53 protein-coding genes and 3 tRNA genes (1 of these 56 running past the window's edge) are annotated in these 57,362 nt (G+C 64.5%); 42 read left to right on the top strand and 14 right to left on the bottom strand.

All coding sequences use genetic code 11. The annotated features are described in order from the left end of the window. Nucleotides 1-186 precede the first annotated feature (186 nt). The 6 genes from E6C70_RS14330 to E6C70_RS14355 all read left to right on the top strand — a co-directional run bounded on the left by E6C70_RS14330 (nt 187) and on the right by E6C70_RS14355 (nt 7,250). Nucleotides 187-1,473 (top strand): hypothetical protein, encoded by a 1,287-nt coding sequence (locus E6C70_RS14330; protein ID WP_136425242.1) that lies wholly within the window; start codon nt 187-189, stop codon nt 1,471-1,473. Beyond that, nucleotides 1,470-3,137: a tyrosine-protein kinase domain-containing protein gene (locus tag E6C70_RS14335; RefSeq protein ID WP_136425243.1), complete on the top strand. Its 1,668-nt coding sequence runs from the start codon at nt 1,470-1,472 to the stop codon at nt 3,135-3,137. Before E6C70_RS14330 ends, E6C70_RS14335 begins: the two co-directional genes overlap by 4 nt. Further along, the gene (locus E6C70_RS14340; RefSeq protein ID WP_136425244.1) at nt 3,124-4,011 is read left to right on the top strand and encodes an O-fucosyltransferase family protein; all 888 of its coding nucleotides are present in this window, start codon (nt 3,124-3,126) and stop codon (nt 4,009-4,011) included. Before E6C70_RS14335 ends, E6C70_RS14340 begins: the two co-directional genes overlap by 14 nt. Beyond that, nucleotides 4,008-5,543 (top strand): lipopolysaccharide biosynthesis protein, encoded by a 1,536-nt coding sequence (locus E6C70_RS14345; RefSeq protein WP_136425245.1) that lies wholly within the window; start codon nt 4,008-4,010, stop codon nt 5,541-5,543. The genes E6C70_RS14340 and E6C70_RS14345 overlap by 4 nt, the downstream gene beginning before the upstream one ends. A 78-nt stretch (nt 5,544-5,621) precedes the next feature. Further along, nucleotides 5,622-6,044, top strand: a complete 423-nt coding sequence (locus E6C70_RS14350; protein ID WP_136425246.1) for an FAD synthase family protein — start codon at nt 5,622-5,624, stop codon at nt 6,042-6,044. Between the two features lie 24 nt (nt 6,045-6,068). Next, a complete protein-coding gene (locus tag E6C70_RS14355; RefSeq protein ID WP_136425247.1) occupies nt 6,069-7,250 on the top strand; it encodes a CDP-glycerol glycerophosphotransferase family protein in 1,182 nt (393 codons plus the stop codon). Between the two features lie 21 nt (nt 7,251-7,271). Here the strand turns inward: E6C70_RS14355 and E6C70_RS14360 are convergent, their stop codons facing one another. Both E6C70_RS14360 and E6C70_RS14365 read right to left on the bottom strand, forming a co-directional pair. Beyond that, a complete protein-coding gene (locus E6C70_RS14360) occupies nt 7,272-8,291 on the bottom strand; it encodes a glycosyltransferase family 2 protein (protein WP_168770975.1) in 1,020 nt (339 codons plus the stop codon). After that, nucleotides 8,248-9,297, bottom strand: coding sequence for a glycosyltransferase family protein (locus E6C70_RS14365; protein WP_136425249.1), 1,050 nt, complete (start codon nt 9,295-9,297; stop codon nt 8,248-8,250). The genes E6C70_RS14360 and E6C70_RS14365 overlap by 44 nt, the downstream gene beginning before the upstream one ends. A 304-nt stretch (nt 9,298-9,601) precedes the next feature. Here E6C70_RS14365 and E6C70_RS14370 point away from each other — a divergent pair, with 304 nt between their 5' ends. Genes E6C70_RS14370 through E6C70_RS14380 form a run of 3 tightly spaced genes read left to right on the top strand, consistent with a single transcriptional unit; the run spans nt 9,602 to nt 12,712 of the window. After that, nucleotides 9,602-10,720 (top strand): DUF1972 domain-containing protein, encoded by a 1,119-nt coding sequence (locus tag E6C70_RS14370; protein WP_136425250.1) that lies wholly within the window; start codon nt 9,602-9,604, stop codon nt 10,718-10,720. Beyond that, on the top strand, nt 10,717-11,808 hold the full coding sequence (locus E6C70_RS14375) for a Gfo/Idh/MocA family protein (protein WP_136425251.1): 1,092 nt from the start codon (nt 10,717-10,719) through the stop codon (nt 11,806-11,808). Before E6C70_RS14370 ends, E6C70_RS14375 begins: the two co-directional genes overlap by 4 nt. 49 nt (nt 11,809-11,857) lie before the next feature. Continuing rightward, nucleotides 11,858-12,712 (top strand): hypothetical protein, encoded by an 855-nt coding sequence (locus tag E6C70_RS14380; protein WP_136425252.1) that lies wholly within the window; start codon nt 11,858-11,860, stop codon nt 12,710-12,712. 32 nt (nt 12,713-12,744) lie between these two features. Here E6C70_RS14380 and E6C70_RS14385 read toward each other — a convergent pair whose 3' ends face one another. The 5 genes from E6C70_RS14385 to E6C70_RS14405 all read right to left on the bottom strand — a co-directional run bounded on the left by E6C70_RS14385 (nt 12,745) and on the right by E6C70_RS14405 (nt 20,282). Then, nucleotides 12,745-13,959, bottom strand: coding sequence for a glycosyltransferase family 4 protein (locus E6C70_RS14385; RefSeq protein WP_136425253.1), 1,215 nt, complete (start codon nt 13,957-13,959; stop codon nt 12,745-12,747). Between the two features lie 2 nt (nt 13,960-13,961). Continuing rightward, nucleotides 13,962-15,485, bottom strand: a complete 1,524-nt coding sequence (locus E6C70_RS14390; protein ID WP_136425254.1) for a sugar transferase — start codon at nt 15,483-15,485, stop codon at nt 13,962-13,964. A gap of 507 nt (nt 15,486-15,992) precedes the next feature. After that, nucleotides 15,993-16,634 carry a hypothetical protein gene (locus tag E6C70_RS14395; protein ID WP_136425255.1) on the bottom strand — a complete coding sequence of 214 codons (642 nt, stop codon included), beginning with the start codon at nt 16,632-16,634 and terminating at the stop codon, nt 15,993-15,995. 257 nt (nt 16,635-16,891) lie between these two features. Beyond that, nucleotides 16,892-17,974 carry a DNA cytosine methyltransferase gene (locus E6C70_RS14400; RefSeq protein ID WP_136425256.1) on the bottom strand — a complete coding sequence of 361 codons (1,083 nt, stop codon included), beginning with the start codon at nt 17,972-17,974 and terminating at the stop codon, nt 16,892-16,894. 10 nt (nt 17,975-17,984) lie between these two features. Beyond that, complete coding sequence (locus E6C70_RS14405; RefSeq protein WP_136425257.1) at nt 17,985-20,282, bottom strand: ATP-binding protein; 2,298 nt, start codon at nt 20,280-20,282, stop codon at nt 17,985-17,987. A 111-nt stretch (nt 20,283-20,393) separates the two neighbouring features. Between E6C70_RS14405 and E6C70_RS14410 the strand changes: the two genes are divergently transcribed. The 3 genes from E6C70_RS14410 to E6C70_RS14420 all read left to right on the top strand — a co-directional run bounded on the left by E6C70_RS14410 (nt 20,394) and on the right by E6C70_RS14420 (nt 25,054). Beyond that, nucleotides 20,394-21,371: a PD-(D/E)XK motif protein gene (locus tag E6C70_RS14410; protein WP_136425258.1), complete on the top strand. Its 978-nt coding sequence runs from the start codon at nt 20,394-20,396 to the stop codon at nt 21,369-21,371. Then, nucleotides 21,368-24,337, top strand: a complete 2,970-nt coding sequence (locus tag E6C70_RS14415) for a Z1 domain-containing protein (RefSeq protein ID WP_136425259.1) — start codon at nt 21,368-21,370, stop codon at nt 24,335-24,337. Before E6C70_RS14410 ends, E6C70_RS14415 begins: the two co-directional genes overlap by 4 nt. Before the next feature lie 372 nt (nt 24,338-24,709). Next, nucleotides 24,710-25,054 carry a hypothetical protein gene (locus E6C70_RS14420; protein WP_136425260.1) on the top strand — a complete coding sequence of 115 codons (345 nt, stop codon included), beginning with the start codon at nt 24,710-24,712 and terminating at the stop codon, nt 25,052-25,054. 37 nt (nt 25,055-25,091) lie between these two features. On the opposite strand, the gene E6C70_RS14425 is transcribed toward E6C70_RS14420, so the two are convergent. Next, a complete protein-coding gene (locus tag E6C70_RS14425; protein WP_136425261.1) occupies nt 25,092-25,598 on the bottom strand; it encodes a hypothetical protein in 507 nt (168 codons plus the stop codon). Nucleotides 25,599-25,754: 156 nt separating this feature from the next. Here E6C70_RS14425 and E6C70_RS14430 point away from each other — a divergent pair, with 156 nt between their 5' ends. The 9 genes from E6C70_RS14430 (at nt 25,755) to E6C70_RS14470 (ending at nt 33,303) form a co-directional block, all read left to right on the top strand. Next, on the top strand, nt 25,755-26,153 hold the full coding sequence (locus tag E6C70_RS14430) for a plasmid replication, integration and excision activator (RefSeq protein WP_136425262.1): 399 nt from the start codon (nt 25,755-25,757) through the stop codon (nt 26,151-26,153). After that, a complete protein-coding gene (locus E6C70_RS14435) occupies nt 26,153-27,562 on the top strand; it encodes an FtsK/SpoIIIE domain-containing protein (protein WP_136425263.1) in 1,410 nt (469 codons plus the stop codon). The genes E6C70_RS14430 and E6C70_RS14435 overlap by 1 nt, the downstream gene beginning before the upstream one ends. Before the next feature lie 164 nt (nt 27,563-27,726). Continuing rightward, nucleotides 27,727-27,975 (top strand): hypothetical protein, encoded by a 249-nt coding sequence (locus E6C70_RS14440; protein ID WP_136425264.1) that lies wholly within the window; start codon nt 27,727-27,729, stop codon nt 27,973-27,975. After that, complete coding sequence (locus tag E6C70_RS14445) at nt 27,962-29,329, top strand: replication initiator (protein WP_328590859.1); 1,368 nt, start codon at nt 27,962-27,964, stop codon at nt 29,327-29,329. The genes E6C70_RS14440 and E6C70_RS14445 overlap by 14 nt, the downstream gene beginning before the upstream one ends. After that, on the top strand, nt 29,326-29,568 hold the full coding sequence (locus tag E6C70_RS14450) for a MerR family transcriptional regulator (protein WP_136425266.1): 243 nt from the start codon (nt 29,326-29,328) through the stop codon (nt 29,566-29,568). The genes E6C70_RS14445 and E6C70_RS14450 overlap by 4 nt, the downstream gene beginning before the upstream one ends. 34 nt (nt 29,569-29,602) lie before the next feature. Continuing rightward, on the top strand, nt 29,603-30,676 hold the full coding sequence (locus E6C70_RS14455) for a tyrosine-type recombinase/integrase (protein ID WP_136425267.1): 1,074 nt from the start codon (nt 29,603-29,605) through the stop codon (nt 30,674-30,676). 81 nt (nt 30,677-30,757) lie between these two features. Beyond that, nucleotides 30,758-31,558, top strand: a complete 801-nt coding sequence (locus E6C70_RS14460) for a hypothetical protein (RefSeq protein WP_136425268.1) — start codon at nt 30,758-30,760, stop codon at nt 31,556-31,558. 444 nt (nt 31,559-32,002) lie between these two features. Continuing rightward, nucleotides 32,003-32,818, top strand: coding sequence for a hypothetical protein (locus E6C70_RS14465; protein WP_136425269.1), 816 nt, complete (start codon nt 32,003-32,005; stop codon nt 32,816-32,818). A gap of 11 nt (nt 32,819-32,829) precedes the next feature. Beyond that, on the top strand, nt 32,830-33,303 hold the full coding sequence (locus E6C70_RS14470; protein WP_136425270.1) for a hypothetical protein: 474 nt from the start codon (nt 32,830-32,832) through the stop codon (nt 33,301-33,303). Nucleotides 33,304-33,510: 207 nt separating this feature from the next. Here E6C70_RS14470 and E6C70_RS14475 read toward each other — a convergent pair. The 3 genes from E6C70_RS14475 to E6C70_RS14485 all read right to left on the bottom strand — a co-directional run bounded on the left by E6C70_RS14475 (nt 33,511) and on the right by E6C70_RS14485 (nt 33,826). Further along, nucleotides 33,511-33,583: transfer RNA gene (locus E6C70_RS14475), tRNA-Phe, on the bottom strand. Between the two features lie 63 nt (nt 33,584-33,646). Continuing rightward, nucleotides 33,647-33,720, bottom strand: a tRNA-Asp gene (locus tag E6C70_RS14480). 33 nt (nt 33,721-33,753) lie between these two features. Next, nucleotides 33,754-33,826: transfer RNA gene (locus E6C70_RS14485), tRNA-Glu, on the bottom strand. A 287-nt stretch (nt 33,827-34,113) separates the two neighbouring features. On the opposite strand from E6C70_RS14485, the gene E6C70_RS14490 reads away from it, so the two are divergent. Next, nucleotides 34,114-35,421 carry a M23 family metallopeptidase gene (locus E6C70_RS14490; protein WP_136425271.1) on the top strand — a complete coding sequence of 436 codons (1,308 nt, stop codon included), beginning with the start codon at nt 34,114-34,116 and terminating at the stop codon, nt 35,419-35,421. Next, entirely contained in the window at nt 35,414-36,733 is a 1,320-nt protein-coding gene (locus E6C70_RS14495) for a C40 family peptidase (protein WP_136425272.1), read from the top strand. The genes E6C70_RS14490 and E6C70_RS14495 overlap by 8 nt, the downstream gene beginning before the upstream one ends. A 106-nt stretch (nt 36,734-36,839) precedes the next feature. Here the strand turns inward: E6C70_RS14495 and ppa are convergent, their stop codons facing one another. Then, nucleotides 36,840-37,325, bottom strand: coding sequence for an inorganic diphosphatase (gene ppa, locus E6C70_RS14500; protein WP_136425273.1), 486 nt, complete (start codon nt 37,323-37,325; stop codon nt 36,840-36,842). 58 nt (nt 37,326-37,383) lie between these two features. Between ppa and tilS the strand changes: the two genes are divergently transcribed. From tilS to cls, 19 genes are all read left to right on the top strand, one after another. After that, nucleotides 37,384-38,385, top strand: coding sequence for a tRNA lysidine(34) synthetase TilS (gene tilS, locus E6C70_RS14505; protein ID WP_136425274.1), 1,002 nt, complete (start codon nt 37,384-37,386; stop codon nt 38,383-38,385). A gap of 31 nt (nt 38,386-38,416) precedes the next feature. Beyond that, entirely contained in the window at nt 38,417-38,968 is a 552-nt protein-coding gene (gene hpt / locus E6C70_RS14510; protein ID WP_136425275.1) for a hypoxanthine phosphoribosyltransferase, read from the top strand. A gap of 113 nt (nt 38,969-39,081) precedes the next feature. Then, on the top strand, nt 39,082-41,103 hold the full coding sequence (gene ftsH / locus E6C70_RS14515; protein ID WP_136425276.1) for an ATP-dependent zinc metalloprotease FtsH: 2,022 nt from the start codon (nt 39,082-39,084) through the stop codon (nt 41,101-41,103). A 13-nt stretch (nt 41,104-41,116) separates the two neighbouring features. Beyond that, nucleotides 41,117-41,713: a GTP cyclohydrolase I gene (gene folE / locus E6C70_RS14520; protein WP_136425277.1), complete on the top strand. Its 597-nt coding sequence runs from the start codon at nt 41,117-41,119 to the stop codon at nt 41,711-41,713. A 28-nt stretch (nt 41,714-41,741) separates the two neighbouring features. After that, nucleotides 41,742-42,533: a dihydropteroate synthase gene (folP, locus tag E6C70_RS14525; protein ID WP_136425325.1), complete on the top strand. Its 792-nt coding sequence runs from the start codon at nt 41,742-41,744 to the stop codon at nt 42,531-42,533. Next, on the top strand, nt 42,526-42,897 hold the full coding sequence (folB, locus tag E6C70_RS14530) for a dihydroneopterin aldolase (RefSeq protein WP_235833552.1): 372 nt from the start codon (nt 42,526-42,528) through the stop codon (nt 42,895-42,897). Before folP ends, folB begins: the two co-directional genes overlap by 8 nt. Beyond that, nucleotides 42,894-43,418 (top strand): 2-amino-4-hydroxy-6-hydroxymethyldihydropteridine diphosphokinase, encoded by a 525-nt coding sequence (gene folK / locus E6C70_RS14535; RefSeq protein ID WP_136425279.1) that lies wholly within the window; start codon nt 42,894-42,896, stop codon nt 43,416-43,418. The genes folB and folK overlap by 4 nt, the downstream gene beginning before the upstream one ends. Then, a complete protein-coding gene (locus E6C70_RS14540) occupies nt 43,415-43,879 on the top strand; it encodes a DUF3180 family protein (RefSeq protein ID WP_136425280.1) in 465 nt (154 codons plus the stop codon). Before folK ends, E6C70_RS14540 begins: the two co-directional genes overlap by 4 nt. Next, on the top strand, nt 43,872-44,390 hold the full coding sequence (locus E6C70_RS14545; protein WP_136425281.1) for a PH domain-containing protein: 519 nt from the start codon (nt 43,872-43,874) through the stop codon (nt 44,388-44,390). The genes E6C70_RS14540 and E6C70_RS14545 overlap by 8 nt, the downstream gene beginning before the upstream one ends. After that, on the top strand, nt 44,387-45,916 hold the full coding sequence (locus E6C70_RS14550; RefSeq protein WP_136425282.1) for a PH domain-containing protein: 1,530 nt from the start codon (nt 44,387-44,389) through the stop codon (nt 45,914-45,916). Before E6C70_RS14545 ends, E6C70_RS14550 begins: the two co-directional genes overlap by 4 nt. Beyond that, nucleotides 45,913-46,674: a Rossmann-like and DUF2520 domain-containing protein gene (locus E6C70_RS14555; protein WP_136425283.1), complete on the top strand. Its 762-nt coding sequence runs from the start codon at nt 45,913-45,915 to the stop codon at nt 46,672-46,674. The genes E6C70_RS14550 and E6C70_RS14555 overlap by 4 nt, the downstream gene beginning before the upstream one ends. Then, nucleotides 46,671-47,519, top strand: a complete 849-nt coding sequence (gene panC, locus E6C70_RS14560; RefSeq protein WP_136425284.1) for a pantoate--beta-alanine ligase — start codon at nt 46,671-46,673, stop codon at nt 47,517-47,519. Before E6C70_RS14555 ends, panC begins: the two co-directional genes overlap by 4 nt. A 21-nt stretch (nt 47,520-47,540) precedes the next feature. Next, the gene (gene lysS / locus E6C70_RS14565; RefSeq protein WP_136425285.1) at nt 47,541-49,064 is read left to right on the top strand and encodes a lysine--tRNA ligase; all 1,524 of its coding nucleotides are present in this window, start codon (nt 47,541-47,543) and stop codon (nt 49,062-49,064) included. 165 nt (nt 49,065-49,229) lie between these two features. Further along, on the top strand, nt 49,230-50,018 hold the full coding sequence (locus E6C70_RS14570) for a DeoR/GlpR family DNA-binding transcription regulator (protein WP_136425286.1): 789 nt from the start codon (nt 49,230-49,232) through the stop codon (nt 50,016-50,018). After that, nucleotides 50,015-51,028 (top strand): 1-phosphofructokinase family hexose kinase, encoded by a 1,014-nt coding sequence (locus E6C70_RS14575; RefSeq protein ID WP_136425287.1) that lies wholly within the window; start codon nt 50,015-50,017, stop codon nt 51,026-51,028. Before E6C70_RS14570 ends, E6C70_RS14575 begins: the two co-directional genes overlap by 4 nt. Nucleotides 51,029-51,040: 12 nt before the next feature. After that, nucleotides 51,041-53,089: a PTS fructose transporter subunit IIABC gene (locus E6C70_RS14580; RefSeq protein WP_136425288.1), complete on the top strand. Its 2,049-nt coding sequence runs from the start codon at nt 51,041-51,043 to the stop codon at nt 53,087-53,089. A 128-nt stretch (nt 53,090-53,217) separates the two neighbouring features. After that, nucleotides 53,218-53,364: a hypothetical protein gene (locus E6C70_RS16765; protein ID WP_168770976.1), complete on the top strand. Its 147-nt coding sequence runs from the start codon at nt 53,218-53,220 to the stop codon at nt 53,362-53,364. Between the two features lie 12 nt (nt 53,365-53,376). Next, on the top strand, nt 53,377-53,568 hold the full coding sequence (locus E6C70_RS14585) for a hypothetical protein (protein ID WP_136425289.1): 192 nt from the start codon (nt 53,377-53,379) through the stop codon (nt 53,566-53,568). Nucleotides 53,569-53,577: 9 nt separating this feature from the next. Continuing rightward, the gene (gene cls / locus E6C70_RS14590) at nt 53,578-55,041 is read left to right on the top strand and encodes a cardiolipin synthase (protein WP_136425290.1); all 1,464 of its coding nucleotides are present in this window, start codon (nt 53,578-53,580) and stop codon (nt 55,039-55,041) included. A 10-nt stretch (nt 55,042-55,051) separates the two neighbouring features. Here the strand turns inward: cls and E6C70_RS14595 are convergent, their stop codons facing one another. Both E6C70_RS14595 and E6C70_RS14600 read right to left on the bottom strand, forming a co-directional pair. Beyond that, a complete protein-coding gene (locus E6C70_RS14595) occupies nt 55,052-56,593 on the bottom strand; it encodes a glycosyltransferase family 39 protein (protein WP_168770977.1) in 1,542 nt (513 codons plus the stop codon). A gap of 51 nt (nt 56,594-56,644) precedes the next feature. Further along, nucleotides 56,645-57,362 carry the 3' portion of a pirin family protein gene (locus tag E6C70_RS14600; RefSeq protein WP_136425292.1) on the bottom strand. It continues 260 nt past the right edge of the window, so the window shows 718 of its 978 coding nt (coding positions 261-978); its start codon lies beyond the right edge, outside the window; its stop codon occupies nt 56,645-56,647.

Below are 57,362 nucleotides of genomic sequence, written 5' to 3' on the forward strand. Positions count from 1 at the left end.
TGTCCGGCTCCGCCACCAACGGGCCAGTCAACGTCCTCCTCGACAACCTCGCCGTCCAAGCTCCTACGTTGTGAACCGCTCCGTCGCATCGCGAGGGTGAGCACCCCGGAGAGGTGAGACGTCACCGTGTCAAACACGGTGACGTCTCCGCGCGCGTTAGCATTCCGAGATAGAGAAGGCGGGGGAGTGATGGACATTCCTCTTCAATCGGTGCTGGCCATCATCACCGCGTTATGCTGCGCTGTCGCAGCATGGTTCGTCTTCCGGTGGGCGCGCCGCGCTCTGGTGGTGATCTGGTGCATCGCTCTCTTTTTTGTCCCCATCTGGATAGGCGTTCAGGCTGGGATCTTCTTCTCCGTTCTGACTGCCGTGACCCTCATGGGCATAGCAACCTCGTCACCATCGGCGGTCAAGGTATCGATGATGGATGTCCTCATCGCTGGCTTCGCGTTGCTTATCGGCGTGACATTCGCCCTCGGATGGATCACGTACGGCCATATGTTGATCGTGGCAGTGGGGTGGCTAGTGCCTTACGTGTGGGGGAGGCTGATCCTGACCAGCGTTCCCGCATCGTGGGTTTACTCCTGTCTCGCTGGGGGTGCCGTCGCGGCAGCGATTCTCGCCATCATCGAGTTCCTGACCGGGGTCAACCTGTTCATCGGTCTGACGGTTCAGAACGAGCTCTACAAAGTCTGGGGGGATCTGCAGTACCGGAGCGGCCTCCTTCGTGTGGAGGGCGCCTTCGGCCACTCGATCGCTCTGGGAGCGTCCCTCGCCATCTGTGTCGTGTTCGTCGTAGCCGCACCATGGCCGGCGTGGCTTCGGCTCGTTTCCCAACTTCTCGTCATGGTCGCGGTCGGAGTGACGTTCAGCCGGATCGGCATGATCGGACTGGTCCTCACGATGTGCTTGGCGGCAGCGCTTCTCGCCAGATTCGTTCCGCGCCAGGTGAGAATAGGCAGTATCACCCTGCTTGCGCTCGTCGTCGTCGTCGGGGCTCCCATCATCGTGGATGTGATGACCGAAGCAGGTCAAGAGGCGGCCGGGAGTGCCGAATACCGAGGTGACCTCCTCCGCCTCATCGGCGACATGGCGCCATTCGGAATCACTCCTACGTGGAGCGTGCTGCCGAACGGCGAAACTTATTACGGCACATTCCAATCCATCGACAGTGAGTTGGTTCTCACGGGACTCCGGTTCGGGCTCGTCGCCCTCGGTCTCCTGCTGATCGGGTTGGGGATCGCTGCCGTCTCTCTTATCCGCGGCAAGGCTACGCCGGCTTCGGTTGCCTTGGTGGCGCAGATCCCGGCTTTCGCAACCGTTGCCCTGATAACGCAGTATGCGAGCCTGGTCTGGTTCGTCGCAGGCTTGGCCGTGGCCTCGTATACCCTTTTGCCGAGAGCCGGGGCATCCCCTCGGATCGAAGTCGACCTGAGGGTCAGGTCCGTAGCAGAGCGAGCACTTCTGAGATGAGTAACACAGTCCTAGGACCGACGCGGATCTTCGGCGTGCTGCGAAGGCGCTGGTACGTGCTCGTGCTGGCTGCGATTCTTGGTGGCGCCGGCGCATTCGCTCTGGCCGCAACGGTGGCCCCGATCTATCAGTCGTCCACGTCGTTGTTCTTCTCGCTACGCACGGGCGCGAGCGGGTCGGATATCAACCAGGGTTCGACCTACACCCAGAATCAGATGCTTTCCTTCGCGGCTCTCGCGACGTCGTCAGCAGTGCTCGACCCGGTGGCCGACGAATTGGACGGTGCCATGACACGGCAGGACCTGGGCCGCGCCGTCTCCGTCACCATCCCTCAGAACACGGTGATTCTCGACATCCGCGTGGACTCCACCGACCGCAAGCTGTCCTCGAGGGCAGCGAACTTGACGGCGACGAGCCTTGTCGCGCAAGTCGCGGAAGTCTCTCCTTCGGACGCCGACGGTCAGTCCACAGTGTCGGCACAGGTCATCGATCCGGCTGAACCCGCGAAATACCAGAGCTCGCCCAACAAGCAGCAGGACGCTTTGCTCGGCGCTCTACTAGGTCTCGTGCTGTCTTCGGTGATCTTGGTCCTCTCAAACGCTCTGGACACGAGAGTGCGGTCCGCGGCTGCGCTGGCCTCTGTGACCGATCTTCCGCTCCTCGGTGTCTCGGAACGAACGCCTGACGGCGGAGATAGTCGACCCGTCGTCCTCAAAGCACCGAATGGCCCACCCGCCGAGCGCTTCCGCCAGATCCGGTCGGGCCTTCGGTTTTCTTCGGCGAGTCACGAGATTCGGAGCGTTGTGGTGACGTCGACACTCCCCGGCGAGGGAAAGACGACCGTTTCGGCGAACTTGGCGCTCGTGTTGGCGGAAGCTCAGCAGCGTGTTCTGCTCATCGATGCCGACCTTCGGCGCCCGTCGGTCGCCCAGTATTTCGGCTTCGAAGGCGCAGTCGGACTGACGTCCGTTCTAGTCGGGTCGGCGACGTTCAATGACGTGCGGCAGACTGTGGGGACGTCGACGCTCGATATTCTCGCGGCGGGCGAGATCCCGCCGAATCCCGCGGAGTTGCTCGCATCATCACGGATGCGAGCGCTGATAGCAGAAGCGGAGGAGGAGTACGACCTCGTCATCGTTGACACCGCGCCGGTTGGGTCCGTGGCGGACGCGACAGCTCTTGTGCCGTTCACCGATTCCGCGGTCATCGTCGTGGATGCGACCAGAGTCCGAAGCCCCCAGCTGCGCCAGACGATTGACGACCTCACCCTGTCCGGAGCCCACATCGCCGGCGTCGTCCTGAACAAGGTGAAGGCCGCCAGTCGGCTCGGCGACTACTACTCTTCGCACACGTCCGACGACGAGACAGGGACGAACCAAGGAAAGACCAAGCGGTGGCCCCGGAACTCGCCGTCAACCCAGGCCTCTGCTGGCTCGGATTCAGCCAATCTACAAACCGAGACCCATCAGCAAGACCCCGCCGGGCGACCGCCGGAAATCGAAGAGGATACCGAGCGGCCGTTGCAGGATGCACGGGCCCGTGCCCGCAGCGATGCGGCCAAGAAGGCCGCGCAAACTCGAGCAGCCAAGAAGGCAGCGGCCACGGCATCAGCGAATTCTGAAACCATACGCACTAGGGCGCCGTTCGTCGATGACGTGGACTGAGATTTCACGACTTCTTGTCGGCCCTTCACTGGTCGCCGTCACGAAGGAGCATCACGGACTCGGCAATCGGGTCCGCGTGGTCCTCGGCGCCCATGCGTTGGCGGACTCGGAGCGCCGACGGTTCTACTTCACGTGGCCCGTCGGCCGGAGCTTCGGAGCACGTCTGGACGAACTCTGGACGCTACCCACCCGTCTCATTGCTCCGATCGTCTCCAAGACCCTCTCGCTTCGCTATCCATACCGGGACTCTAGCCTTCGATGGCTCGACGATCGCGTCCGCTCCGAACGAGTCCTGCAGATCAGAACACCCCATGCTCTGGATGTTGGTACCGGGGTGGATAGCTGGCAGGATCGACTGAGAGCTCTGACGCCCACAGATGAGATACGGGATGTCATCCTCCGTACATTCGCCGAAGAACTCGGTGGAGGTGCGTACGTTGGAGTCATGGTTCGGGCGCACCCCGTGTCCCATGCGGCGACCCTGGAGCGTTCACCGATCGGATGGTTCGTCGAACGGATGAGAGCCATACGCCGCATCTGGCCGGACATGAAGTTCTTCGTCTCCGCCGATACTCCTGACGCGTTCGACGCGTTGAAAACGGAATTTCCCGACATATGCGGCAGACGCGAAAAGGGACTTTACAACTCGGCCGACGCACTTCGTGCCGCGGTCGTCGACCTCTACCTGCTCGGCTCATCCACGCATCTGCTCGGCGCCCACTACTCGAGTTTCCCGGAGATGGCTCAGGCCCTGGGCGGTCCGAAGCTTGATCTGGAGACTTCCGTCAACGCCAGGTCGGCACTACTCGAGTCGTCCACGCTTTCGATCGTCATCAACCCGCTTCGTCCGTTCGAGCGCGGCGTAGCCTCGTGACCGATACGTCGAGTACCGATCCCGCGCCGGATGGCCTGGGCCGTCGGGCCGTGCGTGGTGCGACGGTGACCGTAGCGGGTCAGGTAGCCCGCGTTCTGGTTCAACTTCTGTCCGTTGTCATATTGGCGCGGCTCCTGAACCCGGAGGCTTACGGCCAGTTTGCGATGGTGATGACGGTCGCCGGTATTGCAGAGGTGTTCCGCGACTTCGGTCTAACTCAAGCGGCCGTCCAGGCGAAGACGCTCAGTGTGGACCAACGAAATGCACTGTTCTGGATAAACACAGGAATCGGCGCTGTCCTCGCTGTCGCAGTGTTCTTCTCATCGTGGCCCGTCTCCGCGTTCTTTGTAGAGCCGGACGTCCGTCCACTCATCCAGTTCTCTGCGGTCGCATTTGTGCTGAATGGGGTCGCAACGCAGTTTCGCGCGGGGCTGACGAGGTCCCTTCGATTCACCGCACTCGCCACTACCGATGTGTCGTCGACGGTCATCGGGTTGGGGACAGGCGTGGCGTTCGCTGTCGGTGGCTTCGGCGCTTGGTCGCTCGTGATCCAGTTTCTTACCCAATCGCTCGTCGTGCTGGTGTCTGTTGTTGCCTTCGCGCACTGGGTCCCGCGATGGCCCAAGCGCGGTACTGATGTTCGCGCCTTCACCCGATTCGGGTCCCACATGGTCGCCACGCAGATCGTGACGTACATGGGCAATAACATCGACTCGATCACCATTGGCGCTCGGTTCGGTGCGGTTCCACTCGGCGTTTACAACCGCGCGTACCAGCTCGTGATGAACACGGCCAACCAGATGAGGGCACCCATCACCAACGTCGCCATCCCCATTCTCGCTCGCCTGCAGGACTCCCCGGTGCGCTACTGGGAGTTCGCGCGAGTCGGTCAGATCGCGCTCGGTTACACCATCGTCGCAGTCCTCGGTTGGGTCGTCGGGGCCGCGCAACCGCTGACCGCCATCCTGTTAGGGGCGAAATGGCTCGAGTCTGCGCCCATCCTCAGCCTGCTCGCAGCCGCAGCTGCTCTGCAGACGCTCGGATATTTCGGGTACTGGGTTTACGTCTCGAAAGGGATCACCGGTGCTCTCTTCGGGTACAACTTGATCAGCGTCGCCATCAAGGTGCTCGCGATCGTCGTGGGCTCGCAATGGGGCGTCAACGGTGTCGCCGTCGGATATCTCCTTGCAGCAGCCGCCTCCTGGCCCTTGTCACTCATGTGGATCGCTCGCGCGATCGACGGCGTACCCATTGCGGTCTTCACCTGGGGATTCATTCGCATGTCCGTGATGGCTGGAGTGGGTGCAGGCGCCTCCTTCGCCGCTTCCGATCTTGCGCAACCCCTCGGAAGCTGGCCGGCAGCTCTATGTGCGATCCTCGCAACGTTAACCTGCTACGTGGTGGGTTTCATTGGCTTCCGTCCCGTACGACGAGATCTGCGAGACGTCTGGTTCGCCATTTCGCTGCTGCATCCGCGTCCCGATGCACCCCGAACGCGGGGGCCGAGGAAATCCTCTGATCGGCATACTTGAAGTCAGCCCGGTTCGTCAATGGCCCTGTTTCCGACAAACTGCTGGAGAACTTCGGGTTGAAGGGATGGACGGGACGAGATGATCTTCGGGTACACGACTGGCGTGTTCGACATGTTCCACGTGGGGCACCTCCGGCTGCTTGAGCGCGCAAAGGCGGAGTGCGATCAACTCATCGTCGGAATAACCACTGACGAGCTATCGATGTCGGTGAAAGGCAGGTCGCCGATCGTTCCGTTTGCAGAGCGTCGGCAGATCGTCTCCGCTATACGATGCGTCGATTTGACTGTTCCTCAGGCAACGATGGACAAAATGGCTGCGTGGGAGGCTCTGCGCTTCGACCGCATGTTCGTGGGAGATGATTGGCGCGGGACAGATCGGTGGAACTCGATCGAGTTGCAATTCTCGGAAGTTGGTGTCGCGGTGATCTACTTCCCTTACACTCCCACGACCTCGAGCTCCGAGCTCCGAGCCGCACTGAACAGGGTCCATGGTGAGCACTGAGAACGGGTCGCTGTGAGCAGGAACGTGGCAACCCGCATCATCCGCGTCGCACAGCGAGCGATCATGCGAGCGGCTCTCGTCGTGCTGCCTCGGCGACCATACGTCGTCGTTCACGGGTTTCCCACTGCCGAAGGAAATGCCGTCGAGATGTTGAGGGGGTTGGCTGATCGGTATCCGCGTCGTATCTTCTGGCTCGTCAGCCGGATCGAAGAGGGCCGGTCGATCGCCGCAGCGTCCGCATTGAACCTGGACCGGATCACTCTTGTCAGGCACCGATCGATGGCGGCGATGTGGAGATTTGCGACGGCGGAAGTCGTCATGTTCACGCATGGGCTGTATGGAAATCCGCGACCACCACGGCACAAGACATTTGTCAATCTGTGGCACGGCGGAGGGCTCAAGGCGTCGATTATGACGGACGCGCGGGGCCGACCAGCCATCCACTCTGACTTCCTCGTCGCGAGCAGCGCTCAGTTCGGTTCACAGCTCGCTCGCCAATGCCACCTCCCGCCCGAGGGACTCCTGCTCACAGGTAATCCGCGTATCGATCAGTTCGCCCGCTCTTCGAGCGAGCACTTACGGCGACTCGGTGTGTCGACGGATCGGCCGATAGTCGTCTGGATGCCGACCTTCCGCAAGAATACTGGTCGCGGCCTCACAGCTGGGTGGTCGGAGTCTCATGATGACGGCCATGGCGTTAATGACGCGGCCGAGCACGCCGTCGAAATTCTCACACGCGCCGGGTTGACCGTCATCGTCAAACCCCATCCGGTGGACGCCGACAGCCGGAACATTCGGGGGGCTATCATCGTGACCAACGACGACCTGCTCAGGGCAGGGGTTCAACTCTACGAGTTGATCGGCGCCTCCGATGCCCTTCTCACGGACTATTCGAGTGTTTGGATCGACTTTCTCGCCCTTGATCGTCCCATCGGCTTTATCGTTCCTGACGAGGCACAGTACGCGGCAGGGCGCGGGTTCAGCACCGTCGACGTCCTGGACTGGTTGCCTGGTCCCCGCCTGGAGGCCGACAGCGACTACGAGGCTTTCGCCCTAGACGTGACGGCCGGGGGAAACGACCAGCGCGAGCGTCGAGCCGCGGTGGCACTGCACATCGGAAGCACGGCGATCCCGCATGTGTCGGCTGCCGTCCTAACAGCTCTAGATCAGCGCGGAGTGTTCCGGCCGCCGATAGGGAGGCCGTGAGAAACGTCGTCAGCGTTGCTGTCATGGCCGACGACGGCGTATCGAGTACTCCTGGTGAAGGTGACCGAGCGACCCGGACAGCAGCCCTGCGCCGCGGGCGATCAATTTGGCGCCGAGCGCCCGATGACGGAGACTCCCGAGCATGACCCCCAGGGTGAAGGCCGATACTCCGACGGTCATTCTTCCGATCCCGCCCGCGCTGCACTGTAGGCGCACACGCAGCCCGCTCCGCGAGGGTCGAGCTAAACGGGTGTTGATCGCTGCCTGAACGCTACCTGTTCGAAATGCACGAACGAGGAACCACCTTCGGGTCATTCTCTCCGCAGCGGTGTGATCAATGACCAGTGCTTCGTCGCACCATAAAATGAGGCCCCCCGCTGCGGAGAGTTGGGCGGTGAAGAGGGCGTCCTCTCCGCCACTTAGGCCGAATCTCTCATCGAAGCGAAGTTCACGACGTCGGATGCTGGCGAGGTCCAAGAGAAGATTGTTCGTTGCCGCGGCTCTCATCGGTTGCCCGGTGAGGCGCTCAGGACGCTCGAAGGCTCGCGCTGCGGTAAGCCAAGCATTCCGCTCGACCGGAAATACGGAGACGACCTTTCCCGCCACGGCATCAGGTTGGCCAACAGTCCAAAACCCGACAAGTTCCTCGAGCCACCGATGTGTCGGTTCTTCGTCGTCATCCACGAAGATCAACAGACGAGACGAGGCCGCTTCATCTAGGGCTCGATTTCGAACAGCCGCGACACCGGGTGTTGGCTCGACCACATAACCCACGGTCGGTTGCAGGCGGGCGACGGCTTCCCGTGCCCCTCCAGCGGGATCATTGTCGATGACCAGCACATCGATATCGAGGGCCAGCTGGACGAAATCTCGCTCGAACACCGACTGACTTAAAATAGCAGCGAGAACCCTGCTTAGTTGAGCCGGGCGGCGGAAAGTGGGTACCGCGACGGTCACTCGGATCGGAGTCGAGGCGACTGCTTCAGAGCCAGGTTCTTCAACCACGGCGCCCCCACCGACGCCATCGCCGGCCGGATCCACGTCGTTCGACCATAGCCTCGAGAAACGCATCTCGGTGGCGCACGCCCACATCGCTCCAGTCGCGTCTAGACAGATCCGGCTTCCCCGTCAACTCACGGCTCGCATCGAGGGCATTCAATAACGTCGCGCCCGTTAGTGGTGGCGAGAAGCAGATCACCCACCCTTCGCCCACCTCGTCACGAAGGCTGATCGTGGCTTCGGTCTCCGGGACCAGCACCGGCCTGTCCAACGACAGCGCCGCCAAGGCGCCCCCCGAGTTGTGCATCGTGACGTACGGCAAAACGATGAGCTGCGACCCAGTCGCCAGTCGCACGATCTCCGAGTCCTCGAGGAAACGGAGCGTCGACTTGATTCCCGGAATTGTGGCTTGCGCCCGCTCCACAGTCGCAGAGATGTCGGCTGACGAAGGCAGTCCACCAACGTCCAAGCTGACGCTGTCGTCCAAATCGCGAGCCTCGGCATACGCGCTGAGGAGCGCATCCATGCCTTTGTACCTTCTCATCAAGCCGAAATAGCCGAGCTTGTTTGTGGTGGGAGCGGCACGGGCAAAACCTCTGAACCAATCCCGGTAATGACCGTGCGGGATGAAGCAGTTGGGAACGTTACGGGTCGGGGTGACCGGATTGAGCGTGATGCGCATAGAGGTCAACGTGTCGAGCTTGGTGAGGGCCGATCGCTGATGCATCGTTAGGTCTGACGGGAGTTCGAGGTTGTGGACGGTTCGAACAACGGCCGTCGGGATAAGGCGCAGACGCACAAGCAGTAGTTCGAACAGCCACAGATTGAGGGCGCGCTTGACGCGGGTCGACCCCTGCAGCCGAGTTTCGGGCCAATGGATATGAAGGACGTCGTAGCGCCCGAGAATCGCGCGAGGCCAACTGAACCGGTGGTAGTCCAATCCGTCCGTCTCTGAAAGCGCCTCGTCGAGCATGACGATGTAGGGATTGGTGGTCCGCCGAGGTGCGCGGAAGGTCTCAACCACTCGGATGCGGTTAAGCGTCTGCATTCCCCACCCTCGATGTCGGATCAACCGTTGCGCCGTCTGGCCCCGGAGAGCGCTCCGCTGTCGGGCGTGGAGACGTCCCAGCGTTCACCGACTCATCTCCTTGGGAACGGTGTGAGTTTCGCCACTCTACCGGTAGGCACCTGGCGGGGCGTCCCCACTGTTGGGGGGTGATCGGCAGCAGTACACGAAATAGACTTACGAGACCCGATTGTGAAGTTGTGCGACCCGAATTTCGCGCCCGCTTTGCCCCTGCCGTGGAGTCTCCTGCGTGTCTCGTTCCATTTCGCCGCATCCCGTCGTTCGTATGCTCGGCACGCACGGTATTCCCGCATCCTACGGTGGCTTCGAGACCGCTGCCGAGAACATTGCGAAGGACATGCTCGCCCACGGTTGGGAGCCGGTGGTCTATTGTCAGGGCTCAGGCTCCGGGCCCATCGTTGTCGACGAATGGAACGGTATCAGCCGGGTCACGATTCCTGTCGCCAGGGACGGATGGTTGGGTACCAGCGAATTCGACTGGCGCTCAATCATGCACGCAGTGCGATCGGGGGACCCGTGTCTGACTTTCGGTTACAACACGGCGTTGTTCAACGTGGTGCAACGCGTCATGGGCATCCCGAACGTGATCAATATGGATGGCATCGAATGGTCGCGTGCTCGCTGGGGCAAATTCCGCCAAGCCATTCTCTACGTGAATGAGCGCATCGCGTGCTTAGTTGGCAACGAGCTCATCGCGGATCATCCTCAGATAGCCGCATACCTGTCCCGCAAGGCGCCTTCTGGAAAGATAACGACAATCACGTACGGGGCGAACGCCGTCGACAGCGCATCGGTCGCTCCCGTGGCCCATCTCCATCTCATCCCGGGTCGATACCTGACGCTCGTGTGTCGTCCGATACCGGAGAACTCGATCCTTGAACTGGTGCGAGCCTTCTCCAGGAGACATCGCGGAGTCTTGCTCGCCGTCGTCGGAGGATACTCACTCGGCGATGACTACCAACGGGCGGTGATGGCGGCTGCCAGCGATGAGGTGAAGTTCGTCGGGCCCGTCTACGAGCCGAGCTCGCTTGCGGCTCTGAGATTTCACGGGCTGGGTTATCTGCATGGTCACACAGTAGGAGGCACGAATCCCTCTCTGGTCGAGGCGATGGCCGCCGGTAACCCGATCGTCGCCCACGACAACGTGTACAACCGCTGGGTGGCACAGGACTCGGCCTTGTACTTCCGCGACGAAGATCAGGCCGACGAAGCAATCAGCCAAATTCTGGAATCGACTGATGTGCGCTCGCGTCTCTCTCAGAGGGCGCGGGATCGGCATGCCGAAGAGTTCACTTGGACTCACGTCGCCGGACAGTACCGATCCCTCCTCGGCAAATATGCCTTACCCGCTGTTGACGCGGCGAACGGAGCCGTGCGCCGATGATCCGGGTCGGCGTGGTCGGTCTGGGGAAGATGGGGCTTTCGCATCTGTCCATACTTGGGGCCCATCCCCAGGTGACAATCGTCGGAGTAGCCGACGCGAGCGGCTATCTCGTCGATGTGTTGTCGAAATACACGGGCATCCGAGGTTTTTCGTCTCTCGAGGAGATGCTTGTGGAGGTCGATCTCGATGCTCTCCTCGTGGCCACTCCAAGCCGGTTGCACGGCCCTATGGTCAAGGCGGCAATAGGCAAAGGGATTCACGTGTTCTGCGAGAAGCCCCTGACACTTTCCCCGGATGTTTCCCGCGAACTGGCGGAACTTGCATATACGCACGGGGTCGTCACTCAGGTTGGATATCACAACAGGTTCGTCGCACCATTCCAAGAGATGCACCGGCTGTTGAACGGTGGCGCCATCGGAAGGGTCACGCACGTCCTCGCTGAAGCGTATGGGCCTGTCGTGCTCAAGTCCAAGGGGGCTACGTGGCGGGCTCAGAAGTCAGAGGGTGGCGGTGCCCTATACGATTACGCCGCTCATCCACTCGACTTGCTCTCATGGTATGTCGGTGAGCCGATCAGAGCGGGCGGGAGCGTCTTGGGGAGAGTCTTTTCCGAGTCGACGGACGACGAGGTGTACAGCACGTTGTTCTACGAGAACGGCACGAGTGCTCAACTGTCCGTCAATTGGTCGGACGAGTCATATCGGAAGATGACCACCCGGATCACGGCCACCGGAACCCAAGGACGGATCTTTGCCGATCGGCAGGAGGTCCAGGCATTCTTCAGGAGTGGGGCTCCGATGGCCAAGGGATACCGCGAAGGCTGGAACGTGCGATATACGACGGACTTGACGGATCCCGTCGCTTTCTATCTCCGCGGCGAAGAGTACAGCGCCCAAATCGATTGTTTCATCGACCGGGTGCGCCGCGGCGAGGTCGCGGGTACCAACGACTTCTCGAGCGCAGCTGTCACCGACCGTGTAATGGACCTCATCTCGACGGATGCGGCGGGGAAAGGCGTACCAGCTTCGACAAGCGGATCCGAACGTCCGCGTGCACGGAGGTTGTTGTCGTCGAGGAAGTCGAAGTGAAGTTCCTCGATGGAGCGCTCCAACTCCAGCACGCGTGGGGAGTGCCGACATGCAGCTGATCTTGGGCGACAACCAATTCTTCGGCGTCAACCATATGTCAGAGGAACGCGCCAGGGCACAGGCGATCCGGTTTCAAGACAACAGCGCGATCATGAAGGTCATCGAAGACGCTTACAGTCTGGGGATCCGATCTTTCATGTGCACAACTCATGACAGGATCGGCCAGCTCGTCAGCAAGGTGAAGGCAGCGCAGGACAGGTTCGCCGACTTCGCGTTCCAGCCCTGCATGCCATATGCCCACAAATACTCGGACGCGGTCACCGAGGCGGGGCTTCTTGGTGCTCTCCGTCGGTTCCTCCCCGAGGACGGGCTGCTCAGCGCGGCCCTCCGAGGTGGGCGTTCCCTCGCACGCAAGGATGTCGAAGGCGTCATCACGCTGCTGATCGAGGCCGAGATGGTAGCTTTCCGCGGGGTCGGTACTCCGACCATCTGGCTACAGAACGTCGTGGTGGACCTGCTTCTCGGGATGGGGTTCCTGGAACCCTTCCGGATATTCGAGTCATTCGTTCGCGAGCGTTACGGGGCCCAAGCGGGTTTCATCACGATGAACCTGCCGCTTCTACTGAGGGCTCTCGACGAGATCGGCGTCGTTGATCCGTTGATCTGCGCGAACATCAACAAACTTGGATTCAGGATGTCAGGCGGAATCGACGCCTACCAGACGGTTCTTGCCGAGCGACCATTTCGGGCGGTCGCGATGTCAGTGTTCGCGTCCGGCGCGATTCCGCCACGCGAGGCCATCGAATGGATCATCGATCAGCCGAACATCGAGTCGATCGTCTTCGGCGCGTCCACCCGAGAGCACATTGAACAGACGGTGTCACTCGTTCACGAATTGTCTTGACGACGCGCCAAGGAATGCTGTCGTCACGCCGTCTAATGCGAAGCTGAAGGGCTTGCGGTCAGCGGCCCCCATGAAGTCACTGCGCGCTGTCCTAACGTCGCGAGCATCTGGTCGGCGATTGCGCCTCGGTAGACGTCCGGGTCGAAGCTCCGACGTGCGAGAACGCTGCTTCCAATCGCGTGCATCCGCTCCGTCGACCATTCGCTCAGAACCGTCCGGATGGCATCGCTCAGCGATTCAACACTGTTCGCGTCGAACAGGTGCGCGGAGGGTAGTCCATTGGCGGTCTCGGGTAACGCGCCCATACGGCTGGCGATTACGGTGCGCGAGGCGAGTGCGCCCTCGATGAGGACGTTACCGAATGACTCACTGTCCCGTGAAGGTACAACCACGATGTCGGCATCGCGCATGAAGCTCCACACGTCTGGTTGGAATCCGTGGAAATCGACCGCGCCGGCCAAGTCGGCGGCTTCGGCCCGCGAGCGAAGGTCTTGCTCGTACCACTCATAACCGGCGAAGGGCGAGCCGACGATATCCACGTGAACGGGCTGACCGCTCGCGCGGATGAGTGCCGCGGCATCAAGCAATAGATCGGGAGCTTTTCGAGGAGACAAGCGCCCCACATAGAGCAGACGTACGGCCCCGTCGATACTTTCGCGCGCTGCTTCGCTGCCAGCCGGTCCAGCGACGGCGTTGCGTACGATCGATGCCTGCGCGGCGGTCCTCGGATAGGAGCACTCCAGCACGCCACGCGTGAACTGGCTGTTCACGATGATGCGGGTCGCCTGGCGACTGGGCCGATAAAGGAGCCAGCGAATGGTCCGGCTGACCTCAAGCTCCGCTTCGTGGATATGGAGAACGCTAGGTATACGTCGAACCTTTGCGAGGTAGGGAAACAGAGGTAAGGTCACCGTGCTGATGTAGATCGCGCTGGGCCGAACCCGTGAAATCGCCCTCCAGCTGCTGACTGTGCCACGGATCGTTTCGGCTATAAGCCGGGGGACGCGTCGAATGGAGAGCAGGTCTTTTCGGACGACCAGTGTCCGTGCGTGCGTGACGGAGGCTCCAGCCTCAAGCAGCAGGTGCACCAGGGGGCCATCACCGGGAACCATGACGACAACGTCAGCTCCAGACTCGACGAGACCTCGCACGCTCTCGAGCAGCATGCGGTCCGAACCAAATAGTTCGGTGCTGAAGTGGACAACCAAATAACGCGGACGATCAGACCTTGCTCGGTCGTGCGCCATGCTCAGTACGCTCCCTGCGGGCTCACGACGGTCTTGAGGGTGCGCCAGATGATCATGAAGTCCCCGGTGAGAGACCAGTTCTCGACGTAGTAGAGGTCGAGGCGGACGCTCTCCTCCCACGACAGGTCGGAACGACCGCTGATCTGCCACAGGCCGGTGATGCCGGGCTTGATGTAGAGGCGACGGTGGACGTCGTCGCCGTAGCGCTCGACCTCGGCCCGCAGCGGGGGACGGGGCCCGACGATGCTCATGGCGCCTTTGAAGACGTTCCAGAACTGCAGCAACTCGTCGAGCGAGAACTTGCGCAGCCACTGTCCGGCGCGCGTGACGCGGGGGTCGTTGCGCATCTTGAACAGCAGCCCCGAGCCCTCGTTACCGTCGAGCAGGCCCTTGAGGTCGTCTTCCGCCGTCATCACCATCGAACGGAACTTGAACATCTCGAACGACTCACCGTTGCGGCCGCAGCGTTCCTGGCGGAAGACGACTGGGCCGGGGCTGTCGAGTCGAACCCAGATCGCGATGGCCAGCAGAAGCGGCGACAGCAGGACGAGAGCAAGGGCGGAGAAGGCGATGTCGAAGGTGCGCTTGAGTGTGTGCTTCCATCCTTCGAAGGTCGGGATCTCGACGTGGATGAGCGGGAGGCCCTCGACGGGGCGGAAGTGGATCCGCGGGCCGGCGACATCCGTCAGCCGGCTGGAGAGCACCAGGTCGGTTGCGGTGCCCTCGAGCAGCCAGCTGAGGCGCTTGATGAAGTCGCCGCCACCCGAGGGCTGGCCGGCCACGATGACGGTGTCGGCACGCAGACGGGCGGCGGATGTCGCGGCCCCTTCGATATCGGCGACGACGGGTACGCGATTGCCGTCCGACACGAGGTCGGAGTGGTCGCTCTCCTCGACGGCCGCGCCGACGACGGCATAGGCGGCGCCAGAGCGGCGCGTGATCTGGTCGACGACGTATTGCACGTCGTCACGGGCACCCACGACGAGCGCGCGCGTGAGGTAATGGCCGAACCGGCGCTGGTTGAGCAGCCACCGGCGCCATGACCAACGACCGACGAGAAGTCCGACCATGCCGAGGGGGAGGGCGACGAGGAAGTAGCCCCGAGCAAAGTCGACGCTGAAGACGATGCATCCCATGGCGAAGATGCCGAAGGCCAGAGCGCTGGCGTTGGCGATGCGCCGGTACTCGGTGGCGCCGACGCCGATCACGTGAGGGTCGCGGGTGCGGAAGGCCGACAGGCAGACCAGCCAGAGCGCCGCGACGAGCGCCGGAACGCCGAGGTAGCTGAACAGCGGGCCGGGAGCGGTGCCCGCGAGAATCTCGGCTACGAGACGTACACCGTGGGCGATCGCGAAGGCCGCGATGACGATGAGGGTGTCGCTCAGGCGGAGTCGGTCACGATAACGTCGCGCCCAGGCGACGCCCGAGGACGGGGCATCGACGCCGTCGTCTACCGTCGGCTCGACGATGCGGAGGTGCGGTCTCGGGACGGCGACGCTGTGCAGTCGCGGTCTCAGCTCGCTCAACGGACTCTCCAGGAGAGAGTCTGCTCAAGGCGCGCCGAAGGCTCGCCTCGGGTAAGGCGAATCGGGCGCACGCGTCGGAGACGCGATGAGTACATCACAATTCGTTCCCTGCATTTCGGGTTTACAGGTACTACGTCGGGTAATCGTGTTCACCGGATGGACGTCGTCCATTCAGATATGCACCCCCCGACCTTACCTAGCGGAGGGCCGCGCCTGCGCCCCCAGTTCGGGGGAAATCGGGGGTGGAGCCCGAAATTGGGGGCTTTCCCCGAGTAAGTCCGAAGAGCAGGAAAGCCCCCGACGTCGCGGGGGCTTCCAGTGGTGGCTCCGACGGGCGTCGATCCCGTGACCTCACGATTTTCAGTTGTATGCGCGGGGTTGACGAGTGCTCACGAGTGCTCGTTTGCCGCGTGATTCCGCGGAGGTCGTGCTCGTTGGTGGTGGCTGGTTCTGGGTGGTTTCAGCCGGGTTCCCGGCCCAGAACCGGCCCAGATGCGCGTTGTCTCGCTACGGTTTGCTAGAGATGATCGACGGCAACGATGTGGTTGCTGTGACCCAGCTCCCTGCCGCCGGCGAGATCCACGCCGCGAGATCCAAAGCGAACTGTAGATCCCTGCCGAGATCTCTCGAATGGATCGGCTCGTGGTGAGCTGCACGGTTCCGCACGAAGTTGAGTTGCTGCATTCGGAATGCGACCTCCTTCTGACGTGTCCGTAGGTCGGGATCGCCGTCGGGAAATGCGCGGTGAGTTGCAGGAATCCAGAGCGCCGTCAGATATCGAGACTCAACCAGGAAGCGCCAGAATCCGAGCGGAAGCTCTGCGATAACGCGGCCATGGACTTCCGCTTGTCGCCCCCGTCTCGTGGCTCGGTCACGCGCTTTCTGAATGTCTGCCGATCCCTCCGGGTCGAGGGGTGCGAAATCGAGCCACGATGCACCGGCGCGGCGTTGATGTGCCCAGTCTCGAAGTTCGCGGTCGAGCGCGTTCCTCGCAAGCACCTCGACCATCGAGGTGAGCTCCATGATGCTTGCGGCAGCGCGCATGTTCCACTCGTAGAGCGCGAACGCATCGGAGACGTCGCGACCGCTCGCGCGCAGATACGAACCGAGGCGTTCTGCCGTGACGAGAGGCAGGAGTTCGCTGTACATGTCGGTCTCGAATGGGCCGGATGTGGTTGACACTCAGCCTCCATGACGTAAGCTCTTCTACGAAGACCCCGGAACGATCACTGGCCTAGCCATATCGCCGGGGTTTCGTCTTTCCCAGTCCTCGAGTAAACTCCCGGCCCGTCGGGCGCTTCGCGTGACGAAGTCACCGGGAGTTTACTCGAGGACTGGATCACTCCCCGGAGGCATGCCGTCGTCACGGCGTACTCTCCACCAACAGCCACGTTCCGCGCTTCGGGCTAACCGTTGAACTGCGCAACAATCTGGCGTGCTATCGCTGCACCGAGAGGGATGGGCACGGCGTTTCCGATCTGTTTAGCAATCGCAGTTTTGGAGCCAACGAACTTGTGCGTTTCCGGGAACCCCTGCAGTCGGGCTGCCTCGTAGTGGGTAATAGCTCGGTGCGCGACCGGGTGCAGATATCGACCCTTCTCCGGCTTGAAGAACTCGGTCCGTATCGTTACTGAGGGTCGGTCCCAGTGCAGCCGCCCCATCACGTCGCCCGAGCCCGTCTTGTGGTTTACCCAGCAGGGCGCAAGCAAGTCGAGCGGCAGATTGAACCGGTTGCCGCCCTCAGGGATGGCCTCGAAACGGTCCTTCGACAACTTGCCGTAGTTCCGACCGAGGTGTAGTTGAGACGGAGAATACGCGCCGTCGAAGACTCTCCCTGCGATCTCGACGCCGTCGCTCTCGGGAAGCTCTACACCATGAGGTTCTACGGGAATTCCCGCGAACGCTTGGCGAACCGTAGAGTACGTCTTCGTGGTGCGGGTCGGAGAAGGGAATCCGGGGAAGTCAAGGTCCCGCTGATGACCGATGATCACGGTTCGCTTTCGAGCCTGCGGCGCGCCAAAGTCAGCAGAGTTGAGAACTCGATACTGGAACGCGTAGTCGGCGAGCTCACCGCCTCGCCCTGTCGACTCAACGAAATCTCGGAACTGCGATGAGGCAGCGAACTGTGGAACATTCTCGACGACAAAGTACTTCGGCTTTGCCCGCACGACCGTGTCGGCGTACTCCTCCCACAAGAAGTTGCGCTTGTCCTGCACGTCTTGCTTTCCAAGAGCCGAGAAGCCTTGGCACGGCGGCCCGCCGACAACAACGTCCACCTCTGGTACGTCTTCTGAGGCGAGCCAATTCTGGATCGAGCCTGGGTAGACGATATCTTCGCCAAACGTCGCTTCGTACGACGCTGCGGCTGCCAAATCGAACTCGACCGCCCGAACCGATTTGAAGCGTGTCGACGCAGTCTGGAATCCAGCAGTAAGCCCCCCCGCTCCGGCGAAGAGGTCGAGCACTCGAATCGGCGACTGTCGGGGCATCTTAGTCATGCTAGCCGGCATCGAGAGTCGCTGACTCCAACCGCGCCGGCGCGCTCGCGGTGTCGTCCAGGGCGCGGTCGATTCGCCGAAGCAAATTTCGGGGCACCACTACGGGGCGCTTCGGGCTCGATAGGAGCAGCCATCCGATCGCGAAGGGTGTTCGCATGAGGTGCTCCGCAATCCGTCTCGCAGGCGTACCACCCCGATACATCTCGATGATCTTCTCTCGGTCGGCGGGAGTGTATGGCTGCCCGTGCATGGCGGCGAGGTTGGGATCATCGACGTCGTCGCCTTCGAGGTCGAGTAGAAGGGCACATAGCCGCAGCGCGATATCCCTCGAATCGGCATCAAGAGTGTTAGCGATCGTGTCGATGTCGGCTCCTGTGCGGTAGATCGCGACTATCTCCCGGTCACCCGGACGCGCGCGAACCAGCGGCAGCTCGCGCCGGAATGCGCTCGGCTCAACTCGCGGCGCGATTTGTGGAGCGGCTGCCGGTTCGGACGCAAGTGGCGGTGCGGTCTCCTCTTCGTTACCCGAGCCATCGGTCCCGCGAACTTCGAGATCGGCCTCTTCGCTGATCGGCAACGAGGGCCGAGGTCCATCAGCAGCGGCGACCTCAATTGCTAGCTCGCCGCTGTGGACGTCTACATCTACGGCCCCCAGCTCGTCTGCCCAACGGTCGTCGTCGCTGGACGGGTCCTCGCCGCTTGGGTCGAGGCGTGCCCATCGAAGTTCAACCCGGGGTGGAGAGGGCCTGGGTGACGGCGGGGGACCAGGGAGCACGCGTTGAGCATCATTGCTCGGCTGAAGCGTCCAGTTGGCAAGCGGATCGAAGGTGTCGTCGCCAAGCTGAGCGAGCATTGCTGCGGTGGCGATCTTCTGCCAGGCGTCGATCTGCGCCTTAGTGCTGTCCCTTAGCCAGTCTTTGGTGAAGTAGTTCTCGAGTAGTAGGTACACCAGAGTGGGGACAAGTGCGTTGTCGCTGCTACCCAGAGCGGCTCGATAGCCGAGATTGAACACGATGCGTCGCTGTTCGAGCTGCATGTCGAAGAGTCTGTCTTCGGAGAGCATCTCCCATTCGACTTCGATTGGGTCATCATCGCGCTCACCCAGCTCGTTGCGAATGGCCTCTACGACACGGTCGGGAAGCCCTTGACCGATGGGGACGGCTGGCTTGACCGTCGACGTGCGCACGTTAGAAGCGCGGAGCACGTCCTGGGCATGAGAACGAAAAATGTCGAGAGTGAGCCCAGACGAATTGACCGCGGCTTCCAAAGCGGAACTGAATTCAGGCGTGGGGGTGACCCCGCTCTTCTCATGTCGGAGCCGAAGGTGCCGCTCGAGAGGCTTGGTCAAGTCGATTCGAATGCGCGCGAGGCGTAGCCGCTTGTCGTTGGGGCGCACATCCAGCCAGCCTCCGGCCTGCAGAAGTCTGTCGTTGCGGTAGATGTAGATGCCCTGCCAATCGACGGGAGTACGGCCGAGCAGCCATACGGATGGCGAATCGGACCTCGGGGGCAGGATGAAGCACTCTGCGTCGAGTTGTGCCCCATCACTCGTCGTCGCGCTTATCGCTGTCGGGTAACCGGTCTTGCCCGTCAAACTGAACTGGAACGGATCTCTCGGCTCTACGACCCGCGGAGGTCCGGCCGCCTCCGTGCGTTGGTCCCACGTGTCAATCGTGATGCGAACGCCGCGCAGCTGGATGATTCTGTGGAAGGTGAGTCCTAGGGCGTGTGCGAGAGCTGTAATCGTTCTGTCGAGCCAGCCGCGACGTTCGGTGGGGATCTGTGAGTGGCTGATCGTTTCGAGATCCCGCCATTCAACGACCGTTCCCGTCGACTGTGGTCCTCGCGCGTCCCACTCGAAACCACGTTCCGCCGCGACGTGATCAAGAACCTCGCCTGTGAATGAGCCCCTACGGATTCGCACGGCGCACGGAGCGACGGCGTGGCTCATGGAGTAGACCGTGAGCGTAAGCGCCTGACTGAGCGATGCCGCCTTGAGGCCGATGCCGAAGTGCCCGAGTGCAGCATCGTCGCGATTCTGCTGTCGACCCAGTCGCATGGCATCGAGCAACATGGGCGGTGTCATGCCGTCACCATCGTCGCGAATTCTGACGGCGACGAGCCGATCGTCTTCGACCACGAATCGGACGAGAATACGCTCTGCGTGCGCATCGAGCGAGTTGTCGATTATGTCCGCTACCGCCGTGGCGAGAGTATGGCCCCGACCGATTGAGTCAGTGATGCTCTCATCGGGAACAAGCTCGACGGTTTCGACAACGTCGCTCGTGATGTCCCCCATGCCTCGTGATCCTATCGGCGGTCACGGACAGCCAGCTGCGCTTCACATGCGGTCATCGGAGCGTCAGGGCCAGATCCCCTAGGTTGGGTGGGAACCCGCAAGGAGACACTCATGGCTGACGACGAAGCAGTGCACCTGAACCCGGATTCCCTTGATAAGTACTTCAGGCTGGACGCCGTTTCGATTTTTCAGTTGAGCGAGAAGGCCGATGCGCTGCTCGAGATCGATCCCACGAGCGAACAGCTCCGCCTTTTCGTTCCGGCCGTAGGTGGCATGCCCGAAGTCGACGGGTTGGAGCGGGTCAAAGTCGACAGGATCGCCAGACCGGGCGGCGGTAGTCGATATCGAATCGTCTTGGACGTTGCTGGTATGCACTACGCCGGATACCAGCTGATTGAGTCGATCGTGGCCTACCTTCGAGAGGGCAGTACCTTCACGAGGGCAGTGGCTGAATCGATCGCGGTCATGAAGGACCTGTTGGCCAATCGTGGCCGACTTACCGACGACGAAGAGACAGGTCTCTGGGGTGAGCTGACTCTTCTAGAAGATCTTGTCAGCGGGATCGGCGAGCACTCCGCGGTCGCGTCATGGCTCGGCCCAGTCGCATCCGAGCATGACTTCTCTCTCGAGAGATTCGAGGTGGAGGTCAAGACCACGCGCGGCGAGGGTCGCCGTCATCTCATCGCTAGCGACACACAGCTGCAGCCGTCCCCGGGACGTCCGCTGTACCTGCTTTCGCTCCAGATCACGCTTGCGGGCGCGGCGCAGGAGGGGCGCACCCTGCCTCAGGTTGTGGCTGATCTTCGAGCGATTCTTGACGACACTTCTTCACAGTTCGAGGCTGCCCTCTACGCCGTGGGTTACAGGGACGGTGATGCGGACCTCTACCGGACAAGGTTCCAGTTCCGGAGTAAGCCACGCGGCTACTTAATCGACGACAACTTCCCGTCCGTTACTCGGCCCCGTTTGGAGATGACGGTGCCGAACTTGCACCTTGTCTCAGAAGTCCGCTACAGAGTCGATGTCGGTGGTCTGTTGCCGGCGCATATGCCCGCTCCGCTCGACAACTTTTGTGAGGTTTTGAAGTGAACGAACAGCAGCTTGCCGAAGCGATTCAGAATGCGATCGCGGCTATGCGCGCGACGAAGCCCCGTGCTTTGCTCCGTGCCGTGGGGTATCAGCTCGACGACGAGCAGGACGTCGACGTCGACGAGTCGACAGTTGTCGAGATGCTAGTCAGGCCTGACTTGAACTACGCGCCGAGGATGGCCGTGCACATGGCCCTCACGGTCTGGGATGCGGCGGCGGACCCAGAATGGGCGGCGGACACAGCGAGCCGATCGATTGAGCGTCGGAACCGGATATATGACGTCCTGAAGCTGAACGACGAGACTCGAACAGCACTCACGGCAACCTTCCCGATCGCGCTAGGTCGTGACGTCATTCTCGCCGCGCAGGCTCCGTGGGATCCCTGGTACACCGCCAGTCGCCAAGCTGCGCACGACTTCTACTGGAACGCATATCGCGGCGTGCTGGAAAGCAAGACCCCCGCGTGGGAGCCCGAGGCTCTAGCGAACCTCGATGTCGCGACGACCGCGATCATTGGGCGTCTCGCTGACCCGACCCGCGCGGAGTCGTACCAAACGAAGGGTCTCGTCGTCGGCTACGTACAGAGTGGCAAGACTGCGAACTTCACGGGCATTGTTGCGAAGGCGATCGACGCGGGCTACCGGCTGATTATCGTGCTCACCGGAACTATCGAGCTGTTGCGCGGCCAGACCCAAAGACGTCTCGACATGGAGCTGGTAGGTGAAGAGAACATTCTGGGGGGCCGAGACCGAGACGATCCAGACGCGATAAGGGACCTCGACTACTTCGGAACAGGCGATAAGGATCTTGAGGCAGGCAAGTTCTTGAGCCACGGTATCGATATCAATCGGCAGCCTGACGTTCCAGGAATTAAGCGGCTCACCACGATGGAGAAGGGATACCGGCGCCTAAAACTCGGCCTAGACGCCCTCGACTTCGCTCGCACAGGCGAGCTTCGCAACCCTGCCAAACCGGTATACGACCCTGAGAACCTCTTCGGTGTGGATGCTCGCATCGCGGTCATGCTGAAGAACACCACGGCACTGAAGGCCATCATTCGTGATCTGCAAGACATTCAGGCAAACCTCGGTGAGATACCGGTGCTCATCATCGATGATGAAGCCGACCAAGCGTCGATCAATACGAGAGACACCTACAACCCGAACTCGAGCGGGTTTCGGGAGAGGACGGCGATCAACAAGCTGATCGGAGAGCTCCTCAAGAAGTTGCCGCGGGCGCAGTATCTCGCTTATACGGCGACGCCCTACGCCAATGTGTTCGCATCGCCAGCCGAAGCGACGGACGTGTTCCCGAAAGACTTCATCATCAACCTAGAACCGGCGACCAGTTACCTTGGCGCGAAGGCGTTTCATGATCTTGAGCCCCTCCCCCTAGGTGCTGCGAAGACCCCGGCGAACTCGAATGAACGCGCTTTCGTGCGCGATCTCCGTGCGGTCGACGACGACGCGGAGAGGCTGGAACTGCGGGCCGCGGTCGACGCCTTTGTCCTGGCGGGCGCCATCAAGAAGTGGCGAGCCAGCAAAGGAGTACCTGGCGACTTTAGGCACCATACGATGCTGGTTCATTCCTCGGCACGTCAGGCAGATCATTTGCTACTTGCGGAAATGGTGCGAGCGGTTTGGAGCGAAGCCGGGTACTCCATGCCTACCGGTCTCGCGCGACTTCGGAAGCTATTCGAGGATGACTTTCGAGATGTCACGACTTCGCGGACCTGGGGCTCTTCTGTTGAGCTTCCTGAGGCCTTCGATGATCTGATCCCGCACGTCGGCGCCGCGGTCGACGCGATCGTGGCGACGGGTGATCCTGTCGTCATCGTCAACGGATCGAAAGACAGTGACTATCAAGCTATGAATTTTCAGGTCGGCCCTTACTGGCGAGTGATGGTTGGTGGCACCAAGCTCAGTCGAGGCTTCACCGTCGAGGGCCTCACCGTCAGTTACTTCCGTCGCCGCGCAACGGCAGCGAGCACGCTGATGCAGATGGGGCGTTGGTTCGGCTACCGGCCCGGATACCAGGATCTCGTCCGCCTCTACATCGCGAGAGAGGTAGTTTCGGGTAATCGACCTTACGACATGTACGAGGCCTTCACATCGATCGTCAAGGACGAAGAGGACTTCAGAGACCAGATCCGTCGGTACTCGCAGATGACTGTTGATGGTATGCCCCTCATCACGCCGAAGGATCTGCCACCGTTCGTCTTTTGGAGCCTCAACTGGCTCCCACCTGTCGCCGCGAACCAGCGCTACAACGCGCGTCTCACTGCGGCAGGGTCACCCGGAAAACTCACCGACCTTCGCAGGCTTTCTCCGATTCCAGGTCCTGATCATCTGCAGCGCCTCGAGCGGGTCGCGACGTGGTTGGATGCCAGCAAACACATGCAACTTCCTCGCGATAACGGAAACTCCTACGATGCACGCGTCTCAATCGTGCAAGCCACAGAAGTCCTCCAAGCGTTCAAGTCATTCCACTGGGACGGAGAAGTCGGCCCCAGCCTCGGCTACATCGAGAATGCCGTCGAGAAACTGAACCTTGTTGACGACTTCGCCGTGATCTTTCCCGACGTTGGGACGCCAGCCACGATCGGCGGGCATGAACTAAGCCTCGTGAAGCGTACTTACAGGATAGAGCGCAAAGAGTTCATCACGCGCGACAGTCATTTGGATCCGGTACTGGTGAACCTCGGGCAGGAGCCCAATTCAGACGGCACCAGTCCCACGCCGCTTCTCTATGATGAGCCCGAAATCTGGGACGCGAATGGTCGACGCGCGGCACTGCTCGTCGAGTTCGCGAACTTGGAGCCTGACGGCTCTATCCCCATGACCGGGGAAAAGGTGGCTCCCCTCTTCACCTTTGTCATGCCCGGGAAAACTGCGGCCGCGGGTCGCCCGGCGCTCCAGGTTTTTGATCGCGCTCGGCCGAACGACATTGTCGTCGCGGCGGATTAGCGCCTCGTCGGGTTCCGTCTTGGGTCGAGGTCTGTGAACGAGGGGATGCTCGGTTCTGCAACCTCCTAACGCATGAAGGTTGCACTGGTTCTGGATTCGGAACCAGGCGAGCGGAGCACACCGAGGAGCGCCCGGACCGCAGCGAAGCGAGGACCGGACGCACCGCAGTGTGGGATCCGTTCGCCTGGTTGCCGGCCCGGAGGGCCGGCCTTGAACGAGTAAGGAAAGTTCTCACAGATGACGATTCGCCATCGTGCAGACCGTGACGAAGTTGTGCGATGCGGCCTGGCACAAGGGGTCTCGGCGGGTTGACGTGCATGGGCTGGATGTCGGCGGGTTCGGGTAGATCTGTCACTAGGAGTGGAGGTCGACATGCTGGGGTTTTCCGCTGCAGTAAATTTCCTACTGCCGACGGCGAGCCGTTCGGACCTTGAACGTGTTCGAGAGTTGCCGTATGGCGCCGGCGCGAATTACGCACTGCAGCTGAGGGGCGGCGTCGTGGTTGCATGCTTTGCGACGATGGGGGCCGGAGTTATGGACCTAGTGAAACTTGCAGAGTCGGGTCGTACGCTGCTCGTTCATGACGGCGGATACCCGTATATTGCCGTCGGCTCCGCCCTGGAGTTCCGTAACGCCTTCACGGGGATCGGAGTGGAGATCCCCAACGAGATCGCTGACTCCGTCTCCCTCATGCTCGTCGCGTGGGACCAGAGCTAACTGTTCTGTACTTCACCGAAGAAGAGGCTGGCTGAGGCTACTCGACAGTCCCGCGCGTTCGGCGAGTGTTGGCCTCGTACCCCTCGGAGTCGAGCAGCTCGCGTGCGGCCTCACCAACTGCTCCGCCGAGATCGACAAGGTCGATGATCGAAACTGATGGGAAGGCCGCCAACAGTAGGTTGACATTGGGTTTCGGGGAAAGCAGAGAGGCCACCGCGTCCACGGTCCCCTCCGAGTAGCGGCGTATGAACCCCTGCGAGCTGGTCTCCTGTGCACGTGCGAGGTCGGAGATAACCGGACGCGGGTTGTGAAACTTATGCGCGTAAGCCGACAGCAGCGCACGAACATCAGTGGCGGCCTTCGTCGTCTTGTGAGCGGCGCCGATCGCGAGCCGGAGTTCTTCTTGCACATCGCCTGGCCGGTCTGGCCACGTCATGCGCTCGACCCGCCGTGCGTTCTCGGAAGCTCGCCTCGAAAGAAGGCGCGCTAGATCGACGATCACCGGGGGGACAGTTCCCCACGACAGCTGCAGCTCTTCGTCCACGACGACCTCCTCTCATCCGAGATTACAGCGACCGTTGCTAGCGGTCTCGCTAGCTCACCTTGGCAACGTCTGCTCAACCTATGAACAAATGTTGACAATGTAAGCAAAAGTGATGCAGAGTGGTGCTAACGATCTCCAATCGAAAGGAAACAGAAAATGGCGATTCAGACAGCCATCCCGGTGAACTTCGACGCGTTTTTCCCCAGTGGAGCCTTCGTCGTCGGACTCGTGGAGCCCGTCGTCAAGTGGTCCGATGACGGCCAGCGTCAGGGGCAGGACCTCGACAAGAACTCAGGACACCCGCTGTGGCAGGTTCGCGTCATCGATGCCGACCCCGAGGCCAAGAAGGGGCAGGGCGAGGTGACGGTCAAGATCGCCAGCATCTCTGAGCCGACGCTGCCGCCCGAGATGAACGGATTGCCATTCCGGCCGGCGGTTTTCGACGGGCTCACAGTTACTCCATACGTCAAGGAGGGACAGGGTCGACCTCGGGTGGCTTTCTCGCTTCGAGCGCACGAGATGAAGCCTGCGCCCAAGCAGCGCGGCGGCGAGTGATGGCAGTCACCACCCCGCGCGATCTGCGCACCTGGGGAGACGAGACCCGGCTCCTGTGGCGGCGCGGATGGTGGGTGCTCGTGGTGCTTTGGATCATGGGGTGGCTGGCATTCATCCCGGCGGTCCAGGCATTGCTCGATTGGGCCGTCGCGATCGCGCTCGGCGGCTTTATCGTGTGGTTCGTCGTCGCGTTCAAACGGGCGCCGCATGGTCAGGACGACAGGTGGAAGCGGAACGTCTCGAGGAATATGCTCGCCGCTTGGCCAGATGTCGCGATGCGATTGGGGTTGTCCGTTCGCAGCTATGCGGGGGGAGTGGTCTTCGCTGGCGTCGGCCACCCTACGTGGGACGGCTGGACCTGTTGCCTGCCCGTTTCACTACCTCAGGGGCTTGGGCGCGAACATCTCCAAGCACAGACCAACCTCCTCGCTCAGGCCTTTGGTGCGCGGCAGGCCAGCGTGCAGGGATCTCGGATCGATGAGATGACGCTCCGCCTGGAGTACGCCGACGCCCTCGCGCTGCCGTTCACCCTCGAGTACGGCCAACCGTGGGACGAGCGAACCGTTGTAATGGGGCAGGGCAATTCAGGCAGCCCATGGCGGCTGCGTCTCGGTCCGCACACGCTCGTTGCAGGGTCATCCGGCAGCGGAAAAGCGTCCATCGTGTGGGGTCTCCTTCTTGGTCTCGCGCAACCGATTCGCGACGGCGTCGTGGAGGTGTGGGGGATCGATCGCAAGGGAGGCATGGAACTGGCGATGGGTAAGCCCTTATTGACACGATTTGCTGCGGACGCACAGCGGTCCGTGATTTTGCTTGAGGACGCCGTCATCGCGATGCAGTCTCGAGCGACTGAGCTTGCCGGCCGTACACGACAGCATGTAGCGACTTCGGGCAGCCCCACAGTCGTGGTCTTGATAGACGAACTGGCTGCTCTAACAGCGTACGAGACCGACAGAGATCTTATGCAGCGCGCGAACAAGGCACTCGCCACCTTGGCCTCGCAAGGGCGCGCTGTTGGTTTCATAGTCTTCGCTTGTTTGCAAGACCCTCGCAAGGAGACCTTGCCTGCGCGCGGTTTGTTCACGCAAACGGTTGGCCTTCGCCTCCGTGACGGGCTCGAGACGTCGATGGTCTTGGGTGATGGGGCGGTCGCCGCCGGGGCGCTCTGCCACAAGATCTCGCCCGATACCCCCGGCGTCGCCTATGTATTGCCTGATGACGGCACACCGCCTCAGCGCGTGCGTGCCGGACTAGTCACTGACGACATGATCCGAGATGCCGCTGTCCACTACCCTGCGCCTCGGCAGATCCCGGTCGTCGTTCACGACCAACCCCCTGCTCGTGAACGTCGCGAGCCGCGAACTCCGCGGCAACCTCGCCGCACCTCTCGAAAGGAATACGAATCATGATAATTACCCGCGCCGCGTGCCTCTCCCTCGCCCTACTACTTACCCTTGGGGCCGCGGGATGCGCACCGTCCCCCTCCACTGAGGCTGTGATTTCGACCACCGAACCGCAGACTGACTTCCGCACTGCTAGATGCAATCTCGGAGAGGTATGGGACCGAGACGCCATGGTCAAGCGCGCCCGTTATGACGAGCCGACGCTCCCGAGTGAGAAGCTGAAGCAGCAATACGGCTCGACACTCGCGAATGACTCGTGTACCGACGCGGAGATTATCAAGTGGCAGGAGCTGAGGCTCGAGCGCGGCGAAGATGACACCATATGCCGGATTGTGTGGTTCGACGACGACTTCTCCGCCGTCACGTACGACATCGGCTGCGCCGTCCCGCTGGTGGTGAGGGAAAGTGTCGTTCGCTGATTCTGTCGCACACCGGTTGCGTCGCCGCGACTTCGATCGCTGGCTGAACGGCGTTGCCTCAACTGGCTACTGCCACAATCCCGTTCGCCTCGTGGGCTCGTCGAGTACAGTCCACCAGCCCACGGGGGAGCTGCTTGCCGAGTACGCTTCGGTCGATCAGCCTGACGGCGTCGCGTTCGCACGCTGCGGCAACCGACGTGCGTCGCGTTGCGAATCCTGCAGTCATGAGTACAAGGGCGACACATGGCACATGATCATGGCTGGCGCCGCGGGCGGTATGAAGGACGTTCCCGCAGACGTCGCGACGCATCCCATGGTGTTCCTCACTCTCACCGCTCCGTCATTCGGAGCCGTGCACTCCACCGGACTCGACCGTCGCCGGGGGGAGTGCGAGCATGGGATGCCTCGCGGATGCCGCTGCGCTCACGGTGCGGACGACTCGCAGCGTGGTGATGCGGTGTGCTCCGACTGTTATGACTACGCCGGCCATGTCGTCTGGCAGTTCCACGCTCCCGAACTCTGGCGTCGGTTCACGATCAGTCTTCGTCGCGAGCTCGCCAGGACTCTTGGACTTACACAGCGCGAAGCGAGTCGTGTCGTTCGGGTGCAGTTCGCCAAAGTCGCCGAGTTTCAGCGCCGCGGGATCGTGCACTTCCACGCCATCATCCGTCTCGACGGCGTCGACCCGGTCGATTCCTTCCCAGCACCGCCGGCGTCCGTCGCGACAGGTCAGCTAGTCGCGGCAATCACCGCGGCCGTGCGCAAGACTCGCGTCATCGCAGCGCCATACGAACGCAATGGAAACGCTCGTGAGCTGCGATGGGGCAAGCAGTTTGACGCTAGACCGATCATCCGTCAAGACGGTCTCGACGGCGCGCTGTCAGACCGCGCGGTCGCGGCCTACATCGCGAAGTACGCCACAAAAGCCACGGAGGATCTCGATTCTCGGGGTGAGGGCCGTGACCACATCAGACGCATCAAGTCGACCGTCATGGAACTCGCACGCGGTGTCAACGCCGACGGTCCATACGCACAGCTGCACCGATGGGACGGAATGCTCGGCTTCCGCGGGCACTTCTCAACCAAATCACGCCGCTACTCGGTGACCCTCGGGTCTTTGCGGGGTGCCCGACGAGCTTGGCGTCTTCGCGCGCTCCTTGCCAAAGCGAAGCCGAACGAGGCAGCGGAGCCCGACGAGATCCTCGTCATTGGCTCCTGGGCATACGCCGGCATGGGATGGCTCAGCGACGGCGACAAAGCACTCGCCACCGAAGCTGCATCCGCCGCGCGCGAGTGGCGCAACGACCGCGCTCGAGATCGCAGAACGACACCAAACGAAAGGGGCACGTCATGACCACGCAAACACTGACCGAAGCCGACGAGATTGGTGTCGCCGAGACCCAGTCTCATAACGAGTACCTCACTCGTCGCGAGGCGGCTGCCCTATGCCGCGTGCCTTTGTCGACCTTCGACACGCTGAGACGACAGAACCGCTTCCCTTTTCCTGACGCCCACATGGGCAAGCACATGCTCTGGCGCTCGTCTACGTTGAGCGGTTTCCTCGAGGCCGGCGGTACACGCGGTGTCGGGTGACGGGGGGCGGATAGACCCGAAGACGCGTCGTCAGTTGCCCGACGGAATCCGCTTTCGAAGCGACCGCGGCAAGTATCAGGTGCGCGTGTGGGCGATAGGTCTCAACGGGGAGCAGCGCGAGCGAAGCTTTTACGTCGAGACGCTGTCCGAGGCCAAGAAGCTGAGGGCGGAGACACTGGCGCAAAGATACCCGGATGGCGACATGACGTTGACCCAGTGGCATGCACGGCACTGGCAGGTCGTGAGGGGTACGGTGCGCGCGTCAACCGGGCGGGCATACGAGCGCGGGTGGCGACTACGAGTGAAGCCCTGGCTAGGCCACATCAGGCTCGAGAAGATCACCGCAGGTGCGGTCGAAGAAGCGATGTCAGAGTGGTCGGGCAGCACGTCGACACGGATCGATGCGCTCTCAGTTCTGAGTCGCCTCCTGGATGGCGCGGTTCGGGCGCAGATCATCCCGCTGAATCAAGCTCGGCTTGCTCGACGTCCGCGGCCAGACGCGCCGAAAAGCCTTCGATCGCGCGCGCTCACCGCATCCGAGGTGCGAGCCCTTCTAGTCGCCATCAAGGATGAGAATTATCGGCGCTATATCGCAGCCTTGGTATACACAGGCATGCGCGCCAACGAGGCGACCGCCTTGCGCATTGAAGATGTTGATCTCGCCCATCGCACGATCCTCGTCCAGCGGGCGTTCAGTGTCGATGCGGAAGGTCGGGGTGTTGAACTGACGCCGAAGAGCCACAAGGAGCGGGAGGTGCCGATCCCTGCGCAGCTCGTCGGACCTATGACGGAGGCGATGAAAGGAAAGCGACGAGGGGATCTTGTCTTCACCGGGCCACGTGGCGGCCGGCTAAATCCGTCGAACGTGCGCAGAGCTATCGATTGGAAGACACTTCGCGCGCAGCTACGCCGTGACGACCTCCGCATCCACGACCTCCGCCACACGCTGGCGACGCTTCTCTTCGACGCCGGCGCTGCGGCTAACGATGTCCAGGCAGTGCTCGGTCACTCGACCATGCAGATGACGGAGCGATACAGCCGCGCTCGAGCCGACGCTGCGAAACGCGCTGCCACCGCCCTCGACGCACTCTTTGGTGAGGAACCGTGATCAGCGAGCAGCATCGGCTCGATGAGCTGCATGAAACCCCGTGCGCAATGTTCGAGGGGTCCTGAAAACCAGAAGGTCATCATGAGACGCATCCCAAACAAGACCTGGACTCTGCCGGGCTGGACTCCCACTGTCGAGCATGAACGCAAGATGCGTTACTCGGTTGACCGCCTCTCAGACGCCTACTCTGGGTCGGAGGTCTACCGAGGGCTAGCCGAGCCGCACAACGTCTACGTCGTGCACTTCGAAGAGGTCGGTACCTACAAGGTGGGCATTACACGACATGACACGACCCGCCTCCGCCAGCATCTGTCTCGCGCTGGGGCGAGTCTAGCTACGGTCGCTGTGGCGCCGAATCGCTATGCTTCGCAGGTCGTTGAGGGATCAGTCTTGCGAATGGTGCGGAACGCTCTCGTAGCCGTCGATGATCCGCTCAATGGCGGAACGGAGCATTGGGATGATCAGGTTCCGCCGCCGGACCTCGATGCCCTGGTTACGGCGCTCGCCGCAAGATACAGGGGGTCGGAGTGGACGCGAACCGTGTGGCGTCTGCAGGTCGGGCGAACCGAGCGGTACGAACGGGCTCGGCAGGCGGCTTCGAATTCACAACGAGCCAACGAGAGGGAAGCTCAGCGATCGATCCAAAGACTAGAGGCGGGGGACCGCCCGCTGCCGTTGGCGCTGGCGTTAGCGATAGATGACGCGCGCGAAAATGCAGGTCGTCGTCTCGTCAGGCTTGCCGACGTCGCTGCCGAGGACGACCGAGATCTTGTTACGCGGCTGGGGGAAGAAATCGGGAAGGAGGTGGCGCTCGTGCGGGCGATTGAGCGCTACCGCCGAGCATTCGTTCGGCCCGCGCCCGACTTCGGAAGTGCGGGATAGCAACGCGGCGGATTCATCCGCAGCCGGCAGCCACCGAAGCTGTCTATAGTGCGCGCCATTGTCGCGAATGAGGAAAAGGGGTCTACTCGTGCTCAAGATCACTGAGACGACGTCGTAGCTGTTTTCTGATAGCGCCTAGTAGGCGAACGCTGGCCGACAGGGCTACCACCGCAATCCCAAAGGGTCAACCAACCCGCTGCTAGCGTCGGGAACACGCGGCCAGCGGGCTCGCGAATCGATACGAGCGGTGCTCGCAAATCTAGGGGGCTGCACAACATGGTGCGGAGAACACATGTCACGCGAACAGTCCAATATTGGAGGTTGGTGGACGCCCGCACAGGCGATCGGATAGTCGATCAAGACTGGGATAGGGTTCTTCGACGCTTCGTTGGAAATCGAACTCGCCACACGATCGAGGGTCGCGAACACGCAGGCACCGCCTACATGCTGGACGTGCCACACGAATGGGCGGACGCTCTCGATGTCTCGACAGTGACCGGTACAGTCCCTCGGGAGAACTACGACGCGACCCACGGGATCGTCCTGGCGTCCGGAAAGGACTTCGTCCCGAACCAAGAAAACACACAGTCTGGTGCGCAGAAGGCGATGCGGCTCGACGGAGAGGAGTGGGAGCCTGTCGACAACTTATTCGTCTGGTTCCTACCTTTCGGCAACATGTTTGGGGTGCTCACTGAGTCCGTGTCGGCATCGCGCGCCGCGACATTCGCGGACTGGCTCACTCGCGCAACGGCCGGCGACTTCAAAGATCCGGATTTCGCTTGGGCAGCGCGACCAGTTATCGACCAGTCACGAGTGGCGCTGCTCAACCACGCTGATGGTCTGAGGGCGGTCAACTACGCCGGCGAGTTTGGGACCGCGGTAGCCGATGCGAGCGGTGTCCGTGCATTGTTTCAAGGCGGCCACCAAGCGCCAAACGCGTTACGTATCGAGATCAAGGCAACTCTCGTCCGCGGCAAGAGTGGGCACGGCGATGAGCAAATAATGCTCGATTGGTTCAACCAGAATTTCGGATCTCTTAGCGGGCAAGTTGACAAGGCCCAGGTCACCCTCGCCGCAGACGGCGACACCCCCGCCACTGAGGTCGATCTGTTGCATCACCGGATAACGAGGAAGACCCAAGTTCGCATAGCAACCGGTGCGACCCGCGCATTTACGCCGCTGTCGGCGGTCGGATCTATTATCGAGGCATTCATCATCGATAGGGGCGATCTCGTTCGACTTCGGGACAACGATGACTAAGGAAGCTGAGAATGCCCGAGATTAGGCGCGACCACTCTTTGTGGCTCACGCTGGTCGTCTGCATTGTGGTCGTCGTTGGCGGAGGAATCGGCCTTTTATTCCCACTTGCCCAAGTCAAGAACGTCGAGCTTGCTGCTGGGCTTACAAACGTCGCGACGATCGGCGGAATTGTCAGCGGGCTTTCACTTAGCGGTACGGCTGTACTCAGCTTGAGCGGGCGCTACACCCTTCGGATCCTGGAACGTTACGGCTCCGCCATTCGCTTTGTGTTATTCGGGGGCTTTGCAGTGCTTGTCACAGCGTCGCTACTCTGCGCTGTATCAGTGATGTGGGCAGATGAGCAATGGCCACGCTACGTTCTGGCGTTCACCGTGCCCCTGATGCTCATCACGCTGCTTGCGACGGCTTTGTTGATTAACAGCGCATTTGCCCGAGAGCGCGATGGGAACAACCCGAAGGCGCTTGCGCCTAGCCCGTACAAATAGCGGGCCGGTTGACAAGGTGTCGTGAGGATGGTCACAGATTCGACGATCCGCCGGCCCCAGACCGGCCCAGAGCTGCGACGAGGAGGTTATTCGGTGTTCGGTCGGGCTGTGTCGGGATACGTGACACGCTCAGCAGAACAACGCGAATCCCGATTTGATCAGGGCAAAAATAAGGGCCCTCGCTAAAAATGCCTAACGAACGGCCGGTGGCTCCGACGGGCGTCGATCCCGTGACCTCACGATTTTCAGTCGTGCGCTCTACCAACTGAGCTACAGAGCCGAAGCACCTGTCGATGCCTCTTAAAGGGAAAGCCCCTTCTTTCGAAAGGGCTTGTCGCCTCAGCGACCCTGACGGGACTTGAACCCGCGACCTCCGCCGTGACAGGGCGGCACGCTAACCAACTGCGCTACAGGGCCTCGATGTGAAACCATTCTATGTTCAGTTATCGGTGACCCCAACGGGATTCGAACCCGTGTTAACGCCGTGAAAGGGCGCCGTCCTAGGCCTCTAAACGATGGGGCCGGATGGACCACCTGGCGATGACCACCGACGCATAACTATACGAGACATCCCGGAGGATGCCAAAACGGGCCCGGAATCCGGGTGTGCCTACTGCCCCGCGGTCCGGCGGGATTCGGCGACTGGCGTCGGATGTGCCGAGCGACGCGGGGGGCTCACGTTACATTCGCCACGGCGGAATCCCGACGGAGGCTCGCATCCGTTCGTGGATGCCCTTCGCTGCTGTTGTTACTGTTAAAGGAGTGACCAGAGTGATCCACCCTCAGGGACGGGTCGGTATGGGGATGCAGATGGCACGCAGCACACGAGAGGCCGGCGCCGAACGCGCGCCACGGCGAGGCTGGCGGGCGCGTCTGGCCGCCATCGTCGTGGTCTCGGTCGTAGCGTTCGCCGGCGCGATCGCCTCGCCGGCTGCTGCGATCGACTACCCCAGCTGGGATGACCTCCAGAAGGCCAAGGGCAACACGGCGGCGGCTCAGGCGGCCGTCGACAACATCCGTTCCGTCATCGCCCAGATGCAGCAGCAGGTTGCCGACCTGCAGGCCGCCGCCGCAGCCCGAGCCGACGAGTTGCAGGTAGCCCAGGACAAGTTCGACGCTGCCACCATCCGCGCCACCCAGATCCAGGCGCAGGCCGATGCGAGCAAGGCCGCGGCTGACGCCGCCACCAAGCAGGCCGGTCAGCTGGCGGCTCAGTTGTATCGCACTGGCGGCAACGATCTCAGTGCGAACCTCGTGTTCGAGAAGAGCGGCGGCAAGGGTGCAGATGCCCTGTTGTCGAAGCTCGGCAGCATGAGCAAGCTGGGGCAGCGCTCGAGCGACATCTACAAGTCCGCCCAGATCGCGGCCAATGCCGCCGCCGCGCTCGGCGCTCAGGCCAAGGTCGCCCAGGACGAGCGCGAGAAGCTGCGGGTGGCGGCCGAGGCTGCGCTCGAGGCGGCCGTCGCTGCCCAGAAGGCCGCGGAGGAGGCTCTCGCGGCGTCGCAGGCGAAGAGCATCGAGCTCGATCAGCAGCTGAAGTTCATGCAGGACGCGCAGGCGAAGGTGGCGGCCGATTACCAGGCCGGAGTTGTCGAACGCCAGCGATTGGCTGCCATTGCTGCAGCAGCTGCTGCCGCAGCGGCGGCCGCATCCGGCGGTGGCCCGGGGGCCGGGCTCGGCGGCGGGTACATCAGCGATCAGGGCTGGGCCGTCCCCGCAAGCGGACGGATGACGGACGGATACGGATCGAGGACGTCGATCTGCACGCCCGGCGGATGCAGTGGCTCGTTCCACTACGGTGCCGACCTCGCCCCCGGTTGCAGCGCACCGATCTACGCGGCGCACTCCGGAACCGTCGTGTTCGCCGGGTCGAGCGGCACCTACGGCAACTTCGTCAAGATCGACCACGGCAGCGGGATCGCCACCGGGTATGCGCACATCCGCAGTGGAGGCATCTTCGTGAGCGTCGGTCAGCAGGTCGACGTCGGCCAGAACATCGCGAGCGTCGGTTCCACCGGTGCGTCCACGGGCTGCCACCTGCACTTCGAGGTCTTCCAAGGCGGCAACCGCATCAATCCGGTTCCGTTCATGGCCAGCATGGGGGCGCCCCTTGGCTGAGCCGACGGGCAGGAGGATCCTGCTGAAGACTCCCGCACGCGAACGGTCGGGCATCGTGCTCTCCGCGATGGCGGTCGGCGCTGTGACGGCATCGATCGGCATCGTGGCACCGGCCATCGCGGAGCCCGGCTACCCGTCGTGGGACGACATCCAGAACGCCAAGAAGAACGAGGCCAGCAAGCAGGCCGAGATCCAGACGGTGACCGATCTCATCGCCAGCCTGCAGGCGGCGTCCGATGAGGCGTCGCGACTGTCGATGATCGCGGCGGAGAAGTACCGTCAGGCGGTGCAGGCGCTCGACGCGGCCACGGATCGTGAGACCGACATCCGCAAACAGGCGGATGCCGCGGCCGAGCGAGCGAAGACATCCAAGATGCGAGCAGGCCTGCTGGCCGCGCACCTCGCCCGGAACGGCGGCAAGGAGTTCTCGGTCGATCTGTTCCTCCACGGGGACAAGGCCGACGATCTGCTCCACCAGCTCGGGGCCGCCTCGAAGCTCACCGAGCAGTCGCAGGAGATCTATCGCGAGGCCTTGGCCGACCGCAACACGGCGGCCTCGCTGGCGGACCAGGCCGATCAGGCGGCGAAAGAGCGCCAGCGTCTCGCGTCGGAGGCGAAGTCCGCGTCGGACGCCGCGCAGTCAGCCGCACAGGCCGCTGAAGCGGCGTTGGCAACGCAGCAGGCCAATTCCGAACAGTTGTACGCGCAGCTGGGGTCGCTGAAGGACACCACGGCCGAGTTGGAGAAGGAACGTGCGGACGGGATCGCCGCCGAGCAGGCTGCGAAGGCTGCCGCCGCTGCCGCCGCTGCGAAAGCTGCCGCCGAAGCCGCCGCTGCTGCAGCCGCTGCGGCCAACAACAACCACGGCAGCGGGCAGACGGGCGGCGGTGGACAGACGGGCGGCGGTGGCGCATCCCTTCCGGCTCCGAATGGGAACGCGGTGGAGACCGCGATCTCGTTCGCCTCAGCCCAGCTTGGGAAGCCCTACTCGTCGCCGGGTGACAGCGTGAACACATGGGACTGCTCGGGCTTGACGAAGTCGTCCTATGCCTACGCAGGCATCTACATCGGGACGCACTCGGCGACGAATCAGTACAACACCATGCGCAACCAGGGCCGGCTCGTGCCGTACTCGGACCGGCAGCGCGGCGACCTGATCTTCTGGACCGACGGACCGGGCGACTATTACCACGTGGCGATCTATCTGGGCGGCAATCGCATCCTTGAGGCAGCCGACTACGGCAAGCCGGTGCGCGAGTACTACATCTGGGGTGCGGGCGACGTCGCCGGGTACGTCGGTCGGCCGAGTTGAGCCGTCCCAGATTTCGAGCCCGCTGAACTGAGGCCGGTCGTCGGGCTCAAGGGTCTCGATACGGCTGCTCGTTGCGCTCGCGGCCTACTCGACCAGCGGCGGGGAGTCAGTGGCCGGGGTAGGCGTCGAACGCCTTCTGGATGATCGCCTCGGCGGCCTCGGCGTTCTCCCACGACTGCACCTTGACCCACTTGCCGGGCTCGAGGTCCTTGTAGTGCTCGAAGAAGTGCTTGATCTCGTCGCGGACGTTCTGGGGCACATCGGAGAGGTCCTGGATGTGCGCCCAGCGCGGGTCGGTCGCCGGCACGCAGACGACCTTGGCGTCGCCGCCGGCCTCATCCGCCATGTCGAGGTAGCCCACTGGGCGCACCTTGACGCCGACGCCGGGGAAGACGGGGTACTCGAGCAGGACAAGGGCATCCAGAGGGTCGCCGTCGTCGGCGAGGGTGTTCTCGAAGAAGCCGTAGTCGACGGGGTAGACGAAGTTGGTGAACAGCACGCGGTCGAGGTACACCCGGCCGGTCTCGTGGTCGACCTCGTACTTGTTGCGGCTCCCCTTGGGGATCTCGATGACGACGTCGTAAGCGCCCATGGGTGTGCTCCTCATGATGAAGGGTTCGGGGTCGGAAAGTCCGGAATAAGGTTACTGGATGCCCGATGCGCGCAGACCCCGCCTGACTCCGCCGATCGCCGATGTACGGCGAGCAATCCGGGAGACACTCGCTTCGCTGGCCGCAGAGGATGCCGGTTCGCTCGTGCTCGTCGCGCTCAGCGGAGGCGCCGATTCGCTCGCGCTCGCGGCCGCGGCCGGGTTCGAAGCGCCGCGGGTCGGGCTGCGAGCCGGAGCCCTCATCGTCGACCACGGATTGCAACCCGGGTCGGATGCGATTGCCGAGCGCGCGGCCGAGCAGGCGCGATCGCTCGGCCTCGATCCGGTGGTCGTCACGCGCGTGTCCGTGGTGACGGATGGCGAGGGGCCGGAGGCGGCGGCCCGCTCGGCGCGCTACGGCGCCCTGGATGAGGCAGCCACCGAGCTCGGCGCAACCGCGGTGCTGCTCGGTCACACCTTGGACGATCAGGCCGAGACGGTGCTGCTCGGCCTGGCGCGCGGTTCGGGATCCGGGAGCCTGCACGGCATGGCTGCGGTGAGTGGGCGATACCGTCGGCCGCTGCTGCAGATCCGTCGGGCGCAGACGAGGGCGTTCTGCGTCGACTCGGGACTCGAGGCGTGGGCCGACCCCCAGAATTCCGACCCCTCTTATGCGCGGGTGCGGGTGCGGGAGCGCGTGCTCCCCGTTCTCGAGCAGGAGCTCGGGCCGGGCATCGCGGAAGCGCTCGCGCGGACCGCCGCGCAGCTGCGCGAAGACGACGACGCGCTCGACCGGATGGTAGACGAGTTCATCGAGGAGATCTGCGAGCCGGCGGAGGCGGGGATCGCCGTCTCGGTGGCGGCGCTCGGGGCGAATCCGCCGGCGCTGCGTCAGCGGGCGATCCGTCATGTGGTCTCGAGCGAATTCGGCGTGACTCTCACACGCGCTCAGACCATCGCCGTCGCACGGCTGGTGACCGAGTGGCACGGGCAGGGACCCCTCGATCTGCCAGGCGTTAGAGTGAGCAGAGCGCACGGGACCATCGTGTTCACCGCCGTCTGACCGCACCCCCGAACGAGGAACGGACACCGCCATGGACAACCACGACATCGACGGCGACCTCACCGAGATGCTGCTCACCGAAGACGAGATCCACGCGAAACTGGCCGAGCTGGCTCGGCGCATCGAGGTCGACTACGACGGCCGTAAGCCGCTGCTGGTCGGCGTGCTCAAGGGCGCCGTTATGGTCATGGCGGATCTCGCCCGCGAGTTGAAGATCCACGCCGACATGGACTGGATGGCCGTCTCCTCCTACGGGGCCGGTACGAAATCGAGCGGCGTCGTGCGGATCCTCAAAGACCTCGACAGCGACCTGACGGGTCGCGACGTGCTCATCGTCGAGGACATCATCGACTCGGGTCTGACCCTCAGCTGGCTGCGCGAGAACCTCGAGTCGCGGGGGGCGGCATCCGTCGAGATCTGCGCGCTGCTGCGCAAGCCGGAAGCAGCCAAGGTGGACGTCGACGTGAAGTACGTGGGGTTCGAGATCCCGAACCAGTTCGTCGTGGGCTACGGGCTCGACTTCTCGGAGAAGTACCGCAACCTGCGCGGCGTGGGCATCCTCGCACCGCACGTGTACAGCTGACGCTTACCGCCGCCCGCGGGCTGCTCGAGCAGCGCGACGCGGCGTGACGCTCATGCCGCCGTCAGCGAACACGCAGCACGCACGCAGTTGACGGGCGATACCCTCATAGCACCATGAACGTGAAGAAGCTCCTGCGCGGCCCTTTCATCTACATCCTGCTTGCCATCGTTGCCGTGTGGATCGGGTCGAGCCTGATCACCATGTCCGGCTTCAAGGAGGTCTCGACCCAGCAGGGACTCGCGTTCCTCAAGGACGGCAAGGTCTCGTCGGCGAAGATCGTCGATGTCGAGCAGCGTGTGGACCTCACGCTCTCCAGCGCGGACCCGAAGTACGGCGAGCAGGTGCAGTTCTACTACGTCGCTCCTCGGGGCACCGAGGTCGTCACGGCGGTCACGGATGCCGCTCCGAAGGACGGCTACACCGATGAGGTGCCCCAGCCCAACTGGTTCCTCTCGGCGTTGAGCTTCCTGCTGCCGATCATCCTCATCGGACTGTTCTTCTGGCTGATGCTCTCGGGCATGCAGGGCGGGGGCAACAAGGTGATGCAGTTCGGCAAGTCGCGCGCCAAGCTCGTCACCAAGGAGAGTCCCAAGGTCACCTTCGACGACGTCGCCGGAGCGGACGAGGCGATCGAGGAACTGCAGGAGATCAAGGACTTCCTCAAGGAGCCCGCGAAGTTCCAGGCCGTCGGCGCCCGCATCCCCAAGGGCGTCCTGCTGTACGGCCCTCCCGGAACCGGTAAGACCCTGCTTGCCCGCGCCGTCGCGGGAGAGGCGGGCGTGCCGTTCTACTCGATCTCGGGATCGGACTTCGTCGAGATGTTCGTCGGCGTCGGCGCCAGCCGCGTCCGCGACCTGTTCGAGCAGGCCAAGCAGAACGCGCCCGCCATCATCTTCGTCGATGAGATCGACGCGGTCGGTCGTCACCGCGGAGCCGGACTAGGCGGCGGACACGACGAGCGCGAGCAGACGCTCAACCAGTTGCTCGTCGAGATGGACGGCTTCGACCCCAAGACCAACGTGATCCTGATCGCGGCGACCAACCGTCCCGACATCCTCGACCCTGCCCTGCTGCGTCCCGGCCGCTTCGACCGCCAGATCGGCGTCGACGCTCCCGACCTGCTCGGCCGAAAGAAGATCCTCGAGGTGCACGGACGCGGCAAGCCGCTCGCGAAGGGTGTCGACCTCGAGGTCGTCGCCCGCAAGACGCCGGGCTTCACCGGTGCCGACCTGGCCAACGTGCTCAACGAGGCCGCCCTTCTGACGGCTCGCTCGAACGCCCAGCTCATCGACAACCGTGCCCTGGACGAGGCGATCGACCGCGTCATCGCCGGCCCGCAGCGTCGCACCCGTGTGATGAAGGACAAGGAGAAGCTCATCACCGCGTACCACGAGGGTGGACACGCGCTAGCCGCCGCGGCGATGAACTACACCGACCCGGTGACGAAGATCACTATCCTTCCGCGTGGTCGCGCCCTCGGCTACACGATGGTGCTGCCGCTCGAGGACAAGTACTCGATCACCCGCAACGAGCTGCTCGACCAGTTGACGTATGCCATGGGCGGTCGCGTCGCGGAGGAGCTCATCTTCCACGACCCCACCACCGGCGCGTCCAACGACATCGAGAAGGCCACGGCGACCGCTCGCAAGATGGTGACCGAGTTCGGCATGAGTGCCACCGTAGGCTCCGTGAAGCTGGGCCAGTCGCAGGGCGAGGTCTTCCTCGGCCGCGACATGGGACACCAGCGCGACTACTCCGAGCGGCTCGCCGAGCGGGTCGACGCCGAGGTCCGCGCCCTCCTCGAGCAGGCGCACGATGAGGCCTGGCAGGTCATCAGCGACAACCGCGACATCCTCGACCGCCTCGCGGCCGAGCTGCTGGAGCACGAGACGCTGGACCACAACCAGATCGCGGAGATCTTCACGGACATCAACAAGCTCCCCGAGCGCCCGCAGTGGGTCTCGAGCGAGAAGCGTCCGCTGTCGGACCGCCCGCCCATCGCCTTCCCCAAGGCGAAGGCTCCGATCGACGAGGGAGCCGTCGACGGTGGCGTCGACTCGGGCGCAGCCGCCTCCGAGGAGGCCACCAAGCCCAGTCGAAAGCGCGCATCCAACCCCCGCCCGGCGACCGCCTAGCCCGGAGGCACCCATGACCGGTGTCGACCGGGCACGAATCGAAGCGGCCGTCACGGAGCTCCTCCTCGCCATCGGCGAGGATCCGGGTCGTCCCGGGCTCGTCAAGACCCCGCGACGCGTGGCCGAGTCGTACGACGAGTTCTTCGGCGGGCTCCACCGTGACCCGGTTGAGCACCTGAAGGATGCCGTTCCGCTGGGTTCCAGCGACGACGGCCTCCCGCAGACCGGCGACGCCGTGATGGTGCGCGGCATCGAGTTCCGCTCGATCTGCGAGCACCACCTGCTGCCCTTCGTCGGTGTCGTCCACGTCGCATACCAACCCGGAGAGCGAGTGGTCGGCCTCGGCAAGCTGTCGGACGTCGTGGAGACCCTGTCTGCCCGACCTCAGCTGCAGGAGCGGCTGACCGAGGAGATCGCCGACGCGCTGCAGGAGGGGCTGGAGGCGCGAGGGGTGCTCGTGGTGATGGATGCCGTCCACCGGTGCGTCGTGGCTCGTGGCTCGCGTCAGACCGGCAGCTCGACGGTCACCGTGGCGAGCCGAGGGCGCCTGACCGACCCGGTGCAACGCGCGGAGCTCATGACCCTGATCGGGTCCTCGACTCGTGGCTGAATCGGTCGCACTGGACCGCACCCTGGTCATGGGGGTGGTCAACGTGACTCCCGACTCGTTCAGTGATGGCGGACGGTGGCTCAACGCCGATGCGGCGATCGCTCATGGCCTCGAGCTCGCGGGGCAGGGTGCCGACCTCATCGATGTCGGCGGCGAGTCGACCAGGCCCGGGGCCGCGCGCGTCGATCCCGCAGCCGAGCAGCGCCGCGTCCTGCCCGTCATCGCGGCTCTTGCCGAGACGGGCGTGACGGTGAGCGTCGACACGATGAACGCGACGACGGCGGAGGCGGCCGTCGCCTCCGGCGCCCGCATCGTCAATGACGTCTCGGGCGGTCTCGCCGATCCCGAGATGGCCGCAGCGGTGGCCGACCTCGACATCGACTTCGTGGCCATGCACTGGCGGGGCCATTCGGAGCGCATGAACTCCCTCGCCGTCTACGCCGACGTGGTCGCCGAGGTCCGTGCCGAGCTGTCGGATCGGCTGAACGCGCTGACCGGCGCTGGCATCTCTGAGTCGCGCATCGTCCTCGATCCCGGGCTCGGCTTCGCGAAGGAGGCGCAGCACAACTGGGCGCTGCTCGCCGGGCTCGACGAGCTCGCGTCGCTCGGTCGCCCGCTGCTCGTCGGCGCATCCCGCAAGCGATTTCTCGGTGAGCTCCTGCCATCCGGTGCGCCTGTCGTCGAACGCGACCTGCCCACCGCGGTGATCAGCGCATTGGCTGCGCGTGCCGGCGTCTGGGCCGTGCGCGTGCACGACGTCATCGGTACGCGCCTCGCCCTGGATGTCGTGCAGGCATGGCAAGGTGGAGAGCGTGCATAGCGACGCCGACAGCATCAGCATCACGGGGCTGCGGGTGCAGGCGAACCACGGGGTGTTCGAGCACGAGCGCCGCGATGGCCAGGAGTTCGTCATCGACGTGACCGTCTGGCTCGACAGTGCGCGCGCGGCGAGGGCCGACGACCTGAACAGCACGGTCCACTACGGCGAGCTCGCGGTCGCGGTGGCCGATGCCGTGCGGCGCGACCCGGTCGACCTGATCGAGACCGTCGCCGATCGTATCGCCGGTGTCGCGCTCGGGTTCTCGGCGGTCCTGAGCACCCGCGTGACTGTCCACAAGCCGAACGCCCCCATTCCCGAGCGCTTCGACGACGTGAGCGTGACCATCACGAGGAGCCGCGCATGAGCGCTCTGCGCGCGGGCGAGAGGAAGGCGGTGCTTGCGTTGGGCAGCAACCTCGGCGACCGCGCCCGCGAGATCGACACGGCGGTCTCGGAGCTCTCGGGAACGGATGGCATCCGTCTGCTCGCCTTTTCGCCCATCGTCGAGACCCGGGCCGTGAAGGTGCACGGTGTCGACGAGTTCGCCCCCCGCTACCTCAACGCCGTGGCCGTCGTGGCGACCACATTGGCGCCCGAGCAGCTGCTGCACCAGGTCAACCGCATCGAGGCCGACCACGGACGCGTGCGCGACGAGCGCTGGGGTGATCGAACGCTCGACATCGACATCGTCTGTCACGGCGACATCGTCTCCGACGCACCGCAGCTGACGCTTCCCCACCCCCGCGCCGCCGGGCGCGACTTCGTGCTCGCCCCCTGGCTCGCGGCCGACCCCGACGCCGAGCTGCCCGGAATCGGGCGCGTTGACGAACTGCTCGCGGGCATCGAGGACACCACTCGGCCATGGACTCCCGGAGGGGCCCGATGAATCGAACGCACGCGTCCACTCTCATCGCACTCGGCCTGGTGGGAGCCGTCGCGACGTTCCTGCTCGAGCTGGCGACGGCGGCGTCGGGGCACGCGGTGTTCATCCCGCCACTCACCCTCGCGCTGACACTGGTGATCATCGCGGTCGCGGTCGTCGCGCTGGCGATCCCCATCCGGCGTGCGGTGCGCGGCAAGGCAACCGGACGCATCGACCCCTTCCGCGCGATGCGGACCGCGGCGCTCGCCAAGGCCTGTGCATTGGCGGCCGCGCTGCTGCTCGGCGGCGGAGTCGGCGTGCTGGTCTACCTGCTCAGCAGGACGGCGATCGCCTCGACCGGCCCCATCCTGTTGACCGTCGTGTCGAGCCTGGCGGCACTCGTGCTGCTGGTCGCCGGCCTGGTCGCCGAGTCCTTCTGCATCCTCCCTCCCGACGACGATGACGAGGGGCACGCGCATGCCTGATGACGAGACGATCCCCACCGTTGGGCCGGAGAGACGCCTGCAACTCGACGACGTCGAGTGGAGACGGGTGTCGCCGAAGTATCTCGTCGTGGCGATCGTCGGACGCATCGTCTCGGCGGTCGTGATCGGCGCCGCAGCCGTCTTCCTCTGGCTCGTGGCCGGATGGGGCTGGATCCCGTGGGTGCTGCCCGTCATCGGCGTCGGCTTCCTCATCGCGATCATCATCGAACCGCGGCGGGTGCGCTCGATCGGCTACGCCCTGCGAGCGGACGACCTGGTGTTCCGTCGCGGAATCATGTTCCAGCGGTTCGTCGCCGTCCCGTACGGGCGCATGCAGCTCGTCGACATCACACGCGGTCCGGTGTCGCGGGTGCTCGGGCTTGCCGACCTGCGACTCGTGACCGCCGCCGCGGCGTCGGGAGTCGCCATCCCCGGCCTGCCCGAAGCGGATGCCGAGGATCTGCGCGACCGACTGGTGTCGCTCGCGGAAACGCGACGGGCCGGGCTGTGAGGTTCGCGGACGGCGCCTGGCACCGGCTGCATCCGGCGACGCCTCTCCTGCGCGGCGGCCTCGCCTTCGTGGCGATAGCCGGATTCGTCATCGCGAACCTGCGCGAACGTCTGGTCGACTTCTTCTTCCGCGTTCCCCAGTTCGGCGACGACCCGATCGACGAGATCGTCAACCACGGCTTCGTCGGCTGGGCGCTGCTGGGCGTCCTCGGCGTGCTCCTGGCGATCATCGCCGTGTTCACCGTGTCGTGGCGGATGCACACCTTCCGCATCACGGACGACCTCGTCGAGGTGCGCTCCGGCATCCTGCTGCGAACCCACCGTCGTGCGCGGCTCGACCGCATCCAGGGCGTGAGCATCTCCCGCAACCTGCTCGCCCGCATCTTCGGTGCGGCCAAGCTGGACATCACCGTGGCGGGAAACGACGCCAACGTTCAGCTCGCCTACCTGGGTTCGGCCGCGACGGATGAGCTGCGCCGCGAGATCCTCACACTCGCCAGCGGGGCGCGCCGTGAGGCGACCGAGCCGGTCGCCCTCGATCAGGACGGCGCAGAGCATCCGGACGCATCGGCGTCGACAGGCGCGCGCCTCGGCGGCCTGGTGAACCGGCGGGTGGGGGAATTCCTGGCGCCGGAGCTGGATCCGGATGCGGCGCCGCCGGAGTCCGTCGTGCGCATCCCCCTCCTCCGCCTGATCGGCTCGGTCGTGCTGACCGGCTTCACCGTCGTGCTCGTCATGTTCATCATCGCGATCGCCATCGGACTCTCGCAGGGCGAGTTCTGGCCGGTCCTCGTCGTGCTGCCGGTCATCCTCGGTGGTGGCAGCTTCTACATCCGGCGGGTCAGCCGTCAGCTGCGCTACACGATCGCCGGCACACCGGACGGCGTGCGGGTCGGATACGGCCTCCTCTCCACCAACAACGACACCCTTCCGCCCGGTCGGATCCACGCGATCGGAGTCGACCAGCCGCTGCTGTGGCGTCCGTTCGGGTGGTGGCGGGTGCGTGTCAACACCGCCGGTCACGCGAGCCGTGACCGCCAGAACCGGGAGAACACGACCGTGCTGCCCGTCGGCAACGGCGCGGACGTGCGGGCCGTGCTCGGCCTCATCCTGCCCTCCTTCACCGATGCCGAGGCGCAGGGCATCATCGAGAGCGGAATGGTCTCGCGCGGAGGAGACGACGGGTTCACCAACGCTCCGCGGCGGGCGGCCTGGCTGCGTCCGTTCTCCTGGCGTCGCACGGGGTTCCGGGAGCACGGCAGCATCGTGCTGCTTCGCCGCGGCGTGCTCTCGCGCGACCTCGTCGTCGTGCCCCTCGCGCGCCTGCAGAGCGTGGCGCTCGAGCAGGGGCCGGTGCATCGGATGCTGCGGCTGGCGTCCGTGCGGATGCAGACGGTCTCCGGTCCCGTCGCCGCGGCACTCGAGGTCGTCCCCGCTGACACGGCGCTGGCGCTGTACCGGCGCACGGCGGCCGACGCCGTCGAGTGGGCGAGCGTGGACACCAGTCATCACTGGGGGGCCTCGTGAGTGATCCGGCGCAGCGCGCCGGACGGCTCGGGGTCGGCATCATCGGAGCGGGTCGGGTCGGCCCGGTCATCGGCGCCTCCCTCGGGGCAGCCGGACACGCCGTGGTGGGCATCGCCGCCGTGTCGGCGCCCAGCCGAGAGCGTGCGGAAGCGCTGCTGCCCGGTGTGCCGATCCTCACGGTTCCGGAGGTGGTCGAGCGCAGTGAACTCGTGGTGCTCGCCGTTCCGGATGCCGAACTGGAGCCGCTGATCGCCGGGCTCGCGGCCACCGGCACCTGGCAGGCGGGCCAACTCGTGCTGCACACCTCGGCGCGGTACGGCTGGTCGGTGCTGCAGCCCGCCCTCGGCGCAGGCGCCATCCCGCTCGCCGCGCATCCGGCCATGACGTTCACCGGGACGAGCATCGACATCGCCCGGCTCACGGGCACCTGGTTCGCGGTCTCGGCTCCGTCCCCCGTGCTGCCGATCGCCCAGGCGCTGGTGGTGGAGATGGGCGGTGAGCCACTCGTCGTCGCCGACGCCGACCGCCCGGCGTACGCCGAGGCGATCGAGACGGCGGTGTCGTTCTCGAGCGCCATCGTCGATCAGGCGACCGGGATCCTTCGCAGCATCGGCGTCGATGATGCGGGAGCCGTGCTCGCGCCACTCGTTCGCTCGTCGGTCGAGACAGCGCTGGCCCGCACCGGCTCGGCTAGCATCGACGTGGCCGACCTTCACACCGGCGACGACTTCGGCGCCCCTCCACCGGAAAGCCCATGACCCCCCAGATCATCTCCGATATCGCCACCCTGCGCGCCCTCGTCGGCTCCGCTCGATCGGCGGGAGAGCGGATCGCCCTCGTGCCGACCATGGGAGCGCTGCACGAGGGGCACCGGGCGCTCGTGGCCCACGCCGCGAGCGTGGCCGACGCCGTCATCGTGTCGATCTTCGTCAACCCGCTGCAGTTCTCCGAACAGGCCGACCTGACCCGCTACCCGCGCACCCTCGAGGCCGACGCCGTCTCGCTCGCCGACAGTGGTGTCCTGGCGATCTGGGCTCCGAGCGTCGAGACGATGTACCCCGACGGTGCCACCGAGACGCGGGTGAGTGCGGGACATGTCGGGACCCTGTACGAGGGCGCATCCCGACCCGGTCACTTCGACGGCATGCTCACCGTGGTCGCGAAGCTGTTCAATCTGGTGCAGCCCGATGTCGCCGTGTTCGGCCAGAAGGACGCTCAGCAAGCGCACATCGTGCGGCGCATGGTGGCCGACCTCAACCTGCCGATCGAGATCGACGTCGTGCCGACCGTGCGCGAGGCGGACGGACTGGCGCTCTCGAGCCGCAACCGGTTCCTCTCAGCCGACGAGCGTCGCGGAGCGTTGGCGCTGTCGGAGGCCCTCGGCGCGGTCGAGGCGTCCGCTGCGTCCGGGCTCGGCGAGGCGCTCGCGGAGGGTGCCGCCGCTTTCGGTGACCACGACGCCGTTAAGCTGGACTACCTCGTCGTGGTCGAACCGAAGACCTTCCTGCCCGTCTCCGACGGCTACCGCGGCGAGGCAGCCGTGCTCGTCGCCGCGCAAGTCGGCAGCACACGTCTCATCGACAACACCACCATCACGCTGTAGCAGCCCCGACCGGAAGACACCATGGCCGACGACCAGACGACGCCCGAGCCCACTGCCGAGGAGATCGCCGCGGATGTCTCCGAGCAGAAGGCCGTTCGACTGGCCAAGCGCGAGCGGCTGATAGCCACAGCCACGGATGCCGCCGGCGGCGCCTACCCCGTCTCCGTCCCCGTGACCGACACCATCCCCGGCGTGCGAGCGCGCTTCGGCGCGCTCGAGACGGATGTCGCGACCGGCGAGACCGTCGGCATCGCCGGCCGCGTCGTGCACCTGCGCAACACGGGCAAGCTGTGCTTCGCCGCCCTGCAGTCCGGAGACGGGTCGCGCATCCAGGCGATGGTCTCCCTCGGCGAGGTGGGGGAGGAGAGCCTCCTGCGGTGGAAGGAGCTCGTCGACCTCGGCGACCACGTGTTCGTAACGGGAGAGGTCATCACCAGTCGGCGCGGAGAGCTGTCGATTCTCGTGAATGACTGGACGATCGCGTCCAAGGCGATCCTGCCGCTGCCGAACCTGCACACCGAACTCTCCGAGGAGAACCGGGTCCGCAGCCGCTACCTCGACCTCATCGCCCGCGAGCAGGCCCGCACCAACGTGCGCGACCGGGCGAAGGCCGTGGCGAGCCTGCGCCGCACGTTCGACGACCTCGACTTCATCGAGGTGGAGACCCCGATGCTGCAGGTGATGCACGGCGGGGCATCCGCCCGTCCGTTCGTGACGCACTCCAACGCCTTCGATGCCGAGCTGTTCCTCCGCATAGCGCCGGAGCTCTACCTCAAGCGCGCCGTCGTCGGCGGGATGGAGCGCGTCTTCGAGATCAACCGGAACTTCCGCAACGAGGGCGCCGACTCGACGCATTCGCCCGAATTCGCCATGCTCGAGGCCTATCAGGCCTACGGCGACTACAGCACCATCGCCGACCTCACGCAGACCCTCATCCAGGACGCGGCGCAGGCCGTTTCAGGCAGTCACACCGTGACGTGGGCGGACGGCACCGAGTACGACCTCGGCGGCGACTGGAGCCGCATCTCCATGTTCGGCTCGCTCTCGGAGGCGCTGGGGCGCGAGATCACGCCCGAGACGCCGATCGCCGAGCTTCGGGCGATCGCGGACGGGGAGGGAATCGAGATCGACCACCCCCTGCATGGCAAGTACGTCGAGGAGCTCTGGGAGCACTTCGTCAAGAGCGGCCTCGAGCGTCCCACCTTCGTGATGGACTTCCCCCTCGACACCTCGCCGCTCGTGCGCGCGCACCGGTCGCTGGCGGGGGTCGTGGAGAAATGGGACCTGTACATCCGCGGGTTCGAGCTCGCCACCGGATACTCCGAGCTGGTGGACCCTGTCGTCCAGCGGGATCGTTTCGTCGAACAGGCACGCCTGGCCGCCGGCGGCGACCCCGAGGCGATGCGCCTCGATGAGGAGTTCCTGCGCGCACTCGAGTTCGGGATGCCGCCGACCGGCGGCATGGGCATGGGCATCGACCGTCTGCTCATGGCGCTGACGGGCCTCGGCATCCGCGAGACGATCCTCTTCCCGCTCGTCAAGTAGCGAGACGCTACGCAGCCCGACCGACCAGGTCGGGTTGATTCGTCGCGCCTAGGCGTCCACGTCGACATGTGGCTAATTCTGTGAATGTATTGCTTTGTGTTGGAATGTGTGGGAATCTGTCTGAACGTTCGAAGGTGAATGATCCTCGAACGGAGAGGATCGAGCATGTACGCAACGGAACGCCAGGATCGGATCAGCACCGCGATCGCCCGCGTCGGACGCGTCTCGGTGATGGAGCTCTCCCGTGAATTCGGCGTGGCGTCCGAGACCATCCGCCGCGACCTCGACCTGCTCGAGGAGCAGGGTCGTCTGCGCCGCGTGCACGGAGGCGCCGTCTCAGCACAGAGCACGACGATCGCCGAGACCAGCCTCGCCGATCGCAGCGATCAAGCCCGGGAGCAGAAGAGCGCGATAGCCCGGGCCGCGCTGCGTCAGGTGCCCGACACCTTCCGCGGTTCGCTCCTCATCGACGCTGGCAGCACGACCGCCCAGTTCGCCGAACTGCTCGCAGCTCGTCAGCCTGCCGCGCCCGATGCCCGCATCGACGTGTCGACCAACTCTCTGGCCATCGCCGCCACCCTCAACGCGAGCGCACACCTCGCTCTGCGCATCCTGGGCGGAAAGATCCGCGGCATCACCGGAGCCGCGGTGGGTCCGTCCACCATTGCGCAACTGACCGACCTGCGCCCCGACATCGCCTTCATCGGGGCCAACGGCGTCAGCGACGGGTTCGGTCTCAGCACGCCCGACGAGGCGGAGGCCGCGGTGAAGGCGGCTATGGTCCACGCCGCCCGCCGGGTGGTCGTCCTCGCTGACTCGTCCAAGCTCGAGGTCGAGACGCTCGTGCGGTTCGCGCGGCTCGATGAAGTCGACACCCTCATCACGGATGCGCCCCCGCCGGCGCTGCTCGCCTCGGCCCTGGCGGCCCACGGCGTCGAGGTGGTGCTCGCATGATCGTCACGCTCACCGTCAATCCGTCGCTCGACCGCACCGTACAACTCGACGGCGAACTCGCGCGCGGCGCGGTGCAACGCGCCCTCGAGACCCGCGAGGATCCGGGCGGCAAGGGCGTCAACGTTACCCGGGCGCTGCGTGCGTCAGGCGTCGACTCCCTCGCCGTACTGCCCGGCGCCACCTCGGATCCGTTCTTCTCCGCGCTCCGCGCCGAGGACGTTCCGTTCGGCGCTGTGCCGATCGAGGGTCGCATCCGGGCCAACCTGACCCTGACCGAACTGGACGGCACGACGACCAAGATCAACGAGCCCGGTCCGACTCTCGCCGAGAACGACCAGGATGCCCTCATCGCCCTCGTGGCCGAGGTGTCGGAGGGCGCCGACTGGCTGGTCCTCGCGGGGTCCCTTCCTCCCGGTGTGCCCGACGACTTCTACGCACGTGTCGTACGCGCCGTCCGGGAGGCGAACGCCCGCCCGCCTCGCATCGCGGTCGACAGCTCAGGCGCGCCGCTGCGCGCACTCGTCGCTGCGCGTGTGGCCGTCGACCTGATCAAGCCGAACGCCGAGGAGCTCGCTGAACTCGTGGGCGTGGAGGCGGGGGACGACCTCGAGGACGACCCGGAGGCAGCCCTCGCCCTCGCCCGATCGCTCGATCGCGATGGCGTGGTGGCGGCTCTCGTAACCCTCGGCGCCACGGGAGCGGTCCTCTCCACCGATGACGGCGCCTGGTTCGCCCCGGCTCCCCGCATCCTGCCCCGGAGCACGGTCGGCGCGGGTGACTGCTCGCTGGCCGGCTACCTCGTCGCCGCCGTCGAGGGTGAGCGCCCCGACCGGTGCCTCGCGCGAGCCGTCGCATCCGGTGCGGCAGCGGCATCCCTCCCCGGCAGCATCGTTCCCACCCGCGACCAGGTCGATGCGGCCGCCATCGAGCCGGTGGCGCTCGACCCGAACCCTCTCGAAGACCCCGAATCCATCCACCTCCGCGACGGCGCAGACGCCGCGCAGCACTGAAGGAGCAACCCCATGAGTGAACTCATCCAATCGAACCTCGTCGTGCTCGACGAGGACCTCGGTCCCGAACGATCGGACGTCATCCGCGCGCTCGCGCAGCGCATCGCGGATGCCGGACGCGCCGACGCGGCCGGCCTCGCCGCCGACGCCTGGGCGCGCGAGGAGAAGTCGGCTACCGGAATCCCCGGCGGCATCGCGATCCCGCACTGCCGGTCCACCTCCGTCTCCGTCGCGAGCCTGGCGATGGCTCGCCTCAAGCCGCCGGTCGACTTCGACGCCGGCGACGGCCCGGCCGACATCGTCTTCATGATCGCCGCGCCCGACGGCGCCGACCAGGCCCACCTCGTACTGCTCGCCCAACTGGCCCGCTCACTCATGAAGCCCGACTTCAACGACTCCCTCCGCAGCGCGGCCAGCGCCGACGAGGTCGTCGCGATAGTGCGGGGCGCGCTGGACGCTCCCGCCGAGGGCGCCCCGCAGAGCGCTGCTGCGGCAGCGACGGCGACGGCCGCGACGGATGGCGAATCCGCCGCACGCCCATCGCTCATCGCGATCACCGCGTGCCCCACGGGCATCGCACACACCTACATGGCGGCCGACGCCCTCGTGGCCGCCGCTGATCGTGCCGGTGTCGAGCTGCACGTCGAGACGCAGGGCTCCGCCGGCGCCACCCCCGTCGCTCCGGACGTGATCGCGCGCGCCGGCGCCGTCATCTTCGCGGTCGACGTCGACGTGCGCGACAAGGCGCGGTTCGCCGGGAAGCCCGTCATCCAGGCTCCCGTCAAGCGCGGCATCGACGAGCCGGACGAGATGATCGCCGAGGCCGTCGCCGCGGCGAACAACCCGTCCGCGCCTCGCGTCGCAGCCGGCGCCGGAGGTGCGGCCACCGCGGGAGCGACCACGGCGGCGAACGAATCCGTCGGTGCCCGCGTGAAGCGCTGGCTGCTCACCGGTGTCAGCTACATGATCCCGTTCGTCGCCGGTGGTGGTCTGCTGATCGCCCTCGGCTTCCTGCTCGGCGGTTACGACATCACCGACAACGCCAGCAAGATCGTGCTCAGCAACGCGCTGTGGAACCTGCCGTCCGGCGGCCTCGGCGAGTACCTCGGGGCGGTCGCCTTCGTCATCGGCGCGGCATCCATCGGGTTCCTCGTGCCGGCGCTCGCCGGTTACATCGCCTACGCGATCGCCGATCGTCCGGGCATCGCGCCCGGATTCACGGTCGGTGCCGTCGCGCTGATCATGAACGCCGGCTTCCTCGGCGGTCTCGTCGGAGGCCTCCTCGCCGGTGCGGCTGCGTACTGGATCGGACGCATCCCCGCCCCGCGCTGGCTGCGCGGCCTCATGCCCGTGGTCATCATCCCCCTGCTCGCGTCGATCTTCGCGTCGGGTCTCATGCTGGTGATCCTCGGCGGCCCGATCGCCGTGCTCATGACCGGCCTGACCGACTGGCTGAACTCCCTGTCGGGCGTCGGCATCGTACTGCTCGGACTCATCCTCGGGTTCATGATGGCCTTCGACCTCGGCGGCCCGGTCAACAAGGTGGCGTACTCGTTCGCTGTGGCGGGACTCGGAGCCGGCTCGATCAACGACCAGACTCCATGGATGATCATGGCCGCGGTCATGGGTGCCGGCATGGTGCCGCCCCTCGCTATGGCCCTGGCGTCGACCGTGCTCGGTCGCGGACTCTTCACCCAGGTGGAGCGCGAGAACGGCAACGCGGCCTGGCTGCTGGGCGCGTCCTTCATCAGCGAGGGAGCGATCCCGTTCGCGGCGGCCGACCCGCTGCGCGTGATCCCCGCGTCGATCCTCGGCGGAATGACGACGGGCGCGCTCTCGATGGCGACGGGCGCCACCTCGCAGGCGCCGCACGGTGGCATCTTCGTGTTCTTCGCGATCGGCAACCTCGGCATGTGGGTGCTCTCCATCCTCGCCGGAACCGTCGTGTCGGCACTCGCCGTGGTCGCGCTCAAGAAGTGGGCACGACGCCGACCGGTCGAGACGGTGTCGACGACGGATGCCGGAGCCGTCGCGCCGGCTGCCATGCCCGTGCCGGCCTGACCGTCTCACGCCGAGGGGGGTCGACCGAGCGATCGGTCGGCCCCTCGCTCGCTCCGTCCGGGCGGCTCCGCATCCGTCCCGTCCCCGTGGCAGCGGTTTCCAGCGCGATGGGTTAGCCTGATGCGGCCATGAACGACTATCTGCCCAAGAAAGAGCTCGAGCCGGAACCCGACAAGAGGCGCGTGTCGAACGGCCGACTCGCCATCTGGCTCATCGTCGGCGGCGTGGCGGTCTACATGATCGTCTCGGGCATCATCGGCATCGTGTCCAAGTAAGCTGATCCCACGATGGACGACTTCTGGCTCAACGCGCTCTGGTCGATCACCCCGACCGTGCTGGTCGGGCTGCTCTTCTGGTACATCATGCGCGCCCTCATCCGCTCCGATCGCACGGAGCGCAAGGTGTACAGCGAGATCGAAGCGGAGGAGCGAGCCAAGCTCGGCCACGAGCAGCCTGCCCGCGACAAGCCGGCGACCTAGGCAGCGGCCGTGGATCCGTCCGACGTCTCCCTCATCATCGTCGTCACGCTCTTCCTGATCGATCTCGGCGTGCGCATAGCGGCCATCATCATCATTCCGCGCAACCGTCGGCCCACCGCGGCGACGGCGTGGCTCCTGGCGATCTTCTTCCTGCCGTACGTCGGCGTGTTGCTGTTCCTCCTCATCGGCAACCCGAAACTGCCGCGCAAGCGCCGGCAGAAGCAGCTCGAGATGAACCAGTTCATCCGAGACAACTCCGACGTGCCGGAGGGGCGGCAGAGCAACGCGCAGTGGCCGCCGTGGTTCGCATCCGTCGTGGAGCTGACGACCAATCTGTCGGCGATGCCGATCATCGACGGCAACACCGCCAGTCTCATCCCGCACTACCAGGACTCGCTGGAAGCGATGGCCGCCGAGATCGGCAAGGCGACCAAGTACGTCCACGTCGAGTTCTACATCCTCAGTTGCGACCAGACCACGTACCCCTTCTTCGACGCACTCGAGGCCGCGGTCCGTCGCGGGGTGAAGGTGCGGGTGCTCCTCGACCACTGGGCGTCCTCGCGCACCCGCGAATACAAGGCCACGCTCAAGAGGCTCACGGCGATGGGAGCCGAGTGGCACCTCATGCTCCCGGTGCAGCCGCTGAAGGGAAACAACCAGCGCATCGACCTGCGCAACCACCGCAAGATCCTGGTGGTCGACGGACGTAGCGCCTTCATCGGATCGCAGAACGTCATCGACCGCAGCTACAACAAGCGCGTCAACATCAAGCGCGGCCTCAAGTGGCAGGAGCTCGTCACCCGCATCGAGGGCCCGGTGGTCGACGCCCTCAACCTCATCTTCATCACCGACTGGTTCATCGAGTCGGACGAGCTCCTCGAGAAGGAGGTGGAGACACTCGAGTCGGTGGAGGATCCGCGCCGGCTGGAATGCCAGGTGGTGCCGAGCGGGCCGGGCTACGTCAACGAGAACAACCTCAGGCTGTTCCTGGCGCTGCTCTACAACGCCCAGAAACGGGTCGTCATCACGAGCCCGTACTTCGTGCCGGACGAGGCGATGCTCTACGCCATCACCTCGACGGTGCAGCGCGGTGTGCCCGTCGACCTGTTCGTGTCGGAGATCGGCGACCAGGCGCTCGTCTGGCACGCCCAGCGCTCGTACTACGAGGCGTTGCTGCGTGCGGGCGTCCGCATCTGGATGTACAAGTCGCCGTACATCCTGCACGCAAAGCACTTCACCATCGACGACGACGTCGCGGTGATCGGGTCGAGCAACATGGACATGCGCTCGTTCGGCCTCAACATGGAGGTCTCCCTCCTGGTGCGCGGCAAGTCGTTCGTGCACGACATGCGACAGGTGGAGGACGGATACCGGGCCGTGAGCAAGGAGCTCACGCTCGATGCGTGGAAGAAGCAGCCGCTGCGGTCGACCGTTCTCGACAACCTCGCCCGGCTCACCAGCGCCCTGCAGTAGCCCTCGGAGGTTACCGACACTCGAATCGAGCCAGGCGGAGGAGCCCGAACTGGACATCGTCCCCGGTGACGGAGCATGTGTGCCCGTCGTCCGCGAGACGCGACTTCGCGATGTCACGGTCGCCGCGGGTGAAGACCATCCACATCGTCCCGTCTGCCGTTCTGCTGGCCCGCGTCGTCACGAAAGGGCGAACTGAGACGACCTCGCGGAGGTCAACCAGCGGCTGATTGCCCGTGAGCAATCGCTGTCGCGTCGTCCGCTGGAGGTCTCCATCTCCCGATTGGTTCGCGAAGCCCGCAGCCACCCCCGTTTCGCTCGGCGTCTGGACGATCGCAAGCAGATCTCCGGGCTCCACCCGCTCGGCCGCGAGGTGGGCGATTCCTGGAAAGTCATCTACCCACCAGTTGGCTCGAAGGAGATCGAACGTTGTCGCAGCGCCGATCGTGACGGGCACGATGAGCAGCAGCCATAGGGCGGCTCCAAATGCATATCTTATCCAGCTGTCGCGTCCGACCTTGAATCGACGGAAGGCATCGGCGCAGAAGCCGAATCCCAGGGCGAGACCTAAGACGGCCGGAAGAAGATAGGCCGTCCGCAAGTACGGTGTTGCGAGCAGCGAGTACACCAGCAGAAGTGCCCAAGGCACTACGAAAAGCCCGACCGCGAAACCATACCGAGCGATCGTGAGCGTTCGGGCCTGGCTCCGCGGCTGGCGCAAGAGCACGACGAGCCCGACGCCGAGTGCGACGACGCTTAGGCCCAGAGCGACAGCCTCTGGCAGCTTGAACAGCGAGTCTCCCCGGTTGACGATGGCACTGCCGAGAGCGCCGAGAGCACGACGGACGTCCGGGCGAGGAATCCACGACACCTGTCCTCGCTGGCCGTAGGCGACGACCGCTATCGGCGCGAGGGCAGCGACTGCGAGAACCGTTGACAGGAGCCAGGACAGGACTCTTCGACGCGACGCACCGAGCAGGAGGAACGCGAGGGGCACGATGCTCAGCAGAGAGAAGAGGTGCATGCCACCCGCCAGGCCGATCGAGACGGCATACGCGAGCCACCAGGCGAGCGACCGCTCGGCTCGGGTGGCGCGATCCATGGCGAATGCCGCGAGGGCGACGAAGAAGCATGCCAACGCATACGGTCGCGCGGTGGCTGCCATCTGCACCGCGAACGGATTCAGGGTGAGTACGAACCCCGTCACCAGTGACGCCAGCGTGCCCCACCACTTCCTCGCCAGGAGGCCTGCGATCACCACCGTCCCGACCGCTGCGATCACCGATGCCAAACGCAGGCCCAAGGGAGAGGGAATCCCGATGATGGCCAGATGTTCGAGCCAGTAATAGAGCCTGAACACAGCGTCGACGTGAGAGAGGGCTGCGGCTCGATCGCCGCCATCGAGTACCGCGAACGACTGAGTCGCAACCTCGTCGCGCCACAGTGGGATCCGGACAGCCGACCAGGTAGCCATGACCGCCATAACAGAGGCCGGAAGCGCGATGGCTGTGACCTCTGCCGCCCGCTGACGGGATCGCTCGTTGACAGCGGCCATGGCGCCCAACCTATCCCGCATGAGGCCGAACGCGGCGCCCGCGTTCGGGGGTCAGGAGCGCGGCTTGAGGCGCACCGTCGGCATCGGCGGGGCGGGCAGAGGGGAACCGTCGTAGTCGACCTCGCCGAAGGGGCCGTACGGGTCCGCGCCCGCGATAACGTCCCCCTGCCACTCGGATCGGAACGCCACGATCTCCTCGTGCGTGCGACCGATGAAGTTCCACCACATGATGAAGCGCTCCTCGAACGGCGCGCCCCCGAGCAGGAGTGCCCGCGCGCCCGACTCTCCGGCGGACAGGTGAACCGACACCCGACCGGGAGACAGGTAGGCGAGCTCGGTGACGGCCGCCTCGACGCCGTTGACGCGGAGCGGGCCGGCGTCCACGAGCAGTCCGTGCTCGAACGTCGGGTCGAGGCTCAGTTCGGTGGAACCGAACGGCGGCAGGTCGACCTGCGCGCCGACGAGGGGAGTGAAGACGGATGCGTCGGGCCCGACCCCGGCGAACGTGCCCGCGAAGACCTGAAGTGACGCGTCTCCGACCTGCACCGGAACGGCCCCCCGCCGCTCGAAGAACGGCTCGGAGTGGCGCGCGTCATCGGGAAGCACGATCCACAGCTGCACGCCGTGCGGGGTGCCGGAAGCGGCCTGCGACACCTCCGAGTGCGAGATGCCGCGGCCGGCGGTCATGAGGTTGAGCGCCCCGGGCTGCACCAGGCTGAGGCTTCCGACGCTGTCGCGGTGCTCGATCTCGCCGGAGAACAGCCAGCTC

The sequence above is a fragment of the Orlajensenia flava genome, assembly GCF_004801905.1.
In the GTDB taxonomy this organism is placed as follows: Bacteria; Actinomycetota; Actinomycetes; order Actinomycetales; family Microbacteriaceae; genus Orlajensenia; species Orlajensenia flava.

What these genes read in the sequence shown, in the direction of transcription:
- E6C70_RS14335 (WP_136425243.1), top strand. Translation starts at nt 1,470, where the DNA reads ATGAGTAACACAGTCCTAGGACCGACGCGGATCTTCGGCGTGCTGCGA.
- E6C70_RS14340 (WP_136425244.1), top strand. Translation starts at nt 3,124, where the DNA reads ATGACGTGGACTGAGATTTCACGACTTCTTGTCGGCCCTTCACTGGTC.
- E6C70_RS14350 (WP_136425246.1), top strand. Translation starts at nt 5,622, where the DNA reads ATGATCTTCGGGTACACGACTGGCGTGTTCGACATGTTCCACGTGGGG.
- E6C70_RS14365 (WP_136425249.1), bottom strand. Translation starts at nt 9,297, where the DNA reads ATGCAGACGCTTAACCGCATCCGAGTGGTTGAGACCTTCCGCGCACCT.
- E6C70_RS14370 (WP_136425250.1), top strand. Translation starts at nt 9,602, where the DNA reads ATGCTCGGCACGCACGGTATTCCCGCATCCTACGGTGGCTTCGAGACC.
- E6C70_RS14375 (WP_136425251.1), top strand. Translation starts at nt 10,717, where the DNA reads ATGATCCGGGTCGGCGTGGTCGGTCTGGGGAAGATGGGGCTTTCGCAT.
- E6C70_RS14380 (WP_136425252.1), top strand. Translation starts at nt 11,858, where the DNA reads ATGCAGCTGATCTTGGGCGACAACCAATTCTTCGGCGTCAACCATATG.
- E6C70_RS14385 (WP_136425253.1), bottom strand. Translation starts at nt 13,959, where the DNA reads ATGGCGCACGACCGAGCAAGGTCTGATCGTCCGCGTTATTTGGTTGTC.
- E6C70_RS14395 (WP_136425255.1), bottom strand. Translation starts at nt 16,634, where the DNA reads ATGTACAGCGAACTCCTGCCTCTCGTCACGGCAGAACGCCTCGGTTCG.
- E6C70_RS14400 (WP_136425256.1), bottom strand. Translation starts at nt 17,974, where the DNA reads ATGCCCCGACAGTCGCCGATTCGAGTGCTCGACCTCTTCGCCGGAGCG.
- E6C70_RS14405 (WP_136425257.1), bottom strand. Translation starts at nt 20,282, where the DNA reads ATGGGGGACATCACGAGCGACGTTGTCGAAACCGTCGAGCTTGTTCCC.
- E6C70_RS14410 (WP_136425258.1), top strand. Translation starts at nt 20,394, where the DNA reads ATGGCTGACGACGAAGCAGTGCACCTGAACCCGGATTCCCTTGATAAG.
- E6C70_RS14420 (WP_136425260.1), top strand. Translation starts at nt 24,710, where the DNA reads ATGCTGGGGTTTTCCGCTGCAGTAAATTTCCTACTGCCGACGGCGAGC.
- E6C70_RS14430 (WP_136425262.1), top strand. Translation starts at nt 25,755, where the DNA reads ATGGCGATTCAGACAGCCATCCCGGTGAACTTCGACGCGTTTTTCCCC.
- E6C70_RS14435 (WP_136425263.1), top strand. Translation starts at nt 26,153, where the DNA reads ATGGCAGTCACCACCCCGCGCGATCTGCGCACCTGGGGAGACGAGACC.
- E6C70_RS14440 (WP_136425264.1), top strand. Translation starts at nt 27,727, where the DNA reads ATGGTCAAGCGCGCCCGTTATGACGAGCCGACGCTCCCGAGTGAGAAG.
- E6C70_RS14450 (WP_136425266.1), top strand. Translation starts at nt 29,326, where the DNA reads ATGACCACGCAAACACTGACCGAAGCCGACGAGATTGGTGTCGCCGAG.
- E6C70_RS14460 (WP_136425268.1), top strand. Translation starts at nt 30,758, where the DNA reads ATGAGACGCATCCCAAACAAGACCTGGACTCTGCCGGGCTGGACTCCC.
- E6C70_RS14465 (WP_136425269.1), top strand. Translation starts at nt 32,003, where the DNA reads ATGCTGGACGTGCCACACGAATGGGCGGACGCTCTCGATGTCTCGACA.
- E6C70_RS14470 (WP_136425270.1), top strand. Translation starts at nt 32,830, where the DNA reads ATGCCCGAGATTAGGCGCGACCACTCTTTGTGGCTCACGCTGGTCGTC.
- E6C70_RS14490 (WP_136425271.1), top strand. Translation starts at nt 34,114, where the DNA reads ATGGCACGCAGCACACGAGAGGCCGGCGCCGAACGCGCGCCACGGCGA.
- ppa (WP_136425273.1), bottom strand. Translation starts at nt 37,325, where the DNA reads ATGGGCGCTTACGACGTCGTCATCGAGATCCCCAAGGGGAGCCGCAAC.
- tilS (WP_136425274.1), top strand. Translation starts at nt 37,384, where the DNA reads ATGCCCGATGCGCGCAGACCCCGCCTGACTCCGCCGATCGCCGATGTA.
- hpt (WP_136425275.1), top strand. Translation starts at nt 38,417, where the DNA reads ATGGACAACCACGACATCGACGGCGACCTCACCGAGATGCTGCTCACC.
- ftsH (WP_136425276.1), top strand. Translation starts at nt 39,082, where the DNA reads ATGAACGTGAAGAAGCTCCTGCGCGGCCCTTTCATCTACATCCTGCTT.
- folE (WP_136425277.1), top strand. Translation starts at nt 41,117, where the DNA reads ATGACCGGTGTCGACCGGGCACGAATCGAAGCGGCCGTCACGGAGCTC.
- folP (WP_136425325.1), top strand. Translation starts at nt 41,742, where the DNA reads ATGGGGGTGGTCAACGTGACTCCCGACTCGTTCAGTGATGGCGGACGG.
- folK (WP_136425279.1), top strand. Translation starts at nt 42,894, where the DNA reads ATGAGCGCTCTGCGCGCGGGCGAGAGGAAGGCGGTGCTTGCGTTGGGC.
- E6C70_RS14540 (WP_136425280.1), top strand. Translation starts at nt 43,415, where the DNA reads ATGAATCGAACGCACGCGTCCACTCTCATCGCACTCGGCCTGGTGGGA.
- E6C70_RS14545 (WP_136425281.1), top strand. Translation starts at nt 43,872, where the DNA reads ATGCCTGATGACGAGACGATCCCCACCGTTGGGCCGGAGAGACGCCTG.
- panC (WP_136425284.1), top strand. Translation starts at nt 46,671, where the DNA reads ATGACCCCCCAGATCATCTCCGATATCGCCACCCTGCGCGCCCTCGTC.
- lysS (WP_136425285.1), top strand. Translation starts at nt 47,541, where the DNA reads ATGGCCGACGACCAGACGACGCCCGAGCCCACTGCCGAGGAGATCGCC.
- E6C70_RS14570 (WP_136425286.1), top strand. Translation starts at nt 49,230, where the DNA reads ATGTACGCAACGGAACGCCAGGATCGGATCAGCACCGCGATCGCCCGC.
- E6C70_RS14575 (WP_136425287.1), top strand. Translation starts at nt 50,015, where the DNA reads ATGATCGTCACGCTCACCGTCAATCCGTCGCTCGACCGCACCGTACAA.
- E6C70_RS14580 (WP_136425288.1), top strand. Translation starts at nt 51,041, where the DNA reads ATGAGTGAACTCATCCAATCGAACCTCGTCGTGCTCGACGAGGACCTC.
- E6C70_RS16765 (WP_168770976.1), top strand. Translation starts at nt 53,218, where the DNA reads ATGAACGACTATCTGCCCAAGAAAGAGCTCGAGCCGGAACCCGACAAG.
- E6C70_RS14585 (WP_136425289.1), top strand. Translation starts at nt 53,377, where the DNA reads ATGGACGACTTCTGGCTCAACGCGCTCTGGTCGATCACCCCGACCGTG.
- E6C70_RS14595 (WP_168770977.1), bottom strand. Translation starts at nt 56,593, where the DNA reads ATGGCCGCTGTCAACGAGCGATCCCGTCAGCGGGCGGCAGAGGTCACA.